This is a genomic window from Paenibacillus sp. NPDC058071, from assembly GCF_042885235.1.
Classification (GTDB): Bacteria; Bacillota; Bacilli; order Paenibacillales; family Paenibacillaceae; genus Pristimantibacillus.
Genome location: NZ_JBHVSK010000007.1, coordinates 57672 through 115342, shown reverse-complemented (window position 1 = coordinate 115342; position 57671 = coordinate 57672). Strand labels below are relative to the sequence as shown.

Here is a 57671-nt window from a genome sequence, read left to right as displayed (position 1 = left end):
ATGGATTTGCCGTCAACCGCGAGCATAGCCTCGCCCAGCGCCTCCGACAGCGTCGGATGCGGATGGATCATTTCGCCGACTTCCCAAGGCGTTGCGTCGAGCAAGCCCGCAAGCGCAGCCTCCGAGATCAGATCGGTTACATGGGCGCCAATCATATGCACGCCGAGGATATCGTTCGTCTTGCGGTCGGCAATGACCTTGACGAATCCTTCCGTATTCCCCTGAACAAGAGCTTTGCCGATCGCCTGAAACGGAATTTTGCCCGTTTTAATATCATGTCCCTTGGTGCGCGCGCCGTCCTCGGTCAAGCCGTAGGAGGCGATCTCTGGATGCGAATAGATGCAGCGCGGGATCAGATGCGGCTGAACCGCCGGCTTCTTGATTCCGCCGATATGCTCGGCCGCCGCAATGCCCTCGTGAGCAGCGGCATGAGCGAGCTGAACGCCTCCAATGCAATCACCAACCGCATAGATATGCGGCTCGCTTGTTTGCCCGTATTCATTCACCACGATGAAGCCGTCCTTTGTCTTCACATCGGTGTTTTCCAGGCCGATGCCGTTCGCGTTCGCAACGCGGCCAACGGATAGCAGCATTTTATTGGCCGTCAGCAGCACTTCCCCATCCTGGGTATCAGCCGCGATCGAGATTTCGCTGTCCCCAACGGACAGCTCCTCTTCTTTTAATTGTACGCTCGTCAGCACCCGAACGCCCCGGCGTTTGAGCATCCGAGTTAGCTCGGCCGATATTTCGGCGTCTTCCCCTGGCAGCAGCCGGATCCCGGCCTCCGCCAGCGTCACTTGCACGCCGAAATCTTGCAGCATTGAGGCCCATTCCACGCCGATCACGCCTCCGCCAACAATCAGTATCGATTCCGGCAGCGTCTCCATCAGCAATGCATCGTCGCTCGTGAGCACATGCTTGCCGTCTGGCTGCAAACCCGGAAGCGATCTTGGACGCGAGCCCGTCGCAATAATCAGATTCGTTGAAACAACTGATTCCATCTCGCCATCCGCCAATTCCACCGCAAGCGATCCGCTGCGCGGCGAGAAAATCGAAGGCCCGATGACTCTGGCTTTGCCGTGAATTACTTGAATGCGGTTCTTCTTCATCAATTGCTGCAAGCCCCGGTAAAGCTGATCGACGGTTTGCTCCTTGCGGTGCTGAACTTTATGAAAATCAAGCGCCACTGCGCCTTCCGAAACGGTAATGCCGTATGTATCCGCTTGTTTCAACGCGGTGTATACTTCCGCGCTGCGAAGCAAAGCTTTGCTTGGTATGCAGCCTTTATGCAGGCAGGTGCCGCCGAGCTTGTCCGCTTCGACAATCGCGACCGTCTTTCCGAGCTGCGCGGCGCGAATGGCAGCCGAATATCCGCCGATTCCGCCTCCGAGCACGGCTACGTCTACTTGTATCGCCATCTCCTAGTCCCTCCAAACAACCATGTTTGTCACGTTATCTATTGTACCTTTTTTCACTCTCAAATACATCGTCAATTTTCCGAAATAGACACTAGACCTTGAAAAAGGTATGATAGTAATCATGTTTATACCCGTTAACAAGGAGATAGAAACGGTATGAAAATCATAACGTCGCGATTGATCGCCGTCCTGTTGCTCGTTATTCCAGGACTGCTGGCATGCTTTGGCTTTCTTCGTATGAAAAATGAATTATTTCATTATTTCTCCGAATTCGGCAACGACGCAGTCGTTCCTAATTTCGCATGGCTTAGCTTCTTGCTTGGGCTCGTCATGTTTCTGATCGGCGTTGGCTTTATTGGAGGCTGGATTTTTTTCCGCGATCGGAAACGCAACTATGTGGCTACCCGCTTCCGCGAAAAGCGGCCGAAGCCGCCTAAACCGCAGGCTTAATGAACCAAAGAAAACGGATCGGCTCACCCGCGAGCCGGTCCGTTTTTTCTGAGAAGCTATTTTTTCAAGTGATACGGTACAGTCGTTATAATAACGTCCCTTCTATAAAGCAAATGAGCGCGAAGCAGCAGGCTCGATTGATTATGCAAAATATGATGCCATGCTTTTTTCGGGATAAATTGCGGAATAACAACTGTCACCTGATAATGTGATTCGCTCGCCTTGCGCTGAACCGTATCGATAAATTTAGTTAGCGGATAGACCAAGCTTCGGTAAGGCGAATGCAGCGTAACAAGCCGGATATCCGGCTGCCATTTTTGCCATTTTTGTTCGAAAGCGGCTTCCTCATCGCGTTCAAACGGAATATGGACGGCAATGATTTGATCCGCATGAAGCGACTTGGCATAGTTCAGCGAATTTTCGACAACATGAGTAATGCCTGCCACTGGGACAATGATGACATTGCCTTCAATCGGCATAGAAGGCTCGCAGGTCGTTGTCCGCAGTTGATCCGCCACCGCTTCGTAATGCGCGTGAATCCGGACGAACAGCCAGATGATAACCGGCAAGAAGATAAGAACCGGCCATACTTGGCCGAACTTGGTTAAGAAAAAGACAATGCACACGATAAAACTGATGCATGCGCCGATTGTATTGATGATGAATTTGGACTTCCAGCCCTTCGGCTTCTCGCGGAACCACTTCACCATCATCCCCGTCTGCGACAGCGTAAACGGAATGAATACACCAACTGCATAGAGTGGAATTAAGTGCTCTGTTTTTCCGCCGAATCCTACAATAAGAACGATGGACAGCAAGCCAAGCATCAGGATGCCGTTCGAATAGCCCAGCCGGTCTCCCCTGACCGTAAACATTCTCGGAATATATTTATCCTTCGCCAAATTGACTGCCAGCAGCGGAAACGCAGAGTAGCCTGTGTTCGCCGCGAGAATCAAAATAAGCGCTGTTGTCCCTTGGATAAAATAATAAACGCCGTTGCGTCCAAATACGTCTTCGGCGATATCGGATACAACCGTCACTTCTGGACGCGGACTGATTCCGTAATAATATGCGAGAAAGACGATGCCTGAAAACAAAATCGCAAGCAAAGCGCCCATCGCGAGCAGCGTTTTCGAGGCATTGTTTGGCGCCGGGCTTTTGAAGTTCGGAATGGCGTTCGAGATCGCTTCTACACCGGTCAGTGCCGAGCTGCCGGAGGCGAACGCCTTGAGCAGCAGGAACAGTCCAATTCCCGCCACCGGCGTACCGATCGACGCATGCAAATCAGGTGAAACTTGGCCGGTTGCTACTTTGTAGACGCCTGTTGCGATCAGTGCCAGTATCGCAAGTACGAACAGGTAGACGGGGTAAGCGAGAATCGAAGCCGATTCCGTCACGCCTCGCAAGTTAAGCGTCGTTATAAATAGGACGAAAACGACCGCTATCGGCACGTTGTATGGATGCAAGCTTGGAAAGGCCGAAGTTATCGCATCTGTGCCGGCCGAGACGCTAACCGCTACCGTCAATATATAATCGACCAATAAGGATGCCCCTGCCACAAGACCGGCATGCTTGCCGAGATTTTCTTTCGAGACGACATAAGCGCCGCCGCCATGCGGATAAGCAAAAATAATTTGCCGGTAGGAAAAAATTAGCGCAGTCAGCAGCGCCAGAACACCTACTGCTATCGGGATGGAGTACCAAAAAGCTGCGGCCCCTACCGTCAGCAGCACGATCAAAACTTGCTCTGGTCCGTAAGCGACGGAGGAGAGCGCATCGGAGGACAAAATGGCGAGCGCCTTCGTCTTATTCAGCTTTTGCTCGCCTAGCTCCGTCGATTTCAACGGCCTGCCGATTAAAATTCGTTTAATTGAAGTTATCAATGTTCATTCACCGCCATCTGTGATTTTATGCTGCGTCTGTGAAGCGTTTCTAGTCAGCCATCCACTTCATATCCTCCATCTGTACGGTGAAATTTGCGCACGAAAAAACACAGGTAGGAGCCTGTGTTTTCAGCACATGTTCACAACCCTCTCTCATTCAACGCTGACGAGGTTAGCTGTCGGATTCGGGCGGTATGAGTCGCCCTACCCGCTGCGTTGGCGCAGCAGGATTCACCCCGGATGATGCCGAATTCATCTGACGGATCAAATATCGGCATTATCGATTGGGTCCCCCGTTTTCCTTGCGGAAATTTAGCGATTAGAACGTTGAACGTATTCGGTTTGATGAGTACGGACTAATCTTACGCTCATCGCCAATCAAAGTAAAATGCGGCGCAAACCGTTTTTGAATCGATTCGGATTGGAACATCTGCAATAAACCGCTTACATGAATGTGCCTCGCTCGAAAGCTGTTATTTTCTCGTGTTTTCTCGCGAAATCGGCACTTTCGTAGTGTCATTCTCCGTCCGGCAGCATTTTGATCAATCGCTCTATGGTACCGTCAAAAGGGAATCGTCCCTGTTCGATCCGCTCCTCGAGACTCTTCTGCTCCTGAATAACTCTCCTGACTAAGTCTGGCGGATACGAAAACTTCACTGCGTTAGCCGCAAATTCGTCTTCATCAACGACATTCCACCTGCCGTTTGTATAGATCAAGTCGATATCCAAATCGACAAAAGTTACTGTATTTTCATTGAGCTTTGCTGGTTGGCAAATATTGCAGTAATATTGTGTCACTTTGCCATCGATAATATCCGCACTTACAGTAAACCAAGCGTCGAAAGGAAAGAACTCAATTGTCCAATTCTCCATGGTAAATACTTTCCCTTTGGTGTAATGCTTCAGTTTTCTTCCTCGATGACCGAGAACGAAGATGTGTTCATCAGTCTTTTCAAGAAGTGTAGTATCCCATTCATAATGAAGATGATTGCCGTATTTCAAGGATTGAATCCTCATTTGTTGATTATCCAATTATAATTTTCCTTTCGGTATGTGTGATCATATGGCAGCAATAATATAATGTAAGTAATTAAAAGAATATCATAATATACCTCTGCGGTTTTGAAAAACCTTGCCCTGTAGACAATTAAAAAAACCTAAGCTGCAAGCTAGTTCCGATATGATAACGGAGCCAGCTTGCAGCTTAGGGCTTTAATTCGATAATAGCCGTGCGTGCCTTTATAATTCGTTGCGGGATACGCCTAAAAATCGGCTTAACCTATTTATTTTTTGTTCATATCATCAACAAGCTCTTCTAAATGCTTTTCCGTAAATTTGCCCCCGCTGAAGGAGAGCATGCCGCGAATCGGCATATATTTCATAAACGCTTGCAGCAATGCGGCATGCGGCCCCTCCAATGCTGCTGCAAATGGCAGCACCGCATAAATCTTTTTCACCCACTCGCGGCCCTTCTCCGTCTGCATAAGATCAGTAATGGTCGAATTGCGGTGATAAACGTAGGTTCGCACTGTAGTAGACTCTACTTCAATTTGCTCCGTCAGCACAATATCCTGCGATGACTTACCGATTAGAAGCTCAAAGCTTCCCGTCTCAACAACCCAATCTTTTAATTCTACATCATAGTAAGCAAAGCTTCTCTTATCCAGCTCAAAAGAAACGGTTTTGCTTTCGCCCGGCTGCAGTTCAACCTTGTCAAAGGCTTTCAGTTCCTTCTCCGGTCTAATTACGCTGCTTTCAATATCGCGAACATACAGCTGAACAGCTTCTTTTCCCGCCATTTGACCGCTGTTGCGAACCGTTACCTGCACTTGCAGCGTTTCCTGATCGCTGATTTTGTTTTTCTGCACAGTCAAATTCGAGTATTCAAAGGCAGTATAGCTCAAGCCGTGTCCGAACGGAAACAATACGGGTTGTTGCTTTTTGTCATAATAGCGATAGCCGACAAAAATGCCTTCCCGATATTCCACAATGTCTTTTTCTCCTGGGTAAAACAAAAATGACGGGTTATCGCTAAGCGCCAGCGGGAATGTCTCTGCCAGCTTGCCGGATGGGCTTACCACGCCAAACAGCAGATCGGCGATTGCTCCGCCCAGTGCTTGTCCTCCCAAATAAGCCTCCAGAACCCCTTTCGCATGAGGCAGCCAAGGCATTTCAATAGGAGCGCCATTGCTTAATACGACAACGAGATTAGGCTGCACTTTGGCAATCTCCTCGATTAGAGCGATTTGATTCGGCGGAATACGCAAATGCTGGCGGTCAAAGCCTTCCGATTCATAGCGCGCCGGCAAGCCTGCAAAGACAACTGCCGTTTCGCTGCTTGCAGCCGCTTGCTTTGCCAACTCCAGCAGTTCTGCATCCGTTTCCTCACTAGACAGCTGATACCCTTGCTCATATGCAATTTCGGCATCAGGGGCAATTTTTATAATTTCCTCGCTAATATCTTCCAGCTTGGTCGGCTTGATTTGGGAGCTTCCGCTGCCCTGGTAGCGTACTTCTTTGGCCATCGCGCCAATAAGAGCCAGCTTGCCCGTACGGCTTAGCGGCAATACACGGTCTTCATTTTTGAGAAGAACCATGCTCTCCCTAGCAATTTCCCGCGCAAGCTGATGATGGACTTCCTGATCAAAGCTTGCTCCGGCTTTTTGATGATCCTTAGCTTTAAAAATGACTGTCAGCAAGCGCTCCACGACTTGATCAAGCTTCTCTTCCGAGAGCTTTCCTTCCTGCACTGCTTTAATAATAAGCGCCGTACCTTCGCCATGGCTTGACGGCATCTCCAGCTCAAGTCCTGCGGCAACACCTTTGACGCGATCGTTGACAGCTCCCCAATCGGACACGACAATTCCTTCATGGCCCCACTCTTCTTTTAGAATGGTTGTCAGAAGCTCTTCGTTTTCAGAGGCGAATTCACCGTTTACTTTGTTGTAGGCGCACATAACCGTCCAAGGCTGCGCTTTTTTGACCGCTCCTTCAAAGCTGGCCAAATAAATTTCCCGCAATGTCCGCTCATCTACGATCGAGTCGGAAGTCATGCGGCGATGCTCCTGATTATTTGCAGCAAAGTGCTTAAGAGAGGTGCCTACTCCCTGGCTTTGCACCCCAATAATATGATGGGCGGCCATTTCGGAGGACAAAAACGGATCTTCCGAAAAATACTCAAAATTGCGGCCGCAAAGCGGGGAGCGTTTAATGTTAACACCCGGTCCGAGCAACACGGCAACCTCTTCCGCCTGGCATTCTCTTCCCAGCGCCTCGCCCATCTGCTGAATCAACGCGCGGTTCCAGGAGCTTGCTACCCCTGCTGCAGAAGGAAAACAGGTCGACGGCACACTATCAAACAACCCTAAATGGTCGGCAGACGCTCTTTGCTTCCGCAAGCCATGCGGTCCGTCTGTTACCATTAAGGACGGAATTCCCAATCTGTCTACGGATTGCGTATGCCATGTATCCTTACCTGAGCAAAGAGAAGCTTTCTCCTCCAGCGTCATCTGGCCGATTAATTTTTTTATATAAGTTGAATCCTTCATATATATGTCCTCCTTTTGAAAATGTCCCTATTAAATGAACGGCGAAAGTGCTTGCCGGACAATCTCATAGCCTCTGACGTTCAGATGCAGTCCATCTGTCGTGAAGCTTTCTTCAAGCGCGCCATCCTCATTAATTAACTTAGCGTACACCGGAATGTAAGTGAGCTTCATTCGTGTACAAATCTCTTGAATGCGCTCATTTATTACGATGATCTGCTCATTGCTTCGGCCTTCTATGCCAAGCGGGCTTACTGCGGCCTGCTCATTTACCGGATATACCGATTCTACAAGCAGTTCGGCCTGCGGCAGCTTTTCTTGTATTTCCGCACAAATTTTTTCGATTTGAAGGGCAATTTGTTCTGGCTTGGAACCTCTCCCTAAATCGTTTGTGCCAATCATAAGAAAGACTTTGCTCGGCTCCAAATCATATAGCATAACTTGTAGATTCTGCAGCAGCTCGGAGGTCGTAAAGCCCCCGATCCCCCTGTTGTAAATGACTAGATTACTTTGCAGCATTTCCGACATCGGAAATTGCTCCGTAATCGAATCGCCGATAAAGACAATGCCTTGTTTTGCCGAGCTTGTATTTAGACAGCTAAATGCATCAAGACGGTTCTTTTTGCTTTTTTCCAACATTCTACTGCTTATTGTCAATAATGCTTGCTTGGCCTCTGTGCTCAATTGATCGAACATTCCGCATCCTCCTCAACGAACCTGCGTTTAGCTTCCATTAATTTCAGTTCGCTAGCTGTTCCTTGTATTGTTCCAGCAATTTATTCAAGGGAACAATGCTATCCTGAAGACCGCCGCTTCTGTTGCGGGCCAGCCATAATCGCTGGAATTCGGCTAGCGCAGACTCCAGATCAGCGCGCAGCTTTGTCAGCCACGCCCTCTCCTCAGCGGCATCAGATAAATCCTGCTTATGAATATAGCGGTGAATTCCCGCTCCCTGCTCAATAAGTAAAAGAGTATTGGCCAGCTCATCCATCAGCAATTCAGCGTCATCCCGCTCAAACTGAAGCGCAGCCAGTTCCTCTTTGCGTTTCGACAGCCAAGCAGCAAGCTCCGCATAGCGGTAATCGTGTGTGAACGGCGTTCCGCTGCCTCCCAACAGCTTTTGCAGTTGGACCAGCACCTGAAGACTTCCCCCTAACTGCTCCTCTGTCATGAGCCCTTTGGTCAGAAGATAGTTGGTATAGGTCATATTTTCCGCCGTGCTTCTCTCCAGCAAATAATAGCGGCCCATTTCCAACAGCAAGGCTGCACCTTTTCCGCTTTTGTCCTTCAGCATCTCATGGGACACATAATATTCAAGCGGCTCCATCGTCTCCAAGTTGTTGTCCGTTTGCCATGCCGCTCCTGCAGCATAAGCAAAGGCTGGATAGCTGATCGCCGATACCTGCCAGTGGCCGCCGTCGCCCCAATCGCAAACAATTAATCCGCTTGCGCCATATTTTTTACCGTTTCGAGCAGCGTCTGCTATATTGGCCAACATGTTATCAGTACGGCCTGCAAGCGATGACCATGAGCTGGTGCCCGGGCACACATAATAAGGAACACCGCTATTTTGCAGCAGCTGACATTTGGGCTCGTAAGGAATATCCGATTCGTAGTTCCAGTGAAGCACCGTGACATCCCCCGGCAGTTGATCGGCAAGCTGCGGATAATGTGTCAACACATCTCCCCACATCAGCGTCGATTTGCCGTTTTCCCGCACAATGTCAATCATCTGTTTGGCGTAATCAAGATAAAGCTGTCCGATCCCGATTTCATCGACCTTCGCTTTGCTTCCTCCCGTACCCAGCCCAAACGGCTCATCCAAATTAATATTCGCATAAGAAGAGCGGAAATTTGGGAGCAGCTCGTCAAACATATTTTTTGCCATAGCAACACTGTTCTTATCCGAAGGATTTAGCGTCATAGGCGGAATTTTAAAAGTAAGCGGCTCCGGTACCTGCCAGCCTTCCGGGTGCTCCGCGAGATGCCGGAAAGCCGGTTTGGCCAGCCACGGGCCCATATGTCCTAAGCAATTCTGGTTTGGAACAAGATCTATAAAGCGCGAAGCCGCATAAGTATCGAGCTCTTGAAATTGCTCAGCTGTAATCGGTGTCGCTTCTGGAAAATGCTCGGCATACTGCGTGTAATTAAAAGCAAACCCTTCCATGTACAGCTGCAAATGATTGATTTTCAAATTCGACAGCATATCAATCAGCGTTCGCAAAGAAGTCATATTCGGTATTTTTCCTCGGCCAATATCAAGCATTACGCCGCGGACCGGAAATTGCGGTTCATCCGTTATGCTAAAATGCTTCCACTGCCCGTCATCTGCTTGCAGACCTTTGAACAACTGGGAAGCAGTCAACAGCGCGTAATGCAAGCCCTGCGGCGTAGCTGCCGCCAACTGAAGCCCTTCCTCATTCCATGTCAATTCATAGCCTTGCGGATGAAGCTCGGGTTTAACTCTAATGCTGGCAGGCGCAGCATTAGAGTTTGAAGAAAGATCGGTCTGACCAGTTAACAGATTGGCAAGGCGCTCCTTAGCATCCGCTGCCTTAGCCATGCTCTTTGCCGCTTCATCTCCGGTACGCAATTGAAAGTGTGTCACTGCAGACGAGCTTCCCTTATGAGATTCATAGCGGCTAGGCTGTGGAAAAACATATACAGGTGTAGACATACGTTTCATTCCCTCCCAAATAACATCATAATAAACGCTTACAGTACTAACCCTTTACTGCTCCGATTGTCATCCCTTTTACGAAATAACGCTGGAAGAAAGGATAAGCAATTAAAATCGGAATGACGCCGATGACAGCAATTGCCATACGGAATGTTTCGCTTGGCAGGGAAGCCAAAGCCTGGCTGCTGCTGGTATCGCTGTTGGCCGTTAAAAATTGAATATCATTCATAATGCGATTCAATAGGTTTTGCAAGCTAAACAGCTTCGGAGAAGTTACAAACACCAAGCCGTTGTTCCAGTCATTCCAATAAGCAAGCCCCTGAAACATACCGACAGTAGCCAGTACAGGCATGGAGAGCGGCATAACGATGCGCCAATAAATTTTGAACTCGCCCGCTCCGTCGATGCTTGCCGATTCGATCAAAGCAGGCGGAATCGTTGTTTTGAAGAAGGTCCGCATCAGCAAAACGTTAAAACCGTTCATAAGCAGCCATGGAATCAACAAAGCAAAAAACGAATTTTTCAAATCAAGAATTTGCGTATACACCATATACGTCGGAACAAGACCGCCATTAAACAGAAGCGTAAAAAAGACGATAAAGGAAAGCGTCTGTCCTCCAGGCAAATCTTTACGGGAAAGCGGATAAGCGAGCAAGGAGGTGATAATCAGACTTGCTGCCGTACCAATTACCGTAACGAGTACGGTTATGCCGTAAGCTCTAAAAATCTGGTCTGCTTGACTCCATAAGTAGCTATAGGCTTCAAAGCTGAATTTATCCGGGAAAAAGGAGTAGCCGTTCGTTATAATCGTTTTCTCATCCGTAATTGAAGCCATAAATAACAAAATGAAAGGCACTATGCAGAGCAAGGACAGCACGATCATTATAATGTGAGCGCCCCATTGCCAAATTTTATCTTCTCTATCCATGATCTAACCTCCTAGAACAATGCGTTTTCCTTGTTTATTTTACGGACAATAAAGTTCGAAATCAGAACGAGTAAAAATCCGACAAGCGACTGATACAAGCCTGCTGCAGATGACATGCCAATGTCGCCAAGCTGCATCAAACCGCGGAAGACATACGTATCAATAACATTTGTAGTCTCAAACAATGCGCCGGAGTTCATTGGAACCTGATAGAACAATCCAAAATCGGAGTAAAAAATTCGTCCGATGGCTAGAAGCGTCAGCATAATAATGACCGGTGTAATCGTAGGAATTGTAATTTTGAAAATTTGTCTCAGCTTGGATGCGCCATCAATTCGCGCAGCCTCGTAATACTCCGGATCAATACCGATAATTGCCGCCAAGAACACAATACAGTTGTACCCTATGCCCTTCCAAAGATGGACAAAAACGAGGATGTAAGGCCAATATTTAGACTCCGTATACCAGGATACTGGATCAATGCCAAATGCGGGCAAGATGGTATTATTCACAAACCCTGTGCTTGGGCTTAGGAACGAGTAAACTAAATAGCTGACAATAATAATGGAAATTAAGAAAGGCAAAAGGATGACGCTTTGATAAAAGCGGGACGCAAACTTGTTTTTAATTTCATTAAGCAAAATAGCAATGGTGATGGCCAGTCCCAAACCAAGAACGATAAAAACGGCGTTGTACAGTAGCGTATTCCTGGTAATAATATAAGCATCGTTGGTTTGGAACAAATATTGAAAGTTTGTTAGGCCCGCCCAATCGCTGCCAAAAATCCCTTTGCTGTAGTCAATGTTTTTGAAAGCAATGGTAAGCCCGAATAGCGGCAAGTAGTTGTTCAGGAACAAGTACGCCAATCCTGGAATCAGCATCACATACAACGGTAAGTACTTTCGGATGCTGGATCGTTTTTTTCTGTGCGCGATAGTAGCCACAGTGTTCTCCCCCTTTATTGCAGGCAAGCAAGCCTGTATGTACTAGTAATTTTATCGAAGAGAGAGTGCGCCCACTACTGCTGCGGCGACTTATGGCTTGCACTTTCCCGACTATCCTGTGCTTTCATGCAAGCTCCCGGAATAGCTGTCCAACTGTATTCAAACGCGCAAAAAAGCTGCCTCGTCAGACGATAATATTCTGAGAGACAGCTTTTTTACTTGCATTATTTGGTTATAAAACCAATGCTATTCTTATTGTTGCGAGCTTATTTTCGCCCACTCATTCAATTGATTTTGCTTTTCAACAATAATTTTGTCAATGCCTGCCGATTTCAGCTTTGCAATAAATTCAGGAAGCACCCTCTCAGGATCTACGCTACCGGATTCCAACGCAATTTTGAACTGAGTAACGGCGTTTGTTACAGCAGCATACTCGGCTTTCACAGGCGTTGGGTCAAACGTAAAGCCCATCGCTTTGGAGTAACGCGCATTTTTGTTGAATTCGTCCATTTCTTTCCAAATATCCGGGTTGTTTCCTTCCATCGTGTACGAAAGGAATTGGTTGCCGAACAAATATCCAAGCGGCATATTGTAAGTGCTTGTCTTAGCATCTACGTTATTTGGAAACCGAATAACGCCTTCTTTACCTTCAACCTTTTCATAATGCTTGCCTTCAATTCCCCAATCAAACAGGTTGACAATATCTTTATCCGTGTACATCAAATTAAGAAACTTCATCGCCGCATCCGCATTTTTCGAGATGGTCGGAATTCCCCACATGACGTTGGAAACAGTTCCTGAGCGAGCATAAACATCGGTTAGCTCTTTGCCGACCAGCTCGATGCCTGCAGCCTTTGCTTCCTGTTCCACGATGCCTGGCTTAAAGGCAGCCAGGAATGCAAATCCTGTATTGGATTTCAGCCTATCCCACGATGTCGCATTGGAAGTAGCCACATCCTTTGCGATATATCCGTTCAGATACCAGCTTCTTACAAGGTCCAATTTATTTTTGTATTCTTCCGTTTCATACAAGTTAACGACCTTCAGATCGTTGTCATAACCAGGCAATACGCCAATATTGTCACCAAGCGAATCCCAAGTCATATAGCCGTTAAGAAAGGTATTGCCGCTGGCAGCTGAAATAAATGGCTCAATGCCTTCGCCTTCCTTAATCTGCTTGAATACGCCTTCTAAATCTTCCAGTTTGTTGATCGTATTCAAATCAATCTTGTATTTGTCGACAAGATCTTTACGCATAATTACACCGTAGTTGGAAGCAAGATCGCGAATGGTCGGTACTCCGTAAGTTGCGCCTTTAATTTTTGGAACTTTAATATAGTCGGCGCCAACCGCTTCCTTAATTCCTTCACCGTATTTATCCAATAGATCATCCAGCTTGATTAACTGATTTTTAGCAACCATACTTGGATATAAAGAGCCGTTAACAAACATCAGGTCAATAGACTCGCTTCCAGTGAACATCAAGTTCGTTTGCTGGTTCCATTCACCTGAGCTAATCGCCTTTAAGTGTACTTTAGTATTGATTTTAGATTGCGTAATTTTATTAATGCCTTCTTCAATTACCGGCATTTCGCTAAGAATGGTACTAATCATCGGGAAAGCGATCGTAATTTCATCCATTTTTTCATTTGCGCCATTGCTTTCTGCAGCCGAATTTTTTCCCCCTTTGTCACCGCATGCTGCCAAAACTAACATCATACAAAGCAACCAGACCGATACTGAAAGCCACTTTCTTTTCATGATGGTTCTACCCGCCTTTATATTTATTTTTTGTTCCTGTGCATATTATAAGCGCTTACCTCCTATCCCCCACTGCTCTTTAAAAGACTTCTAACTGTCACTTTCACGACTTTTTGTAGGTTATCTTTGTCCTTTTTGCCGATATTCTAATGGCCCTAGTGCCATATTCTTTTTGAAAATGCGCGAAAAATGGGAAAAATTAGAATAACCAATGCGACTAGCTATCGCACTAATCGGCATTTCTGTATTGAGAAGCAAATTTGCTGCCAGGCTTAGCCGCTGCTGGAGCAAATAATCCGAAATTGACTGGCCTGTCTCTTTTTTGAAAATGCGGGTCAAATAATCCGGGTTAAGAAAGACGTGTGCAGCAATGTCTTCTCTAGAAATATCTTCCTCCAACCTTTCTAAAATATAAGCCTTAGCCTTATCTACTACATTCGGAGATTGCTCCAGCGAGGTTACATAATCCATCGATTTGCTAACTGTATGTCTTATCCACTCTGTTGTATGCTGTGCAGATCGCTGTGCTTTTGCGTAGAGCTCGGATGACTCGCTGTCACCTAACAGTTGATGCGCCTGTATGCCTTTAACTTGAAGCACATAATGAATCATTTGTTGGAAATTTTGCACAAATGAGCGCAGCAGCTCAGATGACAAATCACTGCTTTTTAATAGCTCATCAATGTAATTAATCGCTGTTCGCAGCACATCATCCCGTGCTCCTTCCTTCAGCATCAGCGCCCATAAACCCATGTCTGGCAATGCGCGTGCGCTGCTGACCGTCAATTGCTCATGCGGAATAAACACATGACTGTCGTAGGATACATTCACTTGATTTTTCTCCACCAAGCTCCTGTACATTGCAGCCAGCTCGTAGCCGTGCACCGGCTCACCGATGTAGCACGCAACGTCGCAATAAAAATATTGCGGACATGCTTGAACGTACTTCTCGCAGGATTCCTTTAGCGTCGGAATATCTATTCCCGCCGACAAATCTCCGTTTAATACAGCCAGCATCGATTCCTGATCTGTAGAAAACACAAATCCACTTTCATATTTTTCTAAAATCAGCTCTTCAGCCGATTTCAACAGAGCATTTTCCATAATTTTTTTGTCGCGCAGCGAAAACTCCTTGTACCATCTGCGAATATGTATGAAAATCGGTAAAAATAGCAGTTCGTTGGAATAAGGTATATTGCGCTCTTCCGCCACTTTTCGGATAGCTTCCGCATGAGATGGAATTTCGTGCGACAATACGTCCATCCAAAAACGTTCTACATGTATAGATTGATGCTTTACCCAAAACTTTCCGTATTGGCTGAATTTACTCATTGTACTGTCTTCTTCGATTTTTCGGAGTGCTTTCCGCAAGGCTGCTTCCAAGTCATTATAAAGCACAGGCTTCAGCAAATAATCCAAGCTGCCAAGCCCGATAGCTTGCTTCGCAAACTGAAAATCAGCATGGCAGGTCAAAAAGATCGTTTCTGTACTCGGGTATGATGTCCTTACCCACTCAAGCAGTTGTAAACCTGTTTCTTTCGGCATCTCGATATCACACAGCATCACATCAATCTGAGCATGTTCAAAAATAGCTTTGGCTTGTTCCGCACTAAAAGCGGTTGAGACTTGGCTAAAACCTAAGTCTTCCCAATTCATCCCCGATAAAAGTCCCTCTATTGCGATTGGTTCGTCATCTACGATTAACAAATGACTCATTATTGCTCCCCCTTTATTGTGTGCGCAATGGGACATAAATTTCTGTCACAGCTCCATGCGGGTCATCATTGTAGCACTCTATCCATGCTTTGTCGCCATATTGGAGACGTAGTCTTTCGCGAATATTCCATAATCCGATATGCTCGCCATCGTCATCAATCAGCACCCTATTCGATTGAAAAGCTAGTAATGCCTCATCCGAGAATCCAGCGCCATTATCCCGAATTGTCAAGCAAACCATCGGTTCCTCTGCCAAATCGTCAAGCGTGGCCTCAATGGTCAGCATGGTGCTTCCTTCGGCCTTCACTGCATGTTTGATCGTATTTTCTACAACGGTTTGCAGCATAAGCGGCGGCAGGCTAGTCGTTCTCAAAAATTCCGGTACCTCTATCTCATAAGTCAACCGGTTGGAGAACCTCATTTGTTGAATGTGCAAATAGTGGATAACGTGCTGCAGTTCCTCCTTCAATAGCGCCAGAGATCTCTGGCTTTGGAACATATAACGAAAATATTGAGACAACGACATCGTCATTTCTTGAATAAGACTATACTGCTTCATTTGCGCCAGATTATATAAAATGTTAAGCGAGTTCATAAAAAAGTGAGGATTAATTTGCAGCTGCAAATGCCTAAGTTCGGTGCGCTGCTTGCTTAGCTGCTCCTCGTAAACATGAATCTTCAGTTCCTCAATTTGGGACAGCATCCGATTAAAAGTACGATTAACTAATAAAAACTCATCGGATGATGGTACTTCTTCCATTCGCACATTAAAACTGCCCTGCCCGATAAGCCTCATTGTTCCAGCCATTCTGACCAGCGGCAATATAAGCACTCGGCGAAGCAGCCAGAAGCTAACTGGCAGCATTAGCAGCGCTAATAGGATTACAATCATTGTCGCCCAAGTAAGATAAGGCAAATTTTCGAGAATGGATTTATTAAGAATCGCGGCCACAAGGGTAAAAGCGCCCTTTGTCGAAGGTTCTCCGACAATTAAATAGGAGTCGTTTTTTCCTGATAAATAATATTTATCGAAGCTGCGGGTGAAATCAATCGTTTCATCAACGATAGGCAAAGTGCTGTACATCATATCGCCGTTCCCATCGACCATCAGCACAGTGCTGGATGCGTCCGATTTGGCATTGCGAAGCGGCTCAACGAGCGCTGACGCCGGAATCCATGCACCTACATAAATATCGCCATCGCCAAAAATTTGTAAAAGATTTCTTTTTGCACCTACCGAAACAACCTGCCATTTCCCGCTTGATGAGGCAGACTGATTAGCCAGTTTCATGACCTCACCCTTTATCATTTCCTCTGATCCGATAATTTCTGAGTAAGTAATCGTATTGCGGTAGGACTGCACGATATCATCGCGAGAAATGGAATAGAGAAAAATTCCTTCGACATAAGGATAAATGGTCATATCGGAGTTGAATTTTCGAGATATACTGGTTTTAGTCAATATATAATCATCTTCATGCAAATTGTCACTGATTGCTTGAACGTTCAAATCGGCCATTCTAACTCCTACCAAGTAACGTTCGATCTCAGTAAGCTTGGCGTCGATTTGTTTCATATGAATTTGAATGAGGTTCTCATTGGAATTCGCTACCTGGTTATGCACGACTCTTACACTGTATTGATTGTTATAGATTAATAAAGCAATAAGAGGAAGTGTAATGGCCAACAAGCCAAGCACTAGTTTTACCCGAATGGAATTCCAAGGAACAGATTGCAGCCACTTCATTGATGACACTCCAGTCTGAACAAAAGAGATATACAACATTATTTCCCCAATCTAATAAAACTTTGCTCACATGACCGAACAACCTATTCCGAGGGGGCTTTGAGCATTGAACAGGATTATAGCACACAGCTTAACTTACTTCATAGCGCAAAAAAAAGAACAAGGAGGCTGTCTCCTTGTTCCTTTTATATCTATTACACAAGCTGTGTGCGCAGCAGCATGCTGCTCTTCGCTTATGTTCTCCAGCAAACCTTCCGGCATTTTGGTTTATTAGCTAACCTTATGCTCGATCCGCAGCTTGTCGGCAACCATCGCGATAAACTCGCTATTGGTAGGCTTCGATTTGCTAATATTGATCGTGTAGCCAAACAGGTGGCTGATGCTGTCGATGTTGCCGCGCGTCCAGGCGACTTCAATCGCATGGCGAATCGCGCGTTCGACGCGGGACGGTGTTGTTTTGAATTTCTCGGCGATGGCTGGGTAGAGCGTTTTGGTGATGGCGCCGAGAATTTCAATATTATTGTAAACCATTGTAATCGCTTCTCGTAAATACTGGTAACCTTTAATGTGGGCAGGAACGCCGATTTCATGAATGATACTGGTAATATTGGCATCGAGATTTTTACCTTTGGCGAGAGGCACAACGTTTGACTTCAACGTTGTCGTTCCCGAGCTGTAAGAGGCCGTTGATGCAAAGGTCGTATTGCCTACCAGTTGACGAATCCGATTAGCCAGAATTTCCATATCGAATGGCTTCAAAATGTAATAGGAAGCACCCAGTTGAACCGCTTTCTGAGTAATATTCTCTTGGCCAAACGCGGTCAACATAATGATCTTCGGCATAGGAGACAGGTTCATCTCCTTCAAACGCTCCAATACGCCCAAACCATCGAGATGAGGCATAATGATATCGAGAATAAGCACATCCGGAATTTTCCGAGTTTCCTCGAAATGGTTTAGAACTTCTTCTCCGTTGTACGCTACTCCGCATACGCTCATGTCACTTTGCTCTGATATGTACTCCGATAACAGATTAGTAAACTCACGGTTGTCGTCCGCCAACAATACTTCGATCTTGTGCAAGGTATGGTCCTCCTCTAAATGGTTATTCAATTCATGATTACCCTCCCCAGATGTCTTGCTTACGTTTTCGACATCTTGAATCGAATTCCTTCTGTCGAAAATTATTTTTCTTTATTTTTTTACTGATATTCGTTATAATAAATAATTTATTACAATTAGTGATGTAGTTCGAATATTTTCGACATCGTTAGCGTCGATTTCCTGTGAGGTTTCGTCACGCCCAAAATAAAAAACCGCTGAAGACTGTTTATGGTTTTCAGCGGTTTTTTATATGGATTATGCTGCTGTACCGGAAGTCGAAGCTCCCGGGCCATCCTTCAAGACGCCAGCGTCTTGAAGCATCCACTCGATAAAACAGCCATAGCCGGAAGAAGGATCATTCACGAAAACATGCGTTACCGCTCCGACAAGCTTGCCATTCTGAATAATCGGGCTGCCGGACATGCCTTGTACGATGCCGCCTGTTTTATCAAGAAGCCGCTTATCGACAATCTTGATAACCATTCCTTTGGTTGCCGGTGAAGGCTGCTTCGTTACATGAGAGATAGCAATATCGAACCGCTCCACTTTCTGGCCGTTTACAACGGTTAGAATCTGTGCGGGACCTTCCTTCACTTCTTCCGCAAAGGCGACGGGAATCGTTTTGTCGCTGTAGCTGTGATTCGGATTTTCATGCATTTTACCGAAAATGCCGAACGGCGTATTGCGTTCGATGTTGCCCAAAATTTTGCCTTCTTTGACGAATGTAGCCCGCTTCTCGCCTGGATCGCCATTCTGACTTTTATTAATGGAAGTCACATTAGACTGCAAAATTTGCCCTTCGCCTACTTCAATTGGCGTCTGAGTATCCATATCGGTAATCACATGGCCTAGTGCGCCGTAAACGCCTTGCTGCGGGGCATAGAACGTCAGTGTGCCCACGCCTGCGGCTGAATCGCGAATGTACAGGCCGAGACGCCAGTTATGTTCCTGCGCATCCTTAATCGGAACCAGCTTCGTTTCCGCAAGTACACCGTTTCGTTTATAAGTAATCACTAAAGGTCTGTTCGATTGGCCGGCCTGCTCCACCAGATCAGCCACTTTACGCACTTCGTTAATCGGTTTGTCATCGATCTTCATAATGAGATCGCCAAGCTTCAAGCCGGCTTCCTCGCCTGGTGATTTCTTGACGCCTTTACCTGACAGCACTTGATGGTGGCCGACGACTAAAATACCGGCAGACTTCACCTTGACTCCGATCGTTTGACCCCCGGGAATGACTCGGAGATCCGGCATCACGTTCACTTTAACGGTTTTGAACGGAATTTTACCAAATAATTTCACTTTCATGCTTGTTTGTCCGCTTTGGCTTGGCTTAAGAGAAAGCGGCTCATTCAGGTTAACGGACAGCGACTCCCGAGTCGAACCGTTAATTTGTAGCATTTTCGGGTCCACGGTAACTTCCGCATGAACGGGCACCCCGTATTGCAATCGTTTCAGTTGGCCGGAGAATAAACGCAGTTCATTCGGGAAGGCGGCAAAATGTTGAAACGGTGCGGAGAGTCCGATCATGCAGACGAAGATAACGAGGACAAGGCCAAACCATCTCTTCCTTGGGCTGGAGTTCAATGATTTCACGCTCCCTGCTATTCCATCGCATGACGAGAAAGGTTGTTTCGCCATTGGCGTACCTTTAAGTTACCCCGCACCGATTGTTTTATGACCGCAAAAACATTCCCTGAATGCCTTCCATTAGGCTCCCTTCTGCCGGCTGGCCAGATCAAGCATTTCTTGTGCGTGATGACGAGTTTTTTCCGTTACTTCCACGCCGCCAAGCATACGCGCAAGCTCTTCAATTCGTGAGCTTACCGATAATTTTGTCACCTGTGTCGCTGTTCTGCGGTCGATTACCTGCTTGCGAATTTCGTAATGATGATCGGCCATGCAAGCCACTTGCGGCAAGTGTGTGATCGAGAAAATTTGGCATCTTCCGGAAAGCTGCGACATTTTCTCAGCGATCGCCTGAGCCGCTCGTCCGCTCACGCCAGTATCCACTTCATCGAAGATGAGAACCGGCACTTGATCAATCTCAGCAAAAATCGCTTTCAACGCCAGCATAATACGCGACATTTCGCCTCCGGAAGCAATTTTGCTTAACGGCCGAAGCGGTTCGCCCGGGTTAGCGGACAGCATAAATACCGCTTCGTCCATGCCGTTGGCATTCAGTTGAGTCTGTCCTTCCGTAAAGCCGCGGCTCATCGAACCGATTTGATCAATTTGCACTTCAAATCGAGTGTTCGACATTTGCAATTGCTTTAATTCGCGCTCAATCGATTCAGCAAGACGTTTTGCAGCATGACGACGAAGCTGCGACAGATCGGTTGCCAGTTCAAGCGCTTGCTTGTATAAAGCTGCTTCTTGTACCTGAAGTCGCTCAATATGCTCGTCACGATTCTCAATTTTATCGCTTTCCACTGTAATTTTGTCCAAGTAAGACAAAATATCTGGAATCGTCTCGCCGTATTTTCGTTTAAGTCCATGAATCAGATCGAGACGATCTTCGATAAAAGACAGCTGTTCGGGATTCGATTCAATACCTTCACGGTAATCGCGCAATTGGAACGCAGCATCTTCCGCTTGATAAAATGCCGATTGCAGCTGCTCGACGATCGGACCCAGCTTAGCCTGATCGTAAGAGATAATATCGGTCAAACGGCTCACCGCTTTGCTCAACGAAGACAATCCTTCTCTGTCGTAAAGAAGCGAGTACGCTTCCGATACGCTGTCCGTACGCTTGCCTGCATACTGCAGCTTCTGCTTCTCCTCCGCCAGCGCTTCATCTTCCCCCGGCTTAAGCTTTGCGTTCGCGATTTCCTCCATTTGAAACCGGTATAAATCAAGCATTTGCACGTTATGCCGTGAAGTTTCCTCGAGCTCGCGGCGCATAGCTCTCGCCTGCTGTAGCTCCGTATAGACGTTCTTATACGCTTGCTTCCGCTCGACCATCAGATCGCCGGCAAATAGATCGAGCCATTCCAAATGCTGCTCCGTCCGAAGAAGCGATTGGTGCTCATGCTGACCATGGATATTGACAAGGTGTTCGCCAATCTCTCGCAGCATCGTCATTGTCACGAGCTGGCCGTTTACTCGGCTGCTGCTCTTTCCGTGGGCTGACAATTCTCTTCTGACGACAAGCATTTCCTCCGGCTCTGCGTGTACGCCTAGTCTATTTAGTACAAGCCAGACAGGGTGCGTGCGAGGCAAATCGAACATCGCCTCCATTTCAGCTTTGTCGCAGCCGTACCTCACCATGTCTGCGGAGCCCCTGCCTCCAACGATAAGGCTAAGCGCATCGATAATGATCGATTTTCCGGCGCCCGTTTCCCCTGTAAGCACATGGAATCCATGATGAAAAGAAACGTTTACTTCCTCAATAACCGCTAAATTCCGAATGGAAATCTCACGCAGCATGGCTGATCGCCCTCCACTTTACATTAAAATCAGTTCAACAGCTCGAGCAGTTTCTCAACCAGCTCGCCGCTTTTATCCTTCGTACGGCAAATAATCAAAATCGTATCGTCACCGCAAATTGTTCCCATTACTTCCGGCCATTCCATATTGTCAATCAAAGCGCAAATCGTATTGGCCGTTCCCGGCAAGCATTTCATAACGACAAGGTTTTCTGTGTAGTCGATATGTACGAAATGGTCAAGCAACGCTCGCTTCAGCTTATTGATCGGATTATGGCGCTGCTGATCCTGCGGCAGCGAATATTGATAGCGGCCGTCGCCTACAGGCACCTTAACCAGCATTAGCTCCTTCATATCTCTGGATACCGTTGCCTGCGTCACTTGCAAGCCCGCCTCGCGCAGCGCGTCAACAAGCTCTTCCTGCGTCTCAATGACTTGACCTGCGATAAGCTGCTTGATCTTGTATTGTCGAATTCCCTTCATATAAGCCCTCCCGAATCAGTTCTGTCGTTCTTTATTATTCACCAACATAGAAAACGATTTTCTTCAAAGTCTGCTCTTTCGCATCCACATATAAAACGCCCGAGCATTCCGGCAAAAGCAAAGCGTATACGAGCAGCTTGTCCCTAACGCCGCTGCCTGTCCAATCGATCGGCATCCGATCCCGGGCCGTTCTTACGATGTACATTGCGCCGTCCTGCTCCGCTATATAATCGATATACAGGCGACTGCCTAGCGGTTCACCGTCAAGATCAATACCGACGGGAACGCGATGCTTGCCGGACAGCACCTCGTAGCCTGCCTGTTCGAGAAAAAGGATATTGTCATCATTCGAGTCGAGCTCGCCGCCCTTCCCGAGTTTTAAGCGGTTTACGCCTTGCGGGGTATGCAACCAGCGGTAAAAGGCGCGATACAGCCAGAATGCAAGCAGCAAGCCCCCGATCAGCATAATAAACCAATCGCCGTATTGTCCCATTCAATCCGAACCTCCCCGGTAAGAAGAATTATCCTCTTCGTAAATAGGTTCGCGACGATACGCCTCTAATCCTGTTAGTATTGTTTCACCAACACCGAACGTATGTTTGATTTTAGTTTATCAAAAGATCGGCTACTCTGTAAAGCATAAAAAAAGAGAGCGCCATCGTTGCCGATTGGTGCCCTCCTTATGCTTTAAGGAATGCTCGTTTTAGGAATGCGCCCGTTTTACCGTAAACGTCTCGCCCGCTTCTCGCACGGTTTGCGCGATCAGCGAATCGTCTGGAACGGATATGGCCGAGCCGCTCGTCCGCGTCCAATGGGCGAGAAATTCGATATTGCCTTCTCCGCCCGTGATCGGAGAGAACGTCAAATGCCGCCAAGCAAAGCCAATCTCAGCTGCCGCTCCCATAACGCTTCTAAGCACTTCCGCATGTACGGACGAATCCCGCACAACGCCTGACTTTCCAACCTGCTCGCGCCCCGCCTCGAACTGCGGCTTAATGAGCGCTACGACTTCCGATCCGTCAGACAGAAGCTCATAAAGGGTCGGCAAAATCAATTTCAACGATATGAACGAAACGTCGATCGAGGAAAAATCTGGAGCCGGTCCCTTCAAATCCTCCGGGGTCATGTAACGAAAGTTCATCCGTTCCATTACGCCTACCCGCTCATCCTGACGAAGCGACCAATCCAGTTGATTATAGCCGACGTCAATTGCATATACGTAGGATGCGCCGTTTTGCAGCGCGCAATCCGTGAATCCGCCCGTCGATGCGCCGATGTCGAGCATGACCTTGCCGTTCATATCGATGCCGAAGCTGTTAATCGCCTTTTCCAGCTTCAGACCGCCGCGACTGACGTAGGGATGAACCGCTCCCTTTACGCGAATCTCAGCCGTTCTTGGCACTTTCATGCCGCTTTTCTCAACCGGTGAGTCGTCTACAAGGACGAGTCCCGCCATGAGCGCCGCTTTCGCTTTTTCCCTGCTCGCATAAAACCCTCTCTCCACGAGCAAGACATCTATTCGTTCTTTTGTTGTCGTCATGTTACTCCTCCGTCAGCCGATGCTAACTCCAGCTGCGGCTTGTCGCTTTCATTTGTCTGCCGGGCAGGATGCTTTTAATCTCGGAAGCGGCGCGCTCGGCAGTCAAGCCAACTTCGATTTGCTGCTCCTTAATCGAAGCGTGCTCTACAAACAGGTCGGGAATGCCGACAATTCGAATGGTCATGCCATAAATGTCGTGCAGCGAATAAAATTCAAGTACAGATCCGCCAAAACCGCCCAGCTCCGAGCTTTCTTCGAGAACAAGAATCGGCTTCCCTTCATGAGCGATTTGAATCAGCATCTCCTCATCAAGCGGCTTAATGCTTCTGGCATTGACAACGCGAACGCTGATACCTTCCCGCTTCAATATTTCGGCAGCCTCCAGCGCCGTCTGTACCATCGGTCCGATAGCAAGCACGACAGCCGCTTCTCCTTCGCGCACCGTCTCCCACTTGCCAATTGGCAGTGGTTTCAGTTCTTTATCCATCTCCACACCTAGTCCGTTGATGCGCGGATAACGGATCGCAATCGGACCGTCATTATACTCGATCGCAGTCTTCATCATACGGCGAAGCTCGTTCTCGTCTTTTGGCATCAACAGCACCAGATTAGGAATATGGCGTAAAAAAGCAATGTCGTAAACGCCGTGATGCGTTTCGCCGTCCGAACCGACAAAACCAGCGCGGTCGATCGCAAAGACGACGTTGGCGTTATGCCTGCAAATGTCATGAACGACTTGATCGTAAGCCCGCTGCAGGAAAGTCGAATAAACGGCGAATACCGGCTTCATTCCCTCCATCGCAAGAGCGGCGGAAAGCGTCGCGGCATGCTGCTCCGCAATGCCGACATCGATCATCCGGTCGGGAAAACGATCCGCAAATTTGAGGAGACCGGAGCCTCCCGGCATGGCCGGCGTGATAGCAAGAATACGTTCGTCTTGCTCGGCCAGCTCAATCAAGGTGCTTCCGAACACTTCGGTATACATCGGCGGTCCGACTGCCTTCAGCATTTGACCGGATTCGATTTTATAGGAAGAAGCGCCATGCCATTTGAAGGAATCCTCCTCAGCAGGCAAATAGCCCTTTCCTTTCTTCGTAATCACATGAACGAGCACCGGCCCGTTAATCGAATCGGCCTGCTTCATCAAATCAAGCATCTGCTCGATGTCGTGACCGTCCACGGGACCCAGATATGTCAGTCCGAACTGCTCAAATAAAATGCCGCTCACGAGCAAATATTTGAGGCTGTCCTTGAAACGCTCAGCCGTCTTCGCCAGCTTGCCGCCGATCGCCGGAATTTTATTCAGAAAATGCTGGAGCTCATCCTTCGCCTTCTGATAATGCCGGTCCGTACGTATTTTGCTCAAATATTGATGCAAGGCGCCAACGTTCGGCGCAATCGACATTTCATTGTCATTTAGCACGACAATCAAATTCCGTTTCTCATCGCCAATATGATTGAGCGCTTCCAAAGCCATACCGCCGGTCAAAGCCCCGTCTCCGATTATAGCGACAACGCGATTTTTCTCGCCCTTCATGTCCCGGGCCATCGCCATGCCCATTGCCGCCGACAGCGACGTACTGCTGTGCCCGGCTTCCCAAACGTCATGCTCGCTCTCATTCCGTTTAACGAAGCCGCTGAGCCCTTTATGCTTCTTCAATGTATCGAACCGATCCATCCGTCCGGTCACGATTTTATGCACGTAGGATTGATGGCCCACGTCGAAAATAAACTTGTCGTTAGGGCTATCGAACAAATAGTGGAGCACAAGAGTAAGCTCGACTACTCCCAGATTGGAAGAAAGATGACCGCCCGTTACGGAAAGCTTCTCTATCAGAAACTGGCGGATTTCATCCGAGAGCTGTTCAAGCTCTTTCGTCGAGAGACCTTTCAGATCCTGAGGTCCGTTTATTTGGTCAAGCATCACGTTACTTCCTCGCTTTCCGGCACCTGCGGGCAGTCCGCCATAAAGCGGCGCCTTTCAGTCCTTTTAGACGTCTTTCGTCAATTATATTGCACTAATTATAACATACGCCCGGCTGGTTGCCCAACTGGGCGCAAGGCGAACCGCTTAATATTCCCGGTTCAGCAAATAATCGGCAATTTCGAGCAAACGCAGCGGCTCAGCAAGCCGGGCATCCAGCACGGCTGCCTTCGCTTCTTGCGTCAGCCGCTCCACTTCCGCCTTGCTTTCTTCGATTCCCAACAAATAAGGATACGTCACCTTTTGCTGAGCGACGTCGCTGTTGGTCTTCTTTCCGAGCTTCGCTTCGTCTCCGATTAAATCGAGAATGTCATCTTGGATTTGAAAAGCGAGACCGACGTTGCGGCCATATTGTCTGAGCAGCTCCAACTGCTGTTCGCTTGCTCCGCCAACTCGCGCTCCCGACGTTACGGCAAATACAATTAGATCGCTCGTCTTATGCAAGTGAATGTACTCCAGCTCGGAAATCGATGTAATCCCTTGCTCGCCTAGTACGTCGGCTACCTGCCCGCCAACCATTCCGCGAGCGCCGGCGAGCATTGCCAAATCCGACGAAATAGCGAGTGCAGTTTGCGCAGGAACTCCGGAGCTCACCGTTTGCGGAATAAGGTGGAAAGCATGCGTGAGCAGCGCATCGCCGGCCAGAATCGCCATCGCTTCGCCGTATACCTTATGATTCGTCAGCTTGCCTCGTCGGTAATCGTCATTGTCGAGTGCCGGCAAATCGTCATGGACAAGCGAATACGTATGGATGCATTCGACTGCGCAGGCGACGGAAAGCGCTTGCGCAGAAGCTTGCTCATCTCCGTTCACAGCTTCCGCCGCAGCCAGGACGAGCGCCGGTCGAATACGTTTGCCCCCGGCTTCGAGCGAATACATCATAGAATCGCGAAGCCGCTGAGGAACGTCCCAGTCAGCGGGCAGAACGCTTTTTAAAGCCTCTTCAACGGTGATGACGGCATCCTTTAAATAGGTCTGGATCTCTTTGCGTTCGTTCAAAGCAGTTATTCCCCTTTATCCTCGTTCGACGGTGCAAACGTTTTTTTCTGAAAACCTTGCTCGGTTTCGATCAGCAGCTCGATCTTACGCTCAACCTGCTCCAGCTTGCCGCCGCATAGCTGAGAAAGCTTCATTCCTTCTTGAAACAGCTCGATAGCGGTTTCAAGCGGCACATCTCCGTTTTCAAGCCGCTCCACGATCCGCTCCAATTGCTCCATCGCTTCCTCAAAGCTTAATTCCTTAGACGCTTCCATCCAGACCTTCCCCTCTCATCGACCATACATGGCAATCCATTTGCCCGTCCGCAAGCTTCACGCTTACGACATCGCCAGGCTGCACTTGCGATACAGATTTAATTAATTGTTTGTTATGTTCGTCGTAGACGAGACTGTATCCTCTAGCCATTACTTTTAGCGGACTTAATGCGTCCAGCTGCCGAATCGTCCCATGCAACTGCAATCGCCGAACTTTCAAAGTCCCTTGCATTGCTTGCTCAAGCCTTTTTTTCGCGCTTTGCCATTTCTGCGCTGCATGCGCCGCTTGCTCTCCCGGATGTTGAGCGGCGAGCGCCGTTTCTGCCCGGTCCAATCTCGCTCTGCTTCTCTCAGCCGTGCGGACCGCCAGTAAACTAAGTCGATCCGTCAACCGGTCCAGCCGCTGCGCTTGCTCCAACATGTACTTGCGAGGATGTATGAAGAACGGTGATCGTCTAACCAGTTGCAGACGCTCTTTTCTTTTCCGTATCGCGAGACGCAGCGCTTGTTCTAACCGCTGCGTTTGCCTCGCGATCTGCTGCTTCAGCTCGGCCGTATGCGGTACCGCAAGTTCAGCGGCCGCCGTTGGCGTCGGCGCGCGCAGATCGGCGACAAAATCGGCAATCGTAAAATCCGTCTCATGCCCAACCGCGCTAATAACCGGAAGCGCCGATGCGGCAATGCTTCTTGCTACCCGCTCTTCGTTGAACGCCCATAGCTCCTCGAGCGATCCGCCGCCTCTTCCTACAATTAATACGTCGACTTCGCCAAATCGGTTCATCGATTCGATCGCTTTCGCGATCGATTCCGCCGCTTGCGTACCTTGCACAAGCACCGGAGAAATATAAATCGGAACGGTTGGATGCCTTCTTTGCAGCGTAATGATCATATCTCGCACCGCAGCGCCCGTAGGAGACGTAATTAATCCGATCGCTTTGGGGAAACGCGGAATGGGCCGTTTGCGCGATTCGGCAAACAACCCTTCCATTTCCAGCTTGGATTTCAACTGCTCATAAGCGAGATACAAACTGCCGATCCCGTCGGGCTGCATCGACATCGCATAAAATTGATAATTGCCGTCCCGCTCATAGACCGAAACGTTGCCCCGCGCCATTACCTTCATCCCTTCTTTCGGGATGAAGGGCAGCCGCTGGTTATGGGAAGCGAACATAATGCATTTGATTCTGCTGTCTTTATCCTTCAGCGTAAAATACATATGCCCGCTCGAATGATGCGTGAAATTCGACAACTCTCCGCGTAACCAGACGTCACTGAGCAGCGCGTCGGATTCCAGCTTCATACCGATATAGCGATTAATTTCTTTTATCGAATAAATCCGGGGCTGATTCGCCATACGAATCATCACTCCTAAGCTTTGTTCGCTCTTTTTGCTGCAGTAATCGTATTTTTCATCAGCATCGTAATCGTCATTGGGCCTACTCCGCCCGGAACAGGCGTAATATAACCCGCCGTATCCAAGCAATCCTCGTAATCAACGTCGCCAGCCAGCTTGCCGTTGTCCAGACGGTTAATACCGACATCAATGACGATGGCGCCCGGTTTCACGTAACTGCGGCCAATCGCCTTTGGCTTGCCAATTGCGACAACGAGAATGTCGGCTTGTTTTGCGATCTCTTCCATATTTGCCGTACGCGAGTGGCAGATCGTCACAGTCGCATTCTCCCGAAGAAGAAGCATCGCTACCGGTTTGCCGACGATATTGCTGCGGCCGATGACCACGGCATGCTTGCCGTTAATGTCTACGCCGCTGCGCTTGATCAGCTCGATAACGCCAGCCGGCGTACATGGAAGCAAGCTGTCGTTGCCGATAACAAGATTGCCGACACTTTCCGGATGGAAGCCGTCAACGTCCTTGTCGACATGAATGGCGTCAATAACTGCTTTTTCGTTAATATGTTTAGGAAGCGGTAATTGAACGAGAATGCCGTTGATGCTGTCTTGGTTGTTCAGCTTATCGATGACGGCAAGCAACTCCTGTTCGGTCGTTTCCGCTGGCAGACGATGAACTTCCGAATAAAAACCGAGCTGCTGGCACGCTTTCTCCTTCGAGCCGACGTAAACTTTCGAAGCAGGATCTTCCCCGACAAGCACGACGGCGAGCCCAGGCACGATACCGCGTTCTTTCAGCTCCGCCGTTTCCTTTTTAATCTCTTCCCGAATTTCATCGGATATTTTTTTGCCTTCGATAATTTGTGCGCTCATGTTCTCCATCCTCCGTTTTGCTCCGAATCTATTAACTACTTCTACTCCGACGATTGCGATTTCAGTTGTTCCAGGCTTTGCATCAGTTTGCCGAGCACCCCGTTGACGAATTTCCCCGATTCCTCGGTTCCGAAATGCTTGGCGAGTTCAATCGCTTCGTTAATTGCCGCTTTCGGCGGCACATCTTCTTCGTCACCGTAAACCATCTCGAAATAGGCTACACGCAAAATTTGACGGTCGACGCGGGACAATCGGTCCACTTGCCAGCCTGTCAAAAATTGCTGGAGCATATCGTCGATAGCTGCTTTCCGCTCAGCGACGCCGTTGACAAGCTCACGAACGTACGAGTCGGTATTTTCATTATCGACGAATTCCGCGCCGATTTCGTTTTCAGAGCGCGCCTCTTCCATCAGCATATCGACCGCTTCCGCCGCCGTCACTTCATTCATCTCCATTTGGTAAAGGCTTGATACTGCAATTTCTCTTGCTAATCTCCGTTTCATTGATCCTCCGCGGCAGCCTTCTGCCTATTTGTAGTTGATGTTGCATCGTGTCGAGCGATACGACGCCCTAATATCCAAAAAAACCTATGATCTCCTCCCTGCCCGAAAGCTAAACCGTTTCGGCTTCCGGAGTACGGAGGAGACCACAGGATTATTTGAACGGCCGGTATTTTTCCGTGAGCCATTCCCATATCCGCTGCCATGGAACAATCGGCCCATTCTGCAAATCCTTTTGTTTGCCGATCCAATAGCCTACCGAGACGATCAGCGCAAAAAAAAGCATGTCCCAAAACCCGGCAAACAAGTAGACGAACCCGAAGAACAGACCGGCGGCAGCGCCGATTGCCCGCTTCCCGTAGGAAGTCCAGAAGTCTCTCCACATCGGCAAAATCCCCTCTATTCCACGCGGCTCTTAAAGGCTGCGCTTTGTATGACATTCGCTACAAAAACAGCGACATTCATAACCGGGATGCCGGCGATTTCTTCAATATGCCCCTTTACCGAGCGCTGGATGTCTTCGGTCAGCGTCGGAATTGAGCCTTCGCCATCGACAACGGCGCGAAGCACGATATCGAGGCCAGCGTCAGTTGCGCGAACACGCGCCCGCAAGTCTTTGACGCCTTTATGCTTGGATGCGGCTTTAAGCGCCAAATTTTCGATTGTTTCAATCGAAATGCGAATATCGCCGTAATCCGTTCTCTGATCGATCGACGGGGCAGAAGCGCCTCCTCTTTGCATCGACAGAATGAAAAAACGCAAGCTGATCAGAAAAAGCAGAATACCGACCACAATTGCCGTTATTTGAATCGGCTGCGACGAATAAAGCTGCGAAGCCATATCGTTCAAGCCTTTCAACGGAATCCACTTGAAGCCGATACTAGCAATAAAAACGGATAAAGCGCCGATGGCGATACTGTAAATAAACAAAAGCAGCTTGTCCACGATTCTAATCAACTGTTGCGCCTCCTCTGGCGAGAGCGAATGAAAACCCCCTTGCGCGAAAGCGACATGCCCATCACGAGGGGGTTAATAACCATTCTTGCCTTCTATTTCTATTTCACGCGCAGCCCGGCTTCTTCTTCCTCCGGCTTCTCGGCTGCCTTGAAATGGACGTCGTGAATATGTACGTTAACTTCCACGACGGTCAAGCCCGTCATCATTTCGATCGAGCGCTTGACATTCTGTTGAATTTCCGAGGCGATTTCCGGAATTCGGTTGCCGTATTCCACGATAATCGAAACATCAACAGCAGCTTCTCTTTGGCCAACTTCTACCTTTACGCCTTTGGACAAGTTTTTGCGTCCAAGCAGCTCGGCGATTCCGCCTGCAAAGCCGCCGCTCATTCCCGCTACGCCCTTTACTTCGATAGCGGCAAGCCCAGCGATCACTTCAATGACCTCGGGAGCAATTTGAATGGTGCCAATGTCCGTCTTCTCATAATCCGCAGCAATCGTATTCATTATGGTTGTGCACCTCCCTAAAGTTGCGCTCACGTCGTGTAAAACAGAGGTAGTCCCGCGCATCTTATTTCTATACTATAACATTCGGCATGAAATATGACAAACAGTTGGCGCTTGACATTTGCGTCTTGAGCCGTTCCTGACTGTTGTCCTAATTCACCTCATGCTCTTCCAAAAACTTAATGTCAAAGTTGCCTTCAACAAATACAGGATGGTTCAGCAGCTTCTGATGGAAAGGAATCGTCGTCTTGATGCCTTCAATTTGGAATTCGGCCAGCGCGCGTTTCATGCGAGCAATCGCTTCCTCGCGCGTTCTGCCCCAAACAATCAGCTTTGCGATCATCGAATCGTAATGAGGCGATATCGTATAGCCAGGATATACGGCGCTGTCTACACGGACGCCGGTTCCTCCCGGAGGCAAATAGAATGGGATATGACCTGGCGAAGGCATGAAATTCCGCTCCGAGTCTTCCGCGTTGATGCGGCATTCGATCGACCAACCGTTGATGGTGAGATCCTCCTGTTTGAAAGAAAGCGGGTTGCCTTCTGCAACGGAGATCATTTCCTTGATCAAGTCGACGTTGGTGATCATTTCAGTTACCGGATGCTCGACCTGAATACGGGTATTCATTTCCATAAAGTAGAAGTTGCCGTCTGGTCCGAGCAAAAACTCAAGTGTGCCCGCTCCAGCATAATTAACCGCGAGTGCTGCCCGCACGGCCGCTTGGCCCATGCTGTCACGCAGTTCCTGCGAAAGCACCGGGCAAGGCGCTTCTTCGACGAGCTTCTGACGACGGCGCTGCACCGAACAATCGCGTTCGAACAGATGAACGGCGTTGCCGTGCTTGTCAGCCATAATTTGAATCTCGACATGCTTCATGCCGGTCAAATATTTTTCCAAGTAAACGCCGGCATTGCCAAACGCTTTTTGCGCTTCCTGCTGCGCAGTCGTAATTTGCTGTACGAGCGAAGACTCGTCGTCGGCGATGCGGATACCTTTGCCGCCGCCGCCGGCGGTTGCTTTGATAATAACCGGATAGCCGATTTCCCGAGCTACCTTGATCGCTTCCTCGATGTCTTCGATCAAACCGTCGGAACCGGGAATAATTGGCACGTTCGCTTCCTTCATCGTTTGCTTCGCAACAGCCTTGTCGCCCATCTTGCTGATCGCTTCTGGCGACGGGCCGATAAAGGTAATGTTGCAGGACTCGCAAATTTCCGCGAAGTCGGCGTTTTCGGCTAGAAAGCCGTAGCCTGGATGAACGGCGTCGCACTCGGTCAGTGTCGCAACGCTCATAATATTGGTAAAGTTCAAATAGCTGTCTTTGGACGCGGTCGGCCCGATGCAATAAGCTTCGTCGGCCAGTCGCACATGCAATGAATCGCGGTCCGCCTCGGAATATACGGCAACAGTCGTAATGCCGAGTTCACGGCAAGCGCGAATGATACGGACGGCAATTTCGCCGCGGTTAGCGATCAATACTTTTTGAAATTTCACGGTAGTACCCCTTTCAAACGGCTGTATCTCCTGCTCGGAAGCCATTGGATTATTCCGGTTTGACCAGGAAAAGCGGTTGGCCGAACTCTACCAGTTGACCGTTCGATACGAGAATTTCGACAATCTCGCCGCGAACTTCCGCTTCCAGCTCGTTCATCAGTTTCATCGCTTCGAGAATGCAAACGACCGATTTCTCGGAGACACGGCCTCCTACGCTGACAAAATCCGGGGACTCCGGCGATGGAGCGCTGTAAAACGTGCCAACCATCGGAGATGTTATCGTGTGCAGATTGTCTGCAACAGCGCGCGACGGAGCGGAAGCTTCCGCAGCCTGTTGAGGAGCGGGAGCCGCTGCTGCAGTCGGCTGCGGCGCGTATACCGGCGCGGGAGCCGGTGAATATGTATGGGATATTGGGGCAGCTTGTACATTTACCACTTCGGTTTTACCCGGTTTGCGGATAGAAAGGCGAGCCCCTTCGTTTTCAATCTCCAGCTCATGAACGGAAGTTTGATCGACCAACTTGATCAATTCTTTAATCTCGCTCAATTTGAACATGAAATTATTCACTCCTTAAATTTTTGCGGAATGGTTCCGCTGCGTGGTTCTTACTTCAAGCAAAAATACTTCGAAAGCTTTTGCTTAATTTTTGCGGATTGTACCGCTGCATGGTTCTTGCCTCAAGCAAAAATACTTCGAAAGCTTTCGCTTAATTTTGCGGATTGTTCCGCTACATGGTTCTTGCCTCAAGCAAAAATGCTTAGAAAGCTTTCGCTTAATTTTTGCGGATTGTTACGCTAGGTGGTTCTTGCCTCAAGCAAAAATGCTTAGAAAGCTTTCGCTTAATTTTGCGGTTGAATCCGCTCGGTTATAGGGGTTGCACGCGATTGCTTGCTAGCTATAATACCCGATTCTTGTACATAACGTTTAACATTATATCACAAAGCGTACGGAACACGAATCATTTTTTATCCGACGCCGCCATTCGACCGCATTCGCCTTCTTTCCGCAAAGAGTAAGGACGAGCCCCAATATGAAACTGGTCTCCAGTTTGTTGTAAACAACTGTAATTTATAAGGAAATTTATTCCTCCCAGTTATACGCAGTATTCGTTAAACGTTTCCGCATAGCGTACTGCTCCCAGCGCACTGTACTTGGCGTCATATGACGATAGTCAACCAGGCGTATCTTGCGTCCTCCTCACCTGCCTATTCAAAAACAAACCATTCTACTCGATCGCCATCTGGACATTTCCGCCAATATACCCACTCTCTGAGCTTGTCTGCTACCTCAGGCGAGTAAATAACGTCCAAAAAGCAGTTATTCCCATTACTATCTACCGTAAAAAGGCCAATAACTGCAAAAAAGCAGTTATTGGCCAAGAAATTCGTCCAAACGGCACACAGTGAGGAAAATAACTGCGAAAAGGCAGTTATCGCGCTATTTTCGAATATACGCATGGAAATAACTGCATTTTTGCAGTTATTCGTTGAAAGTAGAGATTCATCACCCTCTCCCCGGCACTCATTTGTTTGTTTTACTTCTGATTCGCTTAGATATGATCTGTGGCACGTGTTCCGACTTTATAGGTATTCACAAGCAGGCGTGATTGCAACGTGTACATTGACATCAAGGTTTGTAAAAATTTGATCTACAATTTCGCAATAACCTCATGAATGCTTTAATTGTGTTTGAGTACGAGCGGATAGATCATTCGGTGTATACACAATCAAGCGGAGCACGGCTGAACACGCAAATAGCAATCATTTCGAGTCAATTGCATACGTCAAGCGGAGCGAGCCAGAAGTAGATTTCAAAAAAGTCAGGCTGTCGAGAAAAATCTCGACAGCCTGCGAAACGGGTATGTTAACTATTTCAGTTACTATTTCAGTTACTATTCCTGTTACTATTCCTGTTACTATTCCTGCTACTATTCCTGCTGCTGTTTCTGCTACTGTTACTATTCCTGCTACTGTTCCTGCTGCTGTTCCTGCAACTACCCCTTGCTCCTGTTACTAATCCAGTCCTACATCCATCCCAGCAACTTAATGCACAAACTGGACGGACACTTGATCCGCGTTGACATCGAGCGTCTTCATAACAAGGTCGATAATAGCTACGGCTTGCGTCTTCTCGAGTTTCTCGCTCTCTACGATAACTTTAAACTGATTGTTTTCCTCGTTTACGATCGCCGTGTGGAAGTCTTTCGACAATTCCGACTCGATGCTGTTGATTTTACCGTATCTATCATCCAATTGCTCCAATTCCTTTATAGCCGCTTGCGCTTTATCCGGATCGTCGTTGCTGACCTCTTCCAGAAGGCGGAATCTTTGCTCGTCATAAGCCGAGCGCTGCTTGTCAGTCGAATTCGCGAACACGCTCGCGACCGCTCCGCCGCTCTTCTCCAGCTCTTTGAGTACGTCAAGCTCGGTTTTACCGCCCGTTTCCGGATTCAGCACCTCGTTGACGACGAGCGGATCTTTTTTGCCGGACGCCGCTTCCGCTCCGTTATTGCCAGCCGTCTCCTGCGTTTTCGCTCCGTCCGAAGCCAAGTTCGGCGAATCGCCGTCCTGCGTAAACAAGTAATAAGCGGATAATACGACCATCAGGCTAAGCATCGATACAAGCCAAATCGTTTGTCTTTTCGTGTTCATGTGAACACCCTCCCCAATCAAATTTAATTTTTGGACATTTAAACGGCTGACAGCTTCTTGATGCTATTGTTTGCTGGGCGCAACCGAGATCCGGTTTGCCGGCACGTTCGCGCCCTTTTCTACCGCGTCTATGATCAAGCGTCTGACGGTCGCGTTTTCCGCGCCTTTGGCTACGATAATCACGCCGCGTATACGCGGATTGATCGTTTTGACGACAATCGGCTTCTGATCGCCCGACACTTCCGTAATGACGACCTTGCCATCTTTCGTGATGGAGGTCGAATGTCGCTTGCCCCCATTCTTATCACTTTCGTTGACAACCGATTGCGATTCGTTCCATTCCTTCTCGACAACGATTTCCTCTGTTGATTCGATCGTTACCAGCACATCGACCGTACCGACCCCGACGATTTTTTCCAATATTTCTTTCAATCGCTGCTCGAGCTGCTTTTCAACGGCATCGAATTTCGTACCTTCGGAAGCTCCGGGGCTCCAGGCCGATTCGTCGGTCGGCGGCGGATTCGTCTCTTGTGCGGAAGGCTCTACGCGGTTGAAGGAGATAAACGAATTGACGACCATAAGTCCCGCACCCACTAAGCCGATGATAAGCAAAATATGCAGCGTTCGGACGCGCTTTTTCCCGCCCGGCCCTTGTCCGCCGATCCACGATTCCAGTTTACGCAACCAGTTGGCCAACGCCCCGTTCCTCCTCTAATAAGTTCCTTACCTCGTCTCCCGCTGCTGACCGTCAGACCTTTGGCTGATGCTCACAAGGGTCGGGCTTACGCCCCAATTACTGCTAAGAACGCCTCGCGTCAGCTTTTCCAGCGCCGGATCGGCTTTTTGACGGCCCTCCTCCTCGCTGTCTGCTTGTTCAGCACCTGAAGCTTCGGTACTTCCTTCGTTGCCAAAAGCGGCGATATCGTCGACTCTCACATCGACCTTTACCGCTTCAACCTCTTTGACGGCACTCTCATCCGTTTCCTGCGGGGGCGGCCGCTGCGATGCTGCAGCGAACGTGACGACGACGGATTTGATAACCGGCGTTCGTTCAGAACCGTTCACCTTCCACTGGAGAGCGGCTTCTACACGTTCGACAGCTACTCCCGTTTTCTCTTCAATGTCAGCCTTCATCGCTTTTTCCAGCGTTTGCTCGGTCAAGGCGGTCGCCTCCTCGTTCCTTTTTTCAGCCAGTTTATCGGCGTTCTTGCGAATGTCGGAGAGCGACGGCATTTTCACTTGCCGCGAGGCAGCGTTTTCTTCCCAGAGAGAAATGCCATCCGTCAGCCTGCTCTCGAAATCCCCTTGCAGAAGCTTGAGCAGCGGGGTCAAAATAATAAGCAGAATCAGTAAGCCGATGACGAGCCTTGCGTAACGCAGCATCGCCTTGTTCGGCAATAGCAGCTCCATAAAGACGGCAAGCATAATGACCGCAATAATGTTTCGGAGCCACTCGCTAAGCCATGCGACCACTGAGCCTCCTCCTTCCGACAACCCGTTCCACGCGTTCGCCCCATTCGCCGCTACCTGGCCATTATGGCTGCGTTGCCTGCTGTTAAAATAATCGTAACCGCCAAGAAAAACATAAGGCTGACCGCCGCAAGCGCTGCAAAAATATAGATCATCGTTTTGCCGATGGTTTGCAGACAGCCGACGATTGGCGAATCTCCAAGCGGCTGCATGACCGCCGCGGCAACGTTGTAGATCAGCGCTAGCGTTAATATTTTAATAGCCGGAAAAGCGCAGAGGAACAACAGGATGATCACGCCGGCAATGCCAATCGCGTTCTTCGCCAGCATTGATGCAGAGATGACGGTATCCGCCGCGTCCGAGAACATTCTGCCAACGACCGGAACGAAATTGCCGGTCACGAACTTCGCCGTCCGCATCGTAATGCCGTCGGTTACTGCCCCCGTCGCCCCTTGCACCGAGATGACGCCGAGAAAGATGGTGACAAGCACGCCCATGACGCCGACACCGACATTTCGGAGCAAATTGGCCAGCTGCGTTACTTTAAAACGTTCGCTCAGAGCGCTGACGATATGAAGCACGGCGGAGAAAAAGAGGAGCGGGAAGACGACCGTGTAAATCAGCGTGCTGACAGCGTGAATCATGAACACGATAAGCGGATGAAGTACCGACACCGTCACAATATTGCCCAGCGAAGCGAGCAGCGTCAGCAGAAGCGGAATCATCGCCAGCATGAACTGAATCATGCTTCCGATCGCATCCTTCGCATAGCCAATCGCCGTATGAAAGCTATTCACCGCCAAAATGATGACCACCATGTAAGCGATAGAATAGGCGACTTTGCTTACCGCATTGCGCTCGAACGCGTTTTGCAGTGTTTCCAGCACCATACTGAAAACGGTTAACATGACGATGGTTACAAGCAGCTTGCCATTGTAGAGAACCTCGTGAAGAAAGTAACCGATCAGCCCCTTGAATACCGTCTCCAGCTTCAATCCTTGTCCGCCCGGCATAATCATTTCCGCAAAACTGGGCATTTTCGAATCCGGAAAATAGCCTCCATACTCGTTCTTCAGCTTGTTCCAGTACGACTCTACCCCTTCCGTATCCACTCCTTGCAGCTGTCTGTCTTCCAATCCGTTCAGCTCGCCCGTCGCGCCGGATTCAGTAGGCGCGGCCGCTTGAACGCCCTCTTCCGGCTGGAAGAGCGAGCAGAACAGCCATATGGAAAGGAAGGCGATGAGCTTGGCCCAGACGAGGGAACGCTTGTTGTTCGGCAAATCGCATCAACTCCCCGCAGGCAGCAAGCCGATCACCGTTTCAACAATGACGCTTATAATCGGAACTGCCATAACCAGAATGAGAACTTTGCCGGCAAATTCGATTTTCGAAGCGATGCTCTCTTGCCCGGCATCCCTGACGATCTGTGCGCCGAATTCGGCGATATAGGCGATTCCGATAATTTTCAGTATCGTCTTCAAGTAGATCGACGGAATGCCTGAGCGACTGGCCAAATCTTCGAGTACGGTAATGACCGCGTCAATTTTGCCGATCAAATATAGAAAAATAAATATCCCGGTGAACGCCGCCAGCAAAAAAGCGAACAGCGGTTTTTGCTCCCGTACGACCAATATGAGCACGGTTGCGATAAGGCCCACTCCGACAATTTGAATAATTTCCATTACGCCCACCCATTTGCGGGATCGATAGACGATCATTTGCCCGGCTATTGAAACAGGAAGATTGTTTTAATTTCCTGAAACAAGTCGTTGAGCAGCCTAACGACCATAAACAGCACGACGACGAATCCGATAAGCGTTACCCAATGCGCCATATCTTCTTTTCCCATCTGCTTCAGCACCGTATGGATCATTGCGATGATGATCCCGATACCGGCAATTTGGAAAATGGCGCTCACATCCATATTCATTTCCGCGGCACCCCACTAAACCATCAAAATGACGACAAGGACGGCGATGAGTACGCCAAGGCTTCTCCACATCGTCTCGTAGCGGCCTTGTTCCTCCTTGGCGTTATCTTCCTCCGCCTTCAGCTGCAGCAGCGCGAGACGCAAATGCTTCATCTGGTCCTCTCTGTCGCTAATGCCTAGAGACGATCCGAGCCTCAGCAGCACCGCTTGTTCGCCTTCGCGCAGCGCTGTCGCGCCGAAACCGGCATGCATGGCGTTCTCCCACGCTTCTCGAAAGCTAAGCTCGTTGGTGCGGGAGATTTCGCCGGCAGCTTGCCTGAACAGCTCGGCAACAGGCGCAGGAACAACCTGGGCCGTTCTCGTCAGCGCTTCGGGCAACGGCGTATTGCCGTAGCCGATCTCGGTTTCGAGACGCTGCAGCGCATGAGAGATTTGCCTGAGCTGCCGGGGTCGAGCGGCGAACTTGGCCGCTTGCTGAAAGCCGATCATCGTGCCGGCAAAGAGGATGAGCATGGCGCCGATCAGTTTGATCACGGCGCCCCTCCCCATTGCGACCCGCTCGCCGCCGGCGCGCTGTCGCCGTCACGCCACGCGGCGCCAACAGCGGTAGGCTCGCGCGCGGCCGGGGTGCGGGAAGCCGACTCCGCCGAGACGACCCGATGGCGAAAGCCCCCTTCCGAGCGCCGCAACTCGACGATCAGCTCGAACGTTCCCTCCTCCAGCAAGCTGCGAAGGAGCGGCCTGCCCAACGCATCCGTCAAATCGTACGCATGAGCGGTTGCAATGACAGCTGCGCCGGCATGGCCCGCTTCTCGAATGGCTTCGCCGTCCTCGGCCCGTCCGATTTCATCGACGACGATGACTTCGGGCGACATCGACCGCAGCAGCATCATCATCCCTTCCGCCTTCGGACAGGCATCCATCACATCGGTGCGGGGACCGATGTCGAAGGTCGGAATACCGCGGACGCAAGCCGCGATTTCCGACCGCTCGTCGACAATGCCTACCTTTCTCCCCTGCCATGCTGCTTCGACCCCTCGTCCCCAGAAGCCGTAGCTGACCGAACGGGCTATATCCCGGATGAGCGTCGTTTTACCCTGTTGGGGCGGCGCCAAGATTAAGGCGGAGCGGATCGTTTTCCGTTCCCGGTCGAGCAGCTTTGGCAGCAACGGGTTGGCAGACCCAACGATCTCCCGGGCGATCCGGATGTTGAAACCCCCGATATCGCGAATGCCCCGCACATGACCGCCGTCCAGCACCGTACGTCCAGCCAGTCCGATTCGATGCCCGCCCGCCACTGTAATAAACCCTCTTTTCAGTTCTTCTTCCATCGCATACAGCGAATAATTCGTTATCCGTTCCAACAGCTTGCGGCATAGATCCCCCGTCGGCTTATAAGCGCCTTCGGCGGATAAACGGAGCGCTCCGTCTGCCGTCGCGAATCGAGACTGCCCGCGCAGTCCGATCTCGAGCGGCCTTCCTTCGCGAATCCGAATTTCCTCCAGCTGCGCAAGCGCCGTATCGGGAAGCCGTTCCAGCACCGCTTTCAGTTCAAGAGGCAGCAAATGCGACACACGGTTCAGCATGCTTCTATCACTCCCGGATGTTTGTCCTTCGTAGTACAAATTGTATGCTTGGCCAGCAAGTTTATGCCCCAATAAGGCATTTCATAGATTAGAAGTTACTATTTTTTCAGGATGCCGATAAACAGGCAAGTCACGCCCGCCACAACCCAAGCAAGCTTTCCTAGCGACAGCCTGTCCGATAAACCTACCAATCCGATAGTCGTCGTCGCGATCAGAATAAGCGGACCGACCAGCGCGAGCGAGGAATTGACGATCAACGCTTTGTCGATCTGATTCAGCCTTAACATAATAATCGCCGCAATAATCTCGACCGTTCCCGACGTTACGCGCAACGACGCCATGCTGACCACGAATTTATCGAGCATACTCTCATCTCCTTTTCTTCATTTCGTACCTCCTGCCAGAGGCAATCCTCCACATAGCAATACTTTGTCGTAAAAAAAATAGCTGAAACATTCTCTCGCATTAGCTGCTGATTGCCGTCCGCAGCCGCTCGCAGCGAAATAGCGCCGGGCGGTTGTGGCTTGTACGATTAACTCCGTACCTTATCCTATGCAGCCCCGGGAGCCGTTCATGCCGGAGTATACCGGACACATGCCTACCTTTTGCTGCATATATTGCTTTCATCATGCGTAAGTGCAAGACTCCGTTTCATTTGGAGCGGCAGCAATACGCAGTTTGAAGAGAGGGCGGTTCATTCGATATGCAAGTGCAAGTTATTTCCAGCGTTAATGAAGCTTGCTCGGCAAAGCTATATCACAAAACAGCCATCATCGTTGATGTGCTGCGAGCATCCAGCACGATTGTCGCCGCCTTGGCCGCAGGCGCGGCCGGCGTCATACCGGTGGAAACAGTTATGGATGCAAGAGCGGCGCATCAGCCGGGAGATCTTCTTGGCGGAGAGCGGTTCGGCAGAAAAATACCGGGATTTGATCTCGGCAACTCGCCAGAAGAATACAACATCGAAACGGTCTGTAATCGTCGAATATTGCTGACAACGACGAATGGTACAAGAGCCATTCAAAAGTCGATGCGCGCCGATCATGTGCTGACCGGTTCTTTGTTAAATGCCAGCGCTTGCGCGAAAGCCGCTTACGAGCTTCGCCGGGACATCGTTATCCTTTGCGCGGGCAGCAATGACGAATTTGCAGTAGAGGACGGTATATGTGCTGGTTTGCTATTGGAAAGGCTGCGGACCTTATCCACTGCGCCGCTTGAACTGGACGATTTCGGGGTCGCCATGCTGGCGCTGTATAACGACCGGTCGCAGCATATCGCCCAAACGCTGCAAATCGGGACGGCCGGGAAGCGGCTTGCCAAACTGGGCTACAAACGGGATGTGGAGTGGTGCGCGGAAATAGACCGGTATAGTGAGGTGCCTATTTTACGGGGCGATACGTTAATTTGCTGTTAAGCTCTTGCAGCCGCTCGATAGCTGCTGTGAACGCAAAAAAACCAAGGAGCTAAGCGAATAATAGCCGCTTAGCTCCTTGGTTTTTTCATATAAAAATGTCTATTATCGACGATCTTGCGGACCGCCGACGAATACTTGCTCAGCCGTATCGAGTCCGTATGCCGTATGCAGCGCCCGCACAACTTCTTGCAGCGGCTCCGCTGCGATGACGCAGGAGCACTTGATTTCGGACGTGCTTACCATTTTAATGCTCACGCCGAGCCCGGAAATCGCCGCAAACATCGTTGCCGCCACTCCTGGATTGCTCACCATGCCCGCGCCTACGATCGATACTTTAACCAAATCGCCCTCGGAAGTGACATTTTCATAAGGCACTTGTCCACGGATGCTTTCGATAACCTGCAACGCCTTTTCTTTATCGTCGCGCGACAGTGTGAACGAGAAATCGGCTTTGCCGCCTTGCACACCGCTTTGTACGATAATGTCTACATCAATTCCGTTGTCCGCCAGCGCGCCAAACACGCTTGCGAGCACGCCAGGCACGTCCTGTACGCCCAGAATGCCGATTCTTGCCACGTTCTTATCGAATGCGATGCCGCGAACGACGACGCCTTGCTCCATGACCGCTTCCTCCTTCACACTTGTACCTTCGTTTTTCGTAAAGCTGGAACGAACGACCAGCTTCACATTGTTATGCTTGGCGTATTCCACCGCACGAGGATGCAGGACGGCCGCTCCCAAATGAGCCAGCTCAAGCATCTCGTCATACGAGATTTCATCCAGTTTACGCGCGCATTTTACAACACGCGGGTCGGTCGAGTAAACGCCGTCCACGTCCGTATAAATTTCGCAGACATCCGCATTTATGGCCGCTGCCAATGCGACTGCCGTCGTATCCGAGCCGCCGCGTCCGAGCGTCGTGATGTCTCCGTCTTCCGACATGCCTTGGAAACCGGCTACGATGACAATATTGCCGCCATCCAGTTCCTTGAACATACGATCCGGCTGGATATCCGTAATTTTCGCTTTGCTGTGCACCGCTTCCGTCCGGATACCCGCTTGCCAGCCGGTCAGCGATACCGCTTGACTGCCTAGCTGATGGATCGTCATCGACAAAAGCGCTACCGATATTTGTTCGCCTGTCGTCAGAAGCATATCCATCTCCCGCGCCGGCGGATTCGGATTCAGCTGCTTCGACTGGTCGATTAAGTCATCCGTTGTATCCCCCATGGCGGAAACGACCACAACTACGCGGTTGCCCGCTTCTTTGCTCTCAATAATCCGCTTTGCTACACGCTGCATCCGCTCCGGCGTACCTACCGAGCTTCCGCCAAACTTCATCACTATCAACGACAAAGCTGATTCACTCCCCAACCTTGACATATACATACAAGTCAGTATTATAGCATAGCAACAGGCTGTCTGGGTATATGCCTGAGCAAAAAAAACCGCCCGGACCTTCGAAAGGCCGAGCGGATGCTTGTCCCTAAAGACTAAGCGCGGGAAATGTATTTGCCTTCGCGAGTATCGATCAGAAGCACGTCGCCTTCATTAATAAACAGCGGCACTTGAACGTTCAGGCCCGTTTCAACCTTCGCGTTTTTCGTAGCGCCTTGCGCCGTGTTGCCTTTTACGCCCGGCTCTGTCTCGATGACTTTCAGATCGACGCTGTTCGGCATTTGGATGCCGAGGATCTCGCCTTGGTAGCTCGAAATGTTCACGTTCATGTTTTCTTTCAGGAAGTTAAGTTCCCACTCCAGCTGTTTTTTATCCAGTCCGAATTGGTCATAAGTTTCGTTGTCCATGAATGTGTACTCTTCACCCGAGTTGTACAAATACTGCACTGCGCGGTTCTCGATAATCGCACGGCCAATTGTCTCGCCAGCACGGAATGTTTTCTCAACAACGTTGCCGTTGCGCAGGTTTTTCAGCTTGGAGCGAACGAATGCCGCGCCTTTGCCCGGTTTAACGTGCTGGAAATCAAGCACCGTGAAAATATCGCCGTCTACTTCGACGGTCAAGCCTGTTTTGAAATCGTTAACTGAGATCACTGAAAATTACCTCCTGAAATTGTCCTTGGAATAGTCCTTAACCCACAATAAGCAGTTCTTTCGGGGATGAGGTTAATATTTTAATACCGGATTCCGTGATGACGATATCGTCCTCGATTCTTACGCCGCCAAAGCCGGAGATATAAATACCGGGCTCTACCGTCACAGTCATTCCGGGGGTTAAAATCGTATCGCCGAGCACGGACAGCCTTGGCATCTCATGTACTTCCATGCCCAAACCGTGTCCCGTGCTGTGGCCGAATTGCTCGCCGTATCCGTAACTTGTTATAACGCTCCGCGCCAAAGCATCCGCTTCCTTGCCGGTCATGCCGGGACGAATATTCGCCAGCGCGTTAAGCTGTGCTTCCAGCACGATGTCATAAATGCGGCGGTGCTGGTCAGAAGCGTTGGTTGTTACAACCGTACGGGTCAAGTCCGAGCAATAGCCTTTGTAATAAGCGCCAAAATCAAGCGTCACAAATTCTCCTTCGCCGATCAGCTTTCCGCTCGCTACGCCATGCGGCATCGCGGAGCGGACGCCCGACGCGACTATAGTATCGAAGCTTGATGACGTTGCGCCGCGGCTGCGCATAAAGATTTCGAGCTCAAGCGCAATATCGCTTTCCTTCGCGCCTGGACCGATCAGCTTCAGCACATGCGAAAATGCAGCGTCAGCCAAATCGGCCGCCTCCTGCATCACTTGCAGCTCCGCTTCGTCCTTAATCATTCGCAGACGCTCCACGAGCCCGGAAGTCGGAACGAGGCGAATATCGCCTAGCGTCTCGCTCCACGCCGAGTATTCGCCGAATACGACGTGATCTTGCTCGAATGCGGCTTGTTTGAGGCCTTTTGCAGCCAGCAAATCTTTGACTGCCGCCATCGATTTCGCACCGTGCTCGACAATCTCGAAGCCGGCCGCCTGCTCGCCCGCCTGCGTCGTATAACGGAAGTCGGTCAGCAGGATACTATCTTGAAGCGTAATCAACAAGGTGCCAGACGAGCCGGTAAAACCGCTCAAATAACGTCGGTTATGCTCACTGCCAATAATGATGGCTTCTAAATTTTGTTCGGACATCAGTTGACGCAGCCGATTCACTCTTGCGTTAGCCATGAGCGTTACACCCCTTCACACCTCATATTTCATCATACCGCAACAGCGGCTCGTCAAACAAAAAACCACTTGTCAGTTAGAATGAATCGCGATCCTTCGATCTGCAATTAACCATTCGTGCGCTGCAGCCTTCTAACTAAAGCAAGCAAACCCAGTTCATAGCTCTGACTGCCGAAGCCGGCAATTTGACCGACAGCGACGGGAGCGATAACCGACACGTGACGGAATGACTCGCGCTGATGAATATTCGAAAGATGAACCTCGACGACCGGCAGCGCCACCGTTCCGAAAGCGTCTCTCAGCGCGTAGCTGTAATGCGTCAGTGCTCCGGGATTAATTAGAAAACCGTCGGCGTTGCCATAAGCGCTATGTATACGATCAATTAATGCGCCCTCATGGTTCGATTGGAAAAACTGAAGCTCAATCCCAAGCTCCACCGCTTGGCGAGTCAGCGTCTCTTCGATTTGCGCCAGCGTCTCTGTCCCGTAAACGCCCGGTTCCCGAACGCCGAGCATATTCAAGTTCGGTCCGTTCAAAACGACAATTTTCAGCATACTCGCACCTCCCAACAGCCGATACCGGCTCAATGCCAAAGATCATTAGACATTTTACCACAGATGCCCGCCGCTTGAGAAGGGAGAACCTCTTAAAAAGCGCCTATCGGTTCCCTTGATGCTTCATCCGTATATTCGAACGATGTAGAGTAGCCGATAAACAGACCCCACAGCAAAAAAATGCAAAGCTCCGACGTCAGCGTATTCCATCCCGCCTTTGTAATCGCCTGCGTCATTTGCAGCGCGGGTCCGGCAAATACGAAAATAATGAGCCACCAAAGCACTCCGTACAAGACGCCAGGCCACGGCCCTCTAAGCTTGCTCATCGTAAAAAGATACAAATACGCCGCCAATATCGAGAAAACGATGTAGAACCCGTAACCGACAGCCATCCCCCATCCCGTCATCAGAAAGGAATGCTTGAAGAAGGGCTCTGCCATAATGCCTGGAATTTCAATCGTGAACTTGAACCAATAAAACAGCCAACGCGTCGCTCCCCAGAATAAACCGGCAAAAAAACCGATCGTCAAGCCAAACAGCCACGGATTCGTGCGATGATTCCGATATTCGTTTCGCGGCCGGTTATCGTCGTCTTTCTTGCCCTTTTGTACCGGCTGCTCGCCGTTAGTCGCCATGCTTGCCTTCCTCCTTCTGCTATCTCAATCTTATTTCCCTAGTATGTGTGAAAAAAGTGCGGCATAACCGCTTCTTTCGCAAGTTGGAGCGGTCCTTCAAGCTTGCTCCGGGGCCGCTTGGCATTTACGCCTCGAATCAAGTACAATAGTAGTAATTAATCGTATCTGCAACCGGCGCCGTTCGTCCGGTAAAGGAAGCAACTAAGGAAGGTGACCAGCTCTTGTCCCAGAATAAAAGCATTTACGGCGGCCAAGCCGTGATTGAAGGCGTTATGTTCGCCGGCAAGCACGTCAACGTAACCGCCGTCCGGCGCAAAAACGACGAGATCATCTTTCTCGAGGTTCCGAGAACCACACAAAGATGGGTGCAAGCGCTCAAAAAAATCCCGCTAGTGCGGGGAGTTGTCGGGATCGTCGAATCGAGCGCCAAAGGTTCTCAGCATTTAAACTTCTCGATGGAGGCTTATGCGGAGGACGAAGCGAAAGAAGAAGAAAGCAAACAGCCGGAAGCGGTGAAAGCCGAAGCGAAGGCGGAAGAGCCTGGCAAAGAGAAATCGGGCTTCAGCCTTAGCATGATCGTCGGCGTAGCCGTAGCGGGCGTGCTCAGCTTTATTTTCGGCAAGCTTATTTTCACAGCCGTTCCAGCCGCTCTGGAAGAGCTGCTGTTCCAAGGCTTGTTCGAGAGCAAGGTCGGACACAATCTGCTTGAAGGACTTATCAAAATCGTACTTTTGCTTACCTATCTATACTTAATGTCGATGACGCCGATTATTAAAAGATTGTTCCAATACCACGGCGCCGAGCATAAAGTAATAAGCGCCTATGAAGCGGGCGAAGAGCTAACCGTCAAAAACGTGCAGAAATTCAGCCGGCTTCACTACCGCTGCGGCAGCAGCTTCATCATCTTCACGGTTATTGTCGGCGTCGTCATCTACTCGCTGCCGATCTTCACCTGGGATACGATTTGGGAACGCATCTATATCCGCATTTTGCTGCTTCCGGTCGTATTGGGCATTTCTTATGAAGTGCTAAGATGGACGAATGCGCTCCGCGACATGCCCGTACTGCGTTATCTCGGCTATCCGGGCTTGTGGCTGCAACTGCTCACGACAAAAGAACCAAAAGACGACCAGGTTGCTGTATCGATCGCCTCCTTCAACCGGATGCGCGAGCTCGATCAGCAAATGGCAAAAGGATAAATTCAAGGTAAAGGACGGGGTCGGCCATGGTCAAACTGCCTCGCAGATGGAACGCCGTTTCCATTATTACGCTCGCGCTTCTTGTCATCGGAATTTTTTATAGCATCGCTGCTGACCCGTTGGGCTGGGTGCTGCCTATCGTACTGATCGGCGGCATCTTCCTGCTCTACAAATATCCGCCCTCAACCTGGGGACGCAGCGCTCGCCCCGGTCAGCCGAACGTGAAACAGAACCGGACGGCGCCGAGGCAAAAGCCGAAATCGCGAACCGTTCCGTTCCGCGTGATTAACGGCGGCAAAGACGACAACGATGATACGCCGAAGTATCATTAAGGACACTTAAAACCTTCGAAAAACGTTTCCGCCGCACGATAACCGGACAAATAAAGCTGCTCGCTCATCGCTTTCGATAGATGAAAGTCTGTCGTTCGAACGCCAAGCGTCGGTATTTTAACAGTTCGGTCGCGGACGTCATCATGTAAATAACGTTCGTCATGGGCCTGCAGCATCGTTTCGAACATCGCTTGAAACATCGACAGCGGACCGCGTATATGACGCGGTTCGTTTTCGTTTCGGCCAACCATTTGAAAACCGACGACGGGCGCCTTTCCGGCGCCCTTTTCCTTATCAAATATCCATAACGGAAAGTTGCTTAGCAACCCGCCGTCTACGATGTATGCGCTGTGCAGTTTTTTGCCTGCATCCTTCTGCGGCACCTCTAGGCAAATCGACGCCTGGTCCGAATAGCGCAATATAACCGGATCGAAAAAGAACGGAATGCTGGCGCTCATCCGCACGGCTCTGGCCACCCCCGCTTTCCTCGGATCGATGCCGTACATCGGATAGTCATCTGGAAGAACGAGCAGCCGGCCATTTGTAATATCCGAAGCGACAATTCGGAGTTTACCCGGCGGCAAATCGCCGAATGTTTTTATACCGCGCTTTGCAAGCAGTCCTTCAATCCAATACTCCAAAGCTTCCCCGCTGTACAGCCCTTTTCGAATAAACAATCTGGCCGCAGGCCCAATGACTTTCACGTTGAAGAGAAAGGAGCGCTTCAAAAAAGTGGAGAACGGCGTATTGGCCACGATATGCCTCATCTGCAGCCCGTCGTAGCCGGCTGCAAGCAGCGCGGCGATAATAGCGCCGATCGATGTACCTGCCACTTGTCCGAACTTGATGCCGGCCACTTCGGCCCCTCTGACGGCACCCGTTAACGATATCCCTTTTACCCCGCCTCCTTCGAACACCGCGTCAATAATCAAAGGCTTTCCTCCCCGCTCTGTCGTCATCGCCGTCTATCCGACGACCGTCAACAGTATATATGCGCGCCGCATTTGTCCCTATCACCACACCGTCCGCGTTAAAACAAAATAAAGGCAAGAAAGCCTGCCGGGGACTCCCGGCAGGCTTTCTTGCTGCAACCTATTCTTTATCTAATTCATCGCGAACGCCCTTCAATTCCTCCATGCGGGAAGGATCGCGACGGAAGTATTCGACAAGCGTCTCAATGCAGGTAATCGAATCCCAGCTCAAATGATGCTCAATTCCCTCTACATCGCGATAAATGTTCTCTTCTTGAACGCCAATGACGGCCAAAAACGACTCCAGCAATTGATGGCGGTCGACTAGCCTTTTCCCCATCTTCTTGCCTTTGCTCGTCAGAACAAGCCCGCGATACTTCTCGTAAATTAAATAATTGTCTTTGTCCAGCTTCTGGATCATCTTCGTAACGGAGGACGGATGCACTTCAAGTCCCTCCGCAATGTCTGATACGCGAGCGTATCCCTTCTCGTCAATTAGCTTATAAATTCGTTCCAAGTAGTCTTCCATGCTCGGAGTCGGCAATGAAGAACCCCCTTACTAGTACTGCGTTACCCTTGTCCCGCTTCGTTGCTCTTAGTATCATACACCGTTTTTAACGCGTTCTGCAACTTATTCTCAATTCCGGCGAAAGCGTCGTCCGACAATAAAACAACGCCCCGGATTCGGAGCGCTGCTGGCAGAACGGCTGCCGGCTCCGGACGGTTTTTAAAACTTCAACCAGTCCGGAGTCACCATATTGAGCCAAACCGTTATTTTCGTCATTTGGTCGGTAAACAGAAGAATACCCATTAAAATCATGACGCCGCCGCCGATCTTCATCACAATGGATGAATATTTGAGCAGCCATCTCGCAGAGCCAAGGAAGAACGCCAGCGCGAAGAACGGAATGGCAAAGCCAAGCGCATAAGCGGTCGTCAGTTGGAACCAAGTGCCCGGCTCGGACGCAGCGAGCGCTAAAATAGCCGTTAACGCGGGGCCGATGCACGGTGTCCATCCTGCAGAAAAACCGACGCCGAAAATAAAGGAGCCGAGAAAGCCGGTTTTTTTGCTCGGATCGAATGAGAAGCGGCGTTCCTTCATCAACGCTTGCGGCTGAAACAAACCGATCAGAAATAGTCCCATCAATACAATCAAAATGGCGGACAGCCTGCGAATCAACTGATCGTATTGGCTGAAAAATTCAGCGAATACATTCGTACCGTATCCAAGCGTGTAGTAGACGGTGCAAAACCCGAGAATAAAGAACAGCGTATGGGTCATTGTACGCATCCGCATCGTCTTCGTATGTTTGTTTTCTCTCAAATCACTGACTGAAATACCCGTTATGTAAGACAAATAGGATGGATATAAAGGCAAACAACAAGGCGAAATAAAAGAAGCAAGGCCGGCGCCGAACGCCAGCCAAATATTAATGTCCGTCAATGGCATGCACCTCTTGTAAATTAGCTGCTTGTCGGCCTTCCCAGCCTGAACAGTAATAGCACCAGCAATATAGCGATAAGCAGCAATACGATCGTTCCGCCGGGCGCAAGGTTGAGCACTCCGGCTATCAGAAGCCCGAGAATAACAGCCAGCTCGCCAATCACGACAACCGTAATGATACTTTGTTTAAAGCTTCTTGCGATGATCAAGCTGCAAGCCGCCGGTATCGTCAGCAGCGCCGAGACGAGCAGCGCTCCAACGATTTTGATCGAAGCACTGATGACAAGCGCGGTAAGCACGCTAATCATAACATTATAAAACCGGACGGGCAAGCCGCTGACGGCAGCCGCGTCTTCGTCGAAGGTCAGTAAAAACAATTCCTTCAGCTGCGTCCGTACGGCGATTAAAACGATGACCGTAGTGACCGCGATCACAATGAGATCGGATGTGCCAAGCGTAAAAATACTGCCGAATAAGTAGCCGTTCACGTTGGCGTTGAACCCTTTGCCCATTGTAAACAGCAAGGAGGCCAGCGCCACGCCCCCGGACATAATAATGGCGATAGACAGCTCGGCGTACGTTTTATACGCTTTGCGCAGCTTCTCGATAGCGAACGACGCGGCAATCGCGAAGACGAGCCCCACCGCTACCGGGTAAACGCCGATCAGAAACCCGAGTGCAACGCCTGCAATCGATACGTGCGAGAGCGTATCTCCAATCATCGATAAACGTCTAAGAACGAGAAAAATACCGATCAACGGCGCCGTAATGCCGATTAGCACTCCCCCAATCAGCGCCCGTTGAAAAAACTCACTAGCTATAATCTCCAACTGAAACAACCTCTTTCCTGCTCTCCATTTGCTCGGCGAGTCCCTTCAAGCCGTGCGAAAAGTCGCTCACGACACAATCCTGCAGCTCATGCGAATGCTTGCGATAAAACTTCAGCTTGCCGCTTTCGGCCGCAGGCTCCTGGCCTAAATACGAACGGATCATGTCCATATCGTGAGACACCATTAGAAACGTCATATTATGATGCTGATGCATATGCTTGATCATATTAAAAAAGCCTTCTTGCGTTTCCGTATCGATGCCTACCGTCGGTTCGTCCAAAATAAGCAGCGACGGATTATTGATGAGTGCGCGCGCCAAAAAAACGCGCTGCTGCTGGCCTCCAGACAGCTGGCCGATCATTTTGCCGGCCAAATTCTCGATGTTCATCGTCCGCAGCGCATCGTCGCATTTGAGCTGATCATTTTTATTCAAAGGACGAAACAGCTTGCTGCGGCCGTAAAGCCCGGACATGACGACCTCTCGGACCGTTGCCGGAAACAACGGGTTAAATGAGTTCTTCTGCGGCACATAACCGATTCGTTCCCATTGCTTAAAACGGGAGACCGGCTCGCCGAACAGCTTGATAACGCCTTTCTCCGGCTTCAGCAGTCCAACGATCATGCGCAGAAGCGTCGTTTTACCGGCGCCGTTCGAGCCGATCAGCCCGATAAAATCCCGTTCTTTAACGGAAAAGTCGAGACCGGTAATGACCTGCTGCTGCTGGTAGGAGAACGTGACCCCTTCCAGCGAAATGATATCTTGATGGCAAATCGCCGCGTTGGCGGCTTCGGTATTCTTTTGCAGCATGGCTGCACCTCTTTCTGCTTTCGGACGGCCATAAGCGGCACTACAGGGAGGTCATGTTCGGCTGTGCCGTCCATGACCTCCCTTATTTCCGCGTGTAACCGTATCTTTTTAATCGCCTAATGTATGTCTTATTGTAAAGCTTGAATTAAATTTTGCAAGTTGCTTTCCATAATGGTGATATAATTGTCACCTTTCTTCTCTTGCTCCGGCGTCAAGCCTTCCGCCGGGTTCAGGACAAGCGTCTCAACGCCCGCTTCGCTTGCTAGCGTTTCAGCTAGAGCCGGCGATACAAGCTCTTCGAAGAAAATGTATGGAATTTTATTTTCTTTTACGAATTTGGCAATTTTCATCAAATCCTGCGCTCTCGGCTCAGCATCCGGAGACAATCCCATAATCGCTGTCTGCTTCAGGCCGTAGTCTCTCGCCAAATAGCCAAACGCTTGATGGGAGACAACGATATCTTTTCTTGCCGTCTTGGACAGCTCGGTTTCGAATTTATTATCCAACGCTTCCAGCTTCACTTTCAACGCCTCGAAATTAGCTTCGTATCCCGCCTCGTTGACCGGATCGGCTTCAATCAGGCTGCGTTTCACGTTCTCCGCCATGACGAGAGCCGATTTCGGACTTACCCAAGTGTGAGGATCGGTGTCCAAATCATGCGAATGGCCGTGGCCATCGTCTTCATGTCCCGCTTCTTGAGCGTGCTCGTCTGCATGGTCGTGATCGTCATGATCGTGACCTTCCTCATGATCGTGAGAGACTTCTCCGTCCCCTTTAATCAGTGCGATGCCTGCGCTCATTTCCGCCACCTTCAGTTTGCTGTCCTTCGACAATCCTTTCAGGAAAGCGTCGGTCCAGCCTTCCAATCCAGCGCCGTTGTATAGGAAAAGCTGAGCGTTGGACGCGGTAACGAGATCCTTGCTCTTTGGCGTCCAGTCATGCGGTTCCACGCCTGCAGGAATGAGGTTAACGACGTTCGCGTACTCGCCGCCGATTTCTGTCGCTAAATAATAGATAGGATAAAAGCTGGTGACGACATTCGTTTTTCCTTCAACCAACGACTTGGAGGCGTCGCCTCCTCCGCAAGCAGACAAGACGAGCATAAGCGCAGCCGTTACAAAGGCAGTCTGCAGCATATATTTCTTTTTTCGGACTAGATTTGCTTTCATTTCAGTTTGATCTCCATTCCTTTTATCTAATTCGTAATCGTTACTATTACGATTATAAGAGGGGCTATTCGCACTGTCAACGATTTTTTTGGCTGCCAGCCGTCGTCGGCTTCATCCAATTCATATGATGATCAGTTGTCGCTATCTCTATTAAATGTCCTCAAATCCGAAAACAGCGCATGATTCCAAGTGAAGAAATCCTTACGTAGTCATTAAATCTACTATACACACGTCTAATCAGGTCTATACATTCACATCTTACTCTGATTATTCAGTTCTCTTGTGGGACGGAAAATGAAAGTGAAAGTGAGTAGCTTGCGGCGCTAGTTTGATTAAACCTTTAATTATTGTTGTTTTGTTTCTATCCTACGTCACGGTTTTTTCTATTTTAAGAGCTAGTCCTCCAGGGGCGTTAAAAGCTCACCCCTCCCTGCCTCATCCTCTACTAACGTTAATGATCGGCGTATTTGTAACGCTGCTGACGAAATTTCATTCGGCTAGGAGCTTCTAATACCTTCGGTTGAACGTCTAGCTTGCGTGCCCCCTTAAATAAACGTACCTACTAAAAAGAATAACGGCAAATACGCATTATTTCTCTCTTCTCCCCGTCAGAATAAAGGAAATAACTGCAATAGGCTTTATCGTCGGCGACATGAACGCAAATGCAGGAGATTTCCTAAAATAACTGCTAAAATGCATTTATTTCCATACCCTATAGCCCAAACTGAGGAAATAAATGCAAAAAAGCAGTTATTGTTCTCGCCATGAACATAAATGGAGGGGGATCTTATGAATAACTGCCAAAACGCAGTTATTCCCACATCCTCCACCCTAAACCGAGAAAATAAATGAAAAAAGGCAGTTATTGCTCTCAGAATGGTGCGACCGCCGCCATCGTGCTGCTTCCTTATGCGCGGCGCCTTTGGCGCGCCATAACGCAGTACCATCCTGCAGGTTGCCTTGTAGAAAACTCTCTAACTTAATTAATGTTAGCCCTCCATAAGTCATTCTATAGAAAAAAAATGCCTGACGCGCCCTAAGAGGGACGCGTCAGGCATTCGAAACGCTTATTGCTTATCGCAGGACCGGTTCAGTACCGGACTTCAATTTATTTCACAATCGCGCCGTTCGGCATGCTGTCCGGTACGGATGCTACTGTCAGTTGGTCGCCGTGCGAAGCGGCCAAAATCATGCCTTGCGACAGTTCGCCGCGCAGCTTCACCGGTTTCAAGTTCGTCACGCAAATGACTTTGCGTCCGACCAATTCCTCCGGCGTATAGAACTTGGCGATGCCCGATACGACCTGGCGCTGTTCGTAGCCAAGATCCAACTGCAGCTTCAGCAGCTTGTCGGCTTTCTTCACCGGCTCCGCAGAGATTACCTGCGCTACGCGCAGCTCTACTTTCGCAAACTCGTCGATGCCGATTTCCTCTTTCAGCTCGCCAGCTTCAACAACCGCTGGAGCTGCAGCTTCTGCATTTCCGTTCGACTCTTTCTCGGCCGCTGCGGCGCCGCCGCCCATTGCGGCAGCAATATAAGCGACCTCTTCAGCAGTGTCTAGACGTGGGAAGATTGGATCGCCTTTAACGACGCGCGTACCCGCCGGCAGCAAACCGAACTGCTTCGAGCTTTCCCAAGCCGTCAACTCGCCTTCCTCGATGCCGAGCTGCTTCCACAATTGGCGAGGCGCATGCGTCAGGAACGGCTGCAGCCAAATCGACGCGAGGCGGAGCGATTCCGCAAGATGGTGCATAACGGATGCGAGTTCATCCCGCTTCGCTTCGTCTTTCGCCAGTGTCCATGGCTGCGTTTCGTCGATATATTTGTTCGTGCGGCTGACGAATTGCCAGATGGCAGCAAGCGCGACCGAGAACTCCATGTTCTCCATCGCCGCTTCGACCTGCTGAGCCGTTTGCTCGGCGAGCGACTGCAGCGCCTCATCAAACGGCGTCACGCGACCCGCATATCCCGGAATGCTGCCTTCGAAATATTTGTCGATCATCGCGACCGTCCGATTCAACAAGTTGCCGAGATCGTTGGCCAGATCGAAATTGATCCGGTCGACAAAGTTTTCCGGCGTGAACGTGCCGTCTGCTCCAAACGGAACTTCGCGCAGCAGGTAGTACCGGACAGCATCCAGTCCGTAGCGGTCGATTAGCGTTACCGGATCAACCACGTTGCCTTTCGATTTGGACATTTTACCGTCCTTCATCAGCAGCCAGCCATGAGCGAATACTTTTTTCGGAACCGGAACGCCAAGCGCCATCAGCATGATCGGCCAATAGATCGTATGGAAGCGAACGATTTCCTTGCCGACCAGATGAACGTCTGCCGGCCAGTATTTATCGTACTTCGCGCCTTCTTCGCCGTCCAAGCCGTAGCCTAACGCCGTAATGTAGTTGGACAAAGCGTCGATCCAAACATAAATGACATGTTTCGCATCGCCCGGTACTTTCACGCCCCAGTCGAACGTCGTGCGGGATACGGCCAGGTCTTCAAGACCTGGCTTAATGAAGTTGTTGATCATCTCGTTTTTACGCGATTCCGGCTGAATAAAGCCCGGATTTTCCTCATAAAGCTGCAGCAAACGATCGGCGTATTTGCTCATCCGGAAGAAATAGCTTTCCTCCTTGACGAGTTCAACCGGACGTCCGCAGTCCGGGCAATTGCCGTTGACAAGCTGGCGTTCCAGGAAAAACGATTCACAAGGCGTACAGTACCAGCCTTCGTATTCGCCTTTGTAAATATCGTCCTGCTTCAACAATTGATCGAATATTTTCTCGACGATCTTCTTATGACGCGGCTGCGTCGTACGGATAAAATCGTCATTCGAAATTTCCAGCTTCGCCCACAGCTCTTTGATGCCGACAACGATGTCGTCTACGAACTGCTGCGGTGTCTTATCGCTTTCCGCCGCCTTGCGTTCGATCTTTTGCCCATGCTCATCCGTGCCCGTCAAATACCAGACATCGTAGCCGCGCAGCCGTTTGTATCTCGCCATCGCATCGCCCGCCACCGTTGTGTAGGCATGGCCGATATGCAATTTATCGCTCGGATAATAAATCGGCGTCGTAATGTAAAACGTTTTTTTAGACGAATCTCCCATTGTGCATCCTCCTTTAATGAATAGCTTGAAAAACGCAAAAAGCCCCCGTCCAACATGGGACGAGAGCTTGACTCACGCGGTACCACCCAAATTTCTGCTGCGCACCGGTCGACTGGCCTTAATAGGCCCGCCCGCCGTAACGCAAGCAGCTTCGTAGCGCCGTCCATACCGGACGGCAAGTCCGTAACGCAGACTGTGCGCCGCTCCCTTACCTGCCGCAAACTATGCGACTGGCTCGAAGTGCGGATTCTCCCGGACCATATTCCAATGTCGTCCTATGCCGGCTTTCACCGCGATGCCCGGCTCTCTGCGATAGGACGGATCATCGTACTCATCCGTTCATCGAAATCGTTATATAAATCAAAATATAACCAATGCAGCAGCCGTCTGTCAAGCTGCCTCGATCAATCGGGCGTTTTCTCGCCTTCGCCGGGAGCCGGAGGCACCGGATCAAAGCCGCCTGGATGGAACGGATGGCAGCGGGCGATCCGTTTCGCCGCCAGCCAGGAGCCTTTGACCGCGCCGTGCTTCTCCAGCGCCTCTAGCGCATACGCCGAACAGGTCGGATAAAACCGGCAGGTCGGCGGCTTCAGCGGCGATATCGCTTTGCGATAAAACAGGACGGGAGCTTTCATGACGCGGACCGCCGTTTTCCTGCCTTGCGCACCCATTAGTTTGCTCCCGCTCCTGCACCGGCCTCTTCCTGCGAGCAATCTTTGCAATAGCCGAACACTTCGAATTTGTGCTTAACGACTTTAAAGTCGTCGGGCACCAGCGTCTGTTCCATCGGGCAAAATGTAATCGGATATGTGCGGCCGCACTGCAGACAGATCATGTGGTGATGATGATCATGCTCCCGGCAATGCAGCTTAAATTTAACGCCGTCCTCAAACACGACCTGTTCCAGCACGCCAAGCTCTTCCATGACGCGCAAATTGCGATAAACCGTGTCGAAGCTGAGACCTGCATATGATTTGCCCATATATTCGTAGACATCCTTTGGCGCAAGATAGCCCGGCGAATCGGTGAACAGCTTCGCCAGCGACTTGCGCTGATCGGTGATCCGAAGCCCTTGGCCTGCCATCTTTTGTACGATTTCTTCGAATGTATGCAATGAACGAACCTCCGAATCCATAAAGTGAACTCTATTCATCCATAATGCCGAAAAAAAAGACTCCCGTCAATGAGGAGCCTTGTCTCTTCCTGCACGGAAGCCTATCCGTTCAAACGCATATTGATTAAAAAACTGGCGCTCATCGCCACAAGCAGAGCAATGGATAGAAACGCCGTCACATTTCTGCGCTGCCTAGCCTTTTGCTGCTTGTCCGGTTCCGAGCCGTTGTTCGCAGCCTCGGTAACCGCCCGCTGCATAAACAGAAACGTAATCAACGACGCCACAAATAACAGATTGATCAAAAACCAAATGGCTGTCCACAGCATTTGCAAGCCCTCCTATCAAGCGCGAACCGGCTCCGTTATAGGAACCAGGTATTTAATATAAGCATAAAGACGACAAAGCTGACTACCGCGCCTGCAAAGCTGAACCAGCCGGTTCGGAAACGCTGCTGGAACATTCTAAGGATGCCAAAGCTTAACAATCCAAAAATGAGCAATAAAAAGACGACTCCCAATATAAACAAAGAAGCCGAAACGTTGCTAACATCGACTAGAGACACGCTCTACACTCCCCTATGCACCTATGTTAAGCGGCAATTTTCGTAATAAATACGGCCTGTCCGCTTCTACTCGCTATATAGCATTATAAGGGAAAGAAGCTTTATTATCCAGCAGCAATCTTGTACTATTTCGTGACAAAAAGCTCTCAAACCATTCCAGACTGGCCCATTACCAGCGAATTGGC

General features: G+C 49.8%; 58 protein-coding genes and 1 riboswitch (2 of these 59 cut by a window edge). Of the genes, 4 read left to right on the top strand and 54 right to left on the bottom strand.

Annotation, left to right across the window (positions count from 1 at the left end; genetic code table 11):
* Nucleotides 1-1418, bottom strand: the 5' portion of a protein-coding gene (gene lpdA / locus ACFVTB_RS13780; protein WP_387749709.1) for a dihydrolipoyl dehydrogenase. The gene continues 10 nt to the left of window position 1, outside the view; only the first 1418 of its 1428 coding nucleotides appear in the window; the start codon lies at nt 1416-1418; the stop codon falls past the left edge of the window.
* A gap of 156 nt (nt 1419-1574) precedes the next feature.
* Between lpdA and ACFVTB_RS13775 the strand changes: the two genes are divergently transcribed.
* Nucleotides 1575-1868 (top strand): DUF2627 domain-containing protein, encoded by a 294-nt coding sequence (locus ACFVTB_RS13775; protein WP_387749706.1) that lies wholly within the window; start codon nt 1575-1577, stop codon nt 1866-1868.
* 56 nt (nt 1869-1924) lie between these two features.
* On the opposite strand, the gene ACFVTB_RS13770 is transcribed toward ACFVTB_RS13775, so the two are convergent.
* The 36 genes from ACFVTB_RS13770 to ACFVTB_RS13595 all read right to left on the bottom strand — a co-directional run bounded on the left by ACFVTB_RS13770 (nt 1925) and on the right by ACFVTB_RS13595 (nt 40551).
* Nucleotides 1925-3751: an APC family permease gene (locus ACFVTB_RS13770; protein WP_387749704.1), complete on the bottom strand. Its 1827-nt coding sequence runs from the start codon at nt 3749-3751 to the stop codon at nt 1925-1927.
* A gap of 145 nt (nt 3752-3896) precedes the next feature.
* A riboswitch (cyclic di-AMP (ydaO/yuaA leader) is annotated at nt 3897-4079 on the bottom strand.
* A gap of 188 nt (nt 4080-4267) precedes the next feature.
* Complete coding sequence (locus ACFVTB_RS13765; RefSeq protein WP_387749701.1) at nt 4268-4783, bottom strand: DUF402 domain-containing protein; 516 nt, start codon at nt 4781-4783, stop codon at nt 4268-4270.
* Nucleotides 4784-5034: 251 nt separating this feature from the next.
* On the bottom strand, nt 5035-7299 hold the full coding sequence (locus ACFVTB_RS13760; RefSeq protein ID WP_387749698.1) for a beta-glucosidase: 2265 nt from the start codon (nt 7297-7299) through the stop codon (nt 5035-5037).
* Between the two features lie 30 nt (nt 7300-7329).
* Nucleotides 7330-7992 (bottom strand): GDSL-type esterase/lipase family protein, encoded by a 663-nt coding sequence (locus ACFVTB_RS13755; protein WP_387749695.1) that lies wholly within the window; start codon nt 7990-7992, stop codon nt 7330-7332.
* A gap of 43 nt (nt 7993-8035) precedes the next feature.
* Nucleotides 8036-9973 carry a beta-N-acetylhexosaminidase gene (locus tag ACFVTB_RS13750; RefSeq protein WP_387749692.1) on the bottom strand — a complete coding sequence of 646 codons (1938 nt, stop codon included), beginning with the start codon at nt 9971-9973 and terminating at the stop codon, nt 8036-8038.
* A 46-nt stretch (nt 9974-10019) separates the two neighbouring features.
* The gene (locus ACFVTB_RS13745) at nt 10020-10904 is read right to left on the bottom strand and encodes a carbohydrate ABC transporter permease (RefSeq protein WP_387749689.1); all 885 of its coding nucleotides are present in this window, start codon (nt 10902-10904) and stop codon (nt 10020-10022) included.
* An 11-nt stretch (nt 10905-10915) separates the two neighbouring features.
* Nucleotides 10916-11848 (bottom strand): ABC transporter permease, encoded by a 933-nt coding sequence (locus ACFVTB_RS13740; RefSeq protein ID WP_387749686.1) that lies wholly within the window; start codon nt 11846-11848, stop codon nt 10916-10918.
* 252 nt (nt 11849-12100) lie between these two features.
* Nucleotides 12101-13609, bottom strand: coding sequence for an ABC transporter substrate-binding protein (locus tag ACFVTB_RS13735; RefSeq protein ID WP_387749683.1), 1509 nt, complete (start codon nt 13607-13609; stop codon nt 12101-12103).
* Between the two features lie 120 nt (nt 13610-13729).
* On the bottom strand, nt 13730-15325 hold the full coding sequence (locus ACFVTB_RS13730) for a response regulator transcription factor (protein WP_387749681.1): 1596 nt from the start codon (nt 15323-15325) through the stop codon (nt 13730-13732).
* Nucleotides 15326-15338: 13 nt separating this feature from the next.
* Nucleotides 15339-17072: a sensor histidine kinase gene (locus ACFVTB_RS13725; RefSeq protein ID WP_387749678.1), complete on the bottom strand. Its 1734-nt coding sequence runs from the start codon at nt 17070-17072 to the stop codon at nt 15339-15341.
* 270 nt (nt 17073-17342) lie between these two features.
* The gene (gene spo0A, locus ACFVTB_RS13720; RefSeq protein WP_387749675.1) at nt 17343-18155 is read right to left on the bottom strand and encodes a sporulation transcription factor Spo0A; all 813 of its coding nucleotides are present in this window, start codon (nt 18153-18155) and stop codon (nt 17343-17345) included.
* A gap of 276 nt (nt 18156-18431) precedes the next feature.
* Entirely contained in the window at nt 18432-19763 is a 1332-nt protein-coding gene (spoIVB, locus tag ACFVTB_RS13715) for a SpoIVB peptidase (protein ID WP_387750180.1), read from the bottom strand.
* Between the two features lie 123 nt (nt 19764-19886).
* Nucleotides 19887-21605, bottom strand: a complete 1719-nt coding sequence (gene recN / locus ACFVTB_RS13710; protein WP_387749672.1) for a DNA repair protein RecN — start codon at nt 21603-21605, stop codon at nt 19887-19889.
* Nucleotides 21606-21634: 29 nt separating this feature from the next.
* A complete protein-coding gene (gene ahrC / locus ACFVTB_RS13705; RefSeq protein WP_387749669.1) occupies nt 21635-22087 on the bottom strand; it encodes a transcriptional regulator AhrC/ArgR in 453 nt (150 codons plus the stop codon).
* 34 nt (nt 22088-22121) lie between these two features.
* The gene (locus ACFVTB_RS13700; RefSeq protein ID WP_387749667.1) at nt 22122-22580 is read right to left on the bottom strand and encodes a hypothetical protein; all 459 of its coding nucleotides are present in this window, start codon (nt 22578-22580) and stop codon (nt 22122-22124) included.
* 210 nt (nt 22581-22790) lie between these two features.
* A complete protein-coding gene (locus ACFVTB_RS13695; protein WP_387749664.1) occupies nt 22791-23627 on the bottom strand; it encodes a TlyA family RNA methyltransferase in 837 nt (278 codons plus the stop codon).
* A 22-nt stretch (nt 23628-23649) separates the two neighbouring features.
* The gene (gene dxs / locus ACFVTB_RS13690) at nt 23650-25551 is read right to left on the bottom strand and encodes a 1-deoxy-D-xylulose-5-phosphate synthase (RefSeq protein WP_387749661.1); all 1902 of its coding nucleotides are present in this window, start codon (nt 25549-25551) and stop codon (nt 23650-23652) included.
* 147 nt (nt 25552-25698) lie between these two features.
* Complete coding sequence (locus ACFVTB_RS13685; RefSeq protein WP_387749658.1) at nt 25699-26610, bottom strand: polyprenyl synthetase family protein; 912 nt, start codon at nt 26608-26610, stop codon at nt 25699-25701.
* 5 nt (nt 26611-26615) lie between these two features.
* Nucleotides 26616-26864, bottom strand: coding sequence for an exodeoxyribonuclease VII small subunit (gene xseB / locus ACFVTB_RS13680; protein ID WP_387749655.1), 249 nt, complete (start codon nt 26862-26864; stop codon nt 26616-26618).
* Nucleotides 26851-28218 (bottom strand): exodeoxyribonuclease VII large subunit, encoded by a 1368-nt coding sequence (gene xseA / locus ACFVTB_RS13675; protein WP_387749652.1) that lies wholly within the window; start codon nt 28216-28218, stop codon nt 26851-26853. The genes xseB and xseA overlap by 14 nt, the downstream gene beginning before the upstream one ends.
* Nucleotides 28219-28232: 14 nt before the next feature.
* Nucleotides 28233-29087 carry a bifunctional methylenetetrahydrofolate dehydrogenase/methenyltetrahydrofolate cyclohydrolase FolD gene (folD, locus tag ACFVTB_RS13670; RefSeq protein WP_387749649.1) on the bottom strand — a complete coding sequence of 285 codons (855 nt, stop codon included), beginning with the start codon at nt 29085-29087 and terminating at the stop codon, nt 28233-28235.
* A 41-nt stretch (nt 29088-29128) separates the two neighbouring features.
* Entirely contained in the window at nt 29129-29590 is a 462-nt protein-coding gene (gene nusB, locus ACFVTB_RS13665) for a transcription antitermination factor NusB (RefSeq protein ID WP_387749647.1), read from the bottom strand.
* A gap of 151 nt (nt 29591-29741) precedes the next feature.
* A complete protein-coding gene (locus ACFVTB_RS13660; RefSeq protein WP_387749644.1) occupies nt 29742-29972 on the bottom strand; it encodes a DUF2273 domain-containing protein in 231 nt (76 codons plus the stop codon).
* A 14-nt stretch (nt 29973-29986) separates the two neighbouring features.
* Complete coding sequence (gene amaP / locus ACFVTB_RS13655) at nt 29987-30544, bottom strand: alkaline shock response membrane anchor protein AmaP (RefSeq protein ID WP_387749641.1); 558 nt, start codon at nt 30542-30544, stop codon at nt 29987-29989.
* A gap of 98 nt (nt 30545-30642) precedes the next feature.
* On the bottom strand, nt 30643-31050 hold the full coding sequence (locus ACFVTB_RS13650; protein WP_387749638.1) for an Asp23/Gls24 family envelope stress response protein: 408 nt from the start codon (nt 31048-31050) through the stop codon (nt 30643-30645).
* Nucleotides 31051-31201: 151 nt separating this feature from the next.
* Nucleotides 31202-32548, bottom strand: coding sequence for an acetyl-CoA carboxylase biotin carboxylase subunit (accC, locus tag ACFVTB_RS13645; RefSeq protein WP_387749636.1), 1347 nt, complete (start codon nt 32546-32548; stop codon nt 31202-31204).
* 49 nt (nt 32549-32597) lie between these two features.
* Nucleotides 32598-33104, bottom strand: coding sequence for an acetyl-CoA carboxylase biotin carboxyl carrier protein (gene accB / locus ACFVTB_RS13640; RefSeq protein WP_387749633.1), 507 nt, complete (start codon nt 33102-33104; stop codon nt 32598-32600).
* A gap of 1487 nt (nt 33105-34591) precedes the next feature.
* Nucleotides 34592-35200: a SpoIIIAH-like family protein gene (locus tag ACFVTB_RS13635; RefSeq protein ID WP_387749631.1), complete on the bottom strand. Its 609-nt coding sequence runs from the start codon at nt 35198-35200 to the stop codon at nt 34592-34594.
* 63 nt (nt 35201-35263) lie between these two features.
* Nucleotides 35264-35896 carry a stage III sporulation protein AG gene (gene spoIIIAG / locus ACFVTB_RS13630; protein ID WP_387749628.1) on the bottom strand — a complete coding sequence of 211 codons (633 nt, stop codon included), beginning with the start codon at nt 35894-35896 and terminating at the stop codon, nt 35264-35266.
* Between the two features lie 27 nt (nt 35897-35923).
* Nucleotides 35924-36673, bottom strand: a complete 750-nt coding sequence (spoIIIAF, locus tag ACFVTB_RS13625) for a stage III sporulation protein AF (RefSeq protein ID WP_387749626.1) — start codon at nt 36671-36673, stop codon at nt 35924-35926.
* 50 nt (nt 36674-36723) lie between these two features.
* Nucleotides 36724-37950: a stage III sporulation protein AE gene (gene spoIIIAE, locus ACFVTB_RS13620; RefSeq protein WP_387749623.1), complete on the bottom strand. Its 1227-nt coding sequence runs from the start codon at nt 37948-37950 to the stop codon at nt 36724-36726.
* Nucleotides 37951-37956: 6 nt separating this feature from the next.
* The gene (gene spoIIIAD, locus ACFVTB_RS13615) at nt 37957-38352 is read right to left on the bottom strand and encodes a stage III sporulation protein AD (RefSeq protein WP_387749620.1); all 396 of its coding nucleotides are present in this window, start codon (nt 38350-38352) and stop codon (nt 37957-37959) included.
* A gap of 44 nt (nt 38353-38396) precedes the next feature.
* Nucleotides 38397-38600 (bottom strand): stage III sporulation protein AC, encoded by a 204-nt coding sequence (spoIIIAC, locus tag ACFVTB_RS13610; RefSeq protein WP_387749617.1) that lies wholly within the window; start codon nt 38598-38600, stop codon nt 38397-38399.
* A 15-nt stretch (nt 38601-38615) separates the two neighbouring features.
* On the bottom strand, nt 38616-39134 hold the full coding sequence (spoIIIAB, locus tag ACFVTB_RS13605) for a stage III sporulation protein SpoIIIAB (RefSeq protein ID WP_387749614.1): 519 nt from the start codon (nt 39132-39134) through the stop codon (nt 38616-38618).
* Nucleotides 39131-40186 (bottom strand): stage III sporulation protein AA, encoded by a 1056-nt coding sequence (gene spoIIIAA, locus ACFVTB_RS13600; protein WP_387749612.1) that lies wholly within the window; start codon nt 40184-40186, stop codon nt 39131-39133. Before spoIIIAA ends, spoIIIAB begins: the two co-directional genes overlap by 4 nt.
* A gap of 98 nt (nt 40187-40284) precedes the next feature.
* Entirely contained in the window at nt 40285-40551 is a 267-nt protein-coding gene (locus tag ACFVTB_RS13595; RefSeq protein ID WP_387749609.1) for a YqhV family protein, read from the bottom strand.
* Nucleotides 40552-40889: 338 nt separating this feature from the next.
* Here ACFVTB_RS13595 and ACFVTB_RS13590 point away from each other — a divergent pair, with 338 nt between their 5' ends.
* Entirely contained in the window at nt 40890-41600 is a 711-nt protein-coding gene (locus ACFVTB_RS13590; protein ID WP_387749606.1) for a 2-phosphosulfolactate phosphatase, read from the top strand.
* A gap of 102 nt (nt 41601-41702) precedes the next feature.
* On the opposite strand, the gene ACFVTB_RS13585 is transcribed toward ACFVTB_RS13590, so the two are convergent.
* From ACFVTB_RS13585 to ACFVTB_RS13565, 5 genes are all read right to left on the bottom strand, one after another.
* Nucleotides 41703-42956, bottom strand: coding sequence for an aspartate kinase (locus ACFVTB_RS13585; RefSeq protein WP_387749603.1), 1254 nt, complete (start codon nt 42954-42956; stop codon nt 41703-41705).
* 137 nt (nt 42957-43093) lie between these two features.
* A complete protein-coding gene (efp, locus tag ACFVTB_RS13580) occupies nt 43094-43651 on the bottom strand; it encodes an elongation factor P (RefSeq protein ID WP_387749600.1) in 558 nt (185 codons plus the stop codon).
* Between the two features lie 37 nt (nt 43652-43688).
* Complete coding sequence (locus ACFVTB_RS13575) at nt 43689-44762, bottom strand: M24 family metallopeptidase (protein WP_387749598.1); 1074 nt, start codon at nt 44760-44762, stop codon at nt 43689-43691.
* Nucleotides 44763-44869: 107 nt separating this feature from the next.
* Nucleotides 44870-45316, bottom strand: a complete 447-nt coding sequence (gene aroQ, locus ACFVTB_RS13570; protein WP_387749595.1) for a type II 3-dehydroquinate dehydratase — start codon at nt 45314-45316, stop codon at nt 44870-44872.
* Between the two features lie 92 nt (nt 45317-45408).
* Nucleotides 45409-45951, bottom strand: coding sequence for a YqhR family membrane protein (locus tag ACFVTB_RS13565; RefSeq protein ID WP_387749592.1), 543 nt, complete (start codon nt 45949-45951; stop codon nt 45409-45411).
* Between the two features lie 221 nt (nt 45952-46172).
* On the opposite strand from ACFVTB_RS13565, the gene ACFVTB_RS13560 reads away from it, so the two are divergent.
* On the top strand, nt 46173-47150 hold the full coding sequence (locus ACFVTB_RS13560; protein WP_387749589.1) for a DUF1385 domain-containing protein: 978 nt from the start codon (nt 46173-46175) through the stop codon (nt 47148-47150).
* A gap of 26 nt (nt 47151-47176) precedes the next feature.
* On the top strand, nt 47177-47482 hold the full coding sequence (locus ACFVTB_RS13555) for a hypothetical protein (RefSeq protein ID WP_387749587.1): 306 nt from the start codon (nt 47177-47179) through the stop codon (nt 47480-47482).
* On the opposite strand, the gene ACFVTB_RS13550 is transcribed toward ACFVTB_RS13555, so the two are convergent.
* The 12 genes from ACFVTB_RS13550 to ACFVTB_RS13495 all read right to left on the bottom strand — a co-directional run.
* Nucleotides 47479-48414: a patatin-like phospholipase family protein gene (locus ACFVTB_RS13550; protein ID WP_387749584.1), complete on the bottom strand. Its 936-nt coding sequence runs from the start codon at nt 48412-48414 to the stop codon at nt 47479-47481. The two genes, ACFVTB_RS13555 and ACFVTB_RS13550, sit on opposite strands and share 4 nt — an antisense overlap.
* Before the next feature lie 160 nt (nt 48415-48574).
* Nucleotides 48575-48997, bottom strand: coding sequence for a transcriptional regulator MntR (mntR, locus tag ACFVTB_RS13545; RefSeq protein ID WP_387749581.1), 423 nt, complete (start codon nt 48995-48997; stop codon nt 48575-48577).
* A 183-nt stretch (nt 48998-49180) separates the two neighbouring features.
* On the bottom strand, nt 49181-49897 hold the full coding sequence (locus tag ACFVTB_RS13540; protein ID WP_387749579.1) for a cytochrome c biogenesis CcdA family protein: 717 nt from the start codon (nt 49895-49897) through the stop codon (nt 49181-49183).
* A gap of 20 nt (nt 49898-49917) precedes the next feature.
* Nucleotides 49918-50727: a metal ABC transporter permease gene (locus tag ACFVTB_RS13535; RefSeq protein ID WP_387749576.1), complete on the bottom strand. Its 810-nt coding sequence runs from the start codon at nt 50725-50727 to the stop codon at nt 49918-49920.
* A complete protein-coding gene (locus ACFVTB_RS13530) occupies nt 50711-51535 on the bottom strand; it encodes a metal ABC transporter ATP-binding protein (RefSeq protein WP_387749574.1) in 825 nt (274 codons plus the stop codon). Before ACFVTB_RS13530 ends, ACFVTB_RS13535 begins: the two co-directional genes overlap by 17 nt.
* Before the next feature lie 128 nt (nt 51536-51663).
* On the bottom strand, nt 51664-52704 hold the full coding sequence (locus tag ACFVTB_RS13525) for a metal ABC transporter substrate-binding protein (protein ID WP_387749572.1): 1041 nt from the start codon (nt 52702-52704) through the stop codon (nt 51664-51666).
* Nucleotides 52705-53812: 1108 nt separating this feature from the next.
* Nucleotides 53813-55810: a methionine--tRNA ligase gene (gene metG, locus ACFVTB_RS13520; RefSeq protein WP_387749570.1), complete on the bottom strand. Its 1998-nt coding sequence runs from the start codon at nt 55808-55810 to the stop codon at nt 53813-53815.
* Between the two features lie 404 nt (nt 55811-56214).
* The gene (gene yidD, locus ACFVTB_RS13515; RefSeq protein WP_387749568.1) at nt 56215-56481 is read right to left on the bottom strand and encodes a membrane protein insertion efficiency factor YidD; all 267 of its coding nucleotides are present in this window, start codon (nt 56479-56481) and stop codon (nt 56215-56217) included.
* Nucleotides 56481-56924 (bottom strand): Fur family transcriptional regulator, encoded by a 444-nt coding sequence (locus tag ACFVTB_RS13510; protein WP_387749565.1) that lies wholly within the window; start codon nt 56922-56924, stop codon nt 56481-56483. The genes yidD and ACFVTB_RS13510 overlap by 1 nt, the downstream gene beginning before the upstream one ends.
* Nucleotides 56925-57025: 101 nt before the next feature.
* Nucleotides 57026-57250 (bottom strand): hypothetical protein, encoded by a 225-nt coding sequence (locus tag ACFVTB_RS13505; protein WP_387749562.1) that lies wholly within the window; start codon nt 57248-57250, stop codon nt 57026-57028.
* A 35-nt stretch (nt 57251-57285) separates the two neighbouring features.
* Entirely contained in the window at nt 57286-57486 is a 201-nt protein-coding gene (locus tag ACFVTB_RS13500) for a hypothetical protein (protein WP_387749559.1), read from the bottom strand.
* Between the two features lie 169 nt (nt 57487-57655).
* Nucleotides 57656-57671, bottom strand: partial view of an Hsp20/alpha crystallin family protein gene (locus tag ACFVTB_RS13495; RefSeq protein ID WP_387749556.1) — the final stretch only. 413 nt of this gene lie beyond the right edge of the window; only the last 16 of its 429 coding nucleotides appear in the window; the start codon falls outside the window, past its right edge; it ends in the stop codon at nt 57656-57658.

Coding starts and splice junctions, on each gene's coding strand:
- ACFVTB_RS13735 (WP_387749683.1), bottom strand. CDS start 13,609: ATGAAAAGAAAGTGGCTTTCAGTATCGGTCTGGTTGCTTTGTATGATG.
- ACFVTB_RS13565 (WP_387749592.1), bottom strand. CDS start 45,951: ATGGCGACTAACGGCGAGCAGCCGGTACAAAAGGGCAAGAAAGACGAC.
- ACFVTB_RS13700 (WP_387749667.1), bottom strand. CDS start 22,580: ATGGGACAATACGGCGATTGGTTTATTATGCTGATCGGGGGCTTGCTG.
- ACFVTB_RS13725 (WP_387749678.1), bottom strand. CDS start 17,072: ATGAAGTGGCTGCAATCTGTTCCTTGGAATTCCATTCGGGTAAAACTA.
- xseA (WP_387749652.1), bottom strand. CDS start 28,218: ATGGCGAATCAGCCCCGGATTTATTCGATAAAAGAAATTAATCGCTAT.
- ACFVTB_RS13760 (WP_387749698.1), bottom strand. CDS start 7,299: ATGAAGGATTCAACTTATATAAAAAAATTAATCGGCCAGATGACGCTG.
- ACFVTB_RS13505 (WP_387749562.1), bottom strand. CDS start 57,250: ATGCTGTGGACAGCCATTTGGTTTTTGATCAATCTGTTATTTGTGGCG.
- ACFVTB_RS13695 (WP_387749664.1), bottom strand. CDS start 23,627: ATGACGACAACAAAAGAACGAATAGATGTCTTGCTCGTGGAGAGAGGG.
- nusB (WP_387749647.1), bottom strand. CDS start 29,590: ATGAAACGGAGATTAGCAAGAGAAATTGCAGTATCAAGCCTTTACCAA.
- spoIIIAD (WP_387749620.1), bottom strand. CDS start 38,352: ATGGAAATTATTCAAATTGTCGGAGTGGGCCTTATCGCAACCGTGCTC.
- ACFVTB_RS13575 (WP_387749598.1), bottom strand. CDS start 44,762: ATGGCTAACGCAAGAGTGAATCGGCTGCGTCAACTGATGTCCGAACAA.
- ACFVTB_RS13530 (WP_387749574.1), bottom strand. CDS start 51,535: ATGCTGCAAAAGAATACCGAAGCCGCCAACGCGGCGATTTGCCATCAA.
- spoIIIAA (WP_387749612.1), bottom strand. CDS start 40,186: ATGCTGAACCGTGTGTCGCATTTGCTGCCTCTTGAACTGAAAGCGGTG.
- ACFVTB_RS13555 (WP_387749587.1), top strand. CDS start 47,177: ATGGTCAAACTGCCTCGCAGATGGAACGCCGTTTCCATTATTACGCTC.
- spoIIIAC (WP_387749617.1), bottom strand. CDS start 38,600: ATGAATATGGATGTGAGCGCCATTTTCCAAATTGCCGGTATCGGGATC.
- folD (WP_387749649.1), bottom strand. CDS start 29,087: ATGAGCGCACAAATTATCGAAGGCAAAAAAATATCCGATGAAATTCGG.
- ahrC (WP_387749669.1), bottom strand. CDS start 22,087: ATGAAGGGAATTCGACAATACAAGATCAAGCAGCTTATCGCAGGTCAA.
- metG (WP_387749570.1), bottom strand. CDS start 55,810: ATGGGAGATTCGTCTAAAAAAACGTTTTACATTACGACGCCGATTTAT.
- recN (WP_387749672.1), bottom strand. CDS start 21,605: ATGCTGCGTGAGATTTCCATTCGGAATTTAGCGGTTATTGAGGAAGTA.
- ACFVTB_RS13650 (WP_387749638.1), bottom strand. CDS start 31,050: ATGAATACGATTGCTGCGGATTATGAGAAGACGGACATTGGCACCATT.
- accB (WP_387749633.1), bottom strand. CDS start 33,104: ATGTTCAAATTGAGCGAGATTAAAGAATTGATCAAGTTGGTCGATCAA.
- ACFVTB_RS13525 (WP_387749572.1), bottom strand. CDS start 52,704: ATGAAAGCAAATCTAGTCCGAAAAAAGAAATATATGCTGCAGACTGCC.
- ACFVTB_RS13660 (WP_387749644.1), bottom strand. CDS start 29,972: ATGTGGAGAGACTTCTGGACTTCCTACGGGAAGCGGGCAATCGGCGCT.
- ACFVTB_RS13755 (WP_387749695.1), bottom strand. CDS start 7,992: ATGTTCGATCAATTGAGCACAGAGGCCAAGCAAGCATTATTGACAATA.
- ACFVTB_RS13595 (WP_387749609.1), bottom strand. CDS start 40,551: ATGCTCGATAAATTCGTGGTCAGCATGGCGTCGTTGCGCGTAACGTCG.
- dxs (WP_387749661.1), bottom strand. CDS start 25,551: ATGCTTGACCAAATAAACGGACCTCAGGATCTGAAAGGTCTCTCGACG.
- ACFVTB_RS13590 (WP_387749606.1), top strand. CDS start 40,890: ATGCAAGTGCAAGTTATTTCCAGCGTTAATGAAGCTTGCTCGGCAAAG.
- yidD (WP_387749568.1), bottom strand. CDS start 56,481: ATGGGTGCGCAAGGCAGGAAAACGGCGGTCCGCGTCATGAAAGCTCCC.
- ACFVTB_RS13750 (WP_387749692.1), bottom strand. CDS start 9,973: ATGTCTACACCTGTATATGTTTTTCCACAGCCTAGCCGCTATGAATCT.
- ACFVTB_RS13745 (WP_387749689.1), bottom strand. CDS start 10,904: ATGGATAGAGAAGATAAAATTTGGCAATGGGGCGCTCACATTATAATG.
- ACFVTB_RS13635 (WP_387749631.1), bottom strand. CDS start 35,200: ATGAACACGAAAAGACAAACGATTTGGCTTGTATCGATGCTTAGCCTG.
- ACFVTB_RS13775 (WP_387749706.1), top strand. CDS start 1,575: ATGAAAATCATAACGTCGCGATTGATCGCCGTCCTGTTGCTCGTTATT.
- ACFVTB_RS13730 (WP_387749681.1), bottom strand. CDS start 15,325: ATGAGTCATTTGTTAATCGTAGATGACGAACCAATCGCAATAGAGGGA.
- xseB (WP_387749655.1), bottom strand. CDS start 26,864: ATGGAAGCGTCTAAGGAATTAAGCTTTGAGGAAGCGATGGAGCAATTG.
- aroQ (WP_387749595.1), bottom strand. CDS start 45,316: ATGCTGAAAATTGTCGTTTTGAACGGACCGAACTTGAATATGCTCGGC.